Origin of the sequence: Salinicola lusitanus, from assembly GCF_003206045.1 — a bacterium.
In the GTDB taxonomy this organism is placed as follows: Bacteria; Pseudomonadota; Gammaproteobacteria; order Pseudomonadales; family Halomonadaceae; genus Salinicola; species Salinicola lusitanus.
In genome coordinates this window covers 1-47,762 of the sequence record NZ_PZJM01000014.1, presented here as the reverse complement: position 1 = coordinate 47,762, position 47,762 = coordinate 1, and the positions used below count along the sequence as shown (strand labels likewise).

Below are 47,762 nucleotides of genomic sequence, written 5' to 3'. Positions count from 1 at the left end.
CGCACCCCTTGGGTGCGGCGTCCTCGTTTTTGGCCACAGGAATGACCCTGTAGCGAGCGTTGGCGCTCAATGCGCGGGCCGGGGCCGGCTACTCGCCACGTTCGAGCCGGTCGATGAGCTCGTCGAGTTCGGTTTCATCCATGTGCGGTTCGCCCGGAATACGGTGAGAACCATCCGCCCAGGCACCCAGGTCGATTAGCTTGCAGCGCTTGGAACAGAATGGCCGGTAGGCGTTGTCGGTCGTCCAGGCCACCGGTTGCTGGCACTGGGGGCAGGGGACGGTCAGCCCCTTGCCGGCGACGTTGTCGTTGCTTGGATCGTTGGATCGAGTCATGGGGGAGATATCGTGTCGGTGGCTAACGTGTCGAAGGCCTGGGCGCCGGAGCACCCTCATTCCGCTGGAGCGTGCAACTGACGGTACTTGGCATCCAGTCGAGCGACCTGATCGCGCAAATGTCGTCGAGTACTGCCATTGTCGATGACGTCGTCGGCCGCTGCAAGGCGGCGCTCCCGGGAGCTTTGGGCGGACAGGATGGACTCCACCTGACGCCGGTCGACCCCATCCCGGGCCAAGGTGCGCTCGATCTGAATCTCCCTGGGAACGTCCACGACCAGAATCCGGTCGACCAGTTCATGCTGGCTCGATTCGATCAGTAGCGGCGACACCAGCAGGCAGTAGGGGGCGCCGGCAGCGCGCAGCCGCGCCAGGTGGGCCAGCAGTCGTTGACGGATACGCGGGTGAGTCTCCCCCTCCAGCCAGCGGCGTTCGGCTGCATCGTCGAAGATCCGGGTGCGCAGCGCGCGGCGATCGAGGGTGCCATCCTGCTGGAGGATGGCGTCGCCGTAGCGTTCGACGATGGCCGCCAGCGCGGGCTCGCCAGGCATCACGACCTCACGGGCAACATGGTCGGCGTCTATCCAGCCGATGCCCAGGGCGCCGAAGGCGTCGGCGACGGCGCTCTTGCCGGAGCCGATCCCGCCGGTGAGTCCCACCACCATGGTTTCGTGCATGGTCTCCTGCGCCTTGACTGTCATGGTCACCCCCAGCTTCCCAGCAACAGGTTGCGGTAGGCCGCCAGCAGCGGTTCGCCCACCAGCAGCACGATCCACCCGGCGAGCGCGATATAGGGGCCGAAGGGCATTGCCTGGTTACGCTCCTGTCGTTGAGTGGCGATCAATGTCACGCCGACGACCGCGCCGACTCCGGCCGAGAGCAGCAGCAGCAGGGGCAGGCTTTGCCAGCCGAGCCAGGCACCGAGGGCAGCCATCAGCTTGAAGTCGCCATAGCCCATGCCCTCCTTGCCGGTGGTCAGCTTGAACAACCAGTAGACCGACCACAGCGAGAGATATCCGGCGACGGCACCCAGCACGGCGCTCTCCAGCATCCATGGCGCGAACAGCCATTGATAGAGCAGGCCAGCCCAGAGCAGCGGCAGGGTCAGCGCATCCGGCAGCAGTTGAGTGCGCCAGTCGATGACCGCCCCGGCCAGCAGCGTCAGGCAGGCGCCGACCAGCCACAGGCTCTGCCAGCTGGCCCCGTGTATGCCGATGGCCGTCACCGCCAACATCGCCGAGGCCAGCTCGACCAGCGGATACTGTACGCTGATCGATGTGCCGCACGCCGCGCAACGGCCCCGGCGCTTGAGCCAGCCGATCAGCGGCAGATTGTCGTGCCAGGCAATGAAGTGCCCACAGCCGGGGCAGTGCGAGCGTGGTGTTGCCAGATTATAGCGGGGAGTGGCCTCCGCGGGTTGCTCCAGTGCCTCCAGCGCTTCCGCGCGCCAGCGGCGCATCAGCATGACCGGCAGCCGCACGATGACGACATTGAGAAAGCTGCCAAGCGCCGCGCCGAATAGAAACGCCAGCGGCCAGAGAATCAGAGGGGGAAGGTCGGGCAACGGAGACTCCACGGACATCGAATAACTAGTCAGCGCTAAGGGTAACGTAACCATTCGCTGACCGCTTTGGTCATGAGGATTCGTTTGATGGATTACGCAAACGCTCAGGAACGCGGCGAGCGAAGGCCAGGCTAGGCGAAAGCGCGCGAGCGACCGCAGTTGACTGGTTGTCAATGAGGATCGCGAGCGCGCTTTCAACAACGGCTGGTCGAGCGCAGCCCGTTCGTACCTAAATGGCTGAGCCCATCTGGAAGATGGGCAGATACATGGAGACGACCAGCCCACCCACCATCGTTCCCAGTACCACCAGGATGAAGGGCTCCAGCAGCGACGTCAGCGCGTCGACCTGGTTGTCGACCTCTTCCTCGTAGAACTCCGCCACCTTGTCGAGCATGGTGTCCAGCTCGCCGGCTTCCTCGCCAATGCTCACCATCTGAACCGCCATAATGGGGAAAATTCGGGTCCGACGCATGGCGAAGTTGAGCTGCTGCCCCGTCCCCACGTCTTCGCGGATACTGGCGATGGCGCGCTGGTGAACGCGGTTCCCGGTGGCCCCGGCGGCGGTCTCCAGCGCTTCCACCAGCGGAATGCCGGCATTGAACGTGGTGGCCAGGGTCCGCGAGAAGCGGGCGATCGACCCCTTGTCGACGATGTTGCCGAGCACCGGCAGCTTGAGCACCAGTTGATGGGCGCGATAGGCGAAGGCGGGGGAACGCTTCATGGCCTGGCGCAGGCCGAGAAAGATCGCCGTTGCGGCGAGAATGGCCTGCCACCAGTAAGCCTGGGTCAGTTGGGACAGGTGTACGGTGAATTGGGTGAAGGCTGGGAGCTCGGCGCCGAAGCCCTGGAACAGGCTCTCGAACTGCGGCACGACCTTCACCAGCAGCAGCGCGGTGACGCCGATGCCGACCAGGACCACGGCGGTCGGGTAGTAGAGTGCCTTCTTGACCCGGCCCTTGAGCGTCTCGATCTTCTCGCGATAACTGGCCACGCGCTCGAGCATCTTGTCCAGGGCACCCGACTGCTCGCCGGCGGCGACCATGTTGACGAACATGCGATCGAAGCGGGAGGGGTGCTTGGCCAGGGCCTCCGAGAAACTGGAACCGGCGCTGATATCGTTGGCTAGCGTCTCCACCAGGTTTCGCATCGCGGGATTCTTGAGCGTCTCGGCGACGACCTTGCAGCCCTGGAGCAGCGGCACGCCGGCCCGGATCATGGTCGCCAGTTGACGGGAAAAAAGCGTGATGTCGCGGGCCTTGATTCGCCCCAGTCCGAACATTCCCGTCTTGCGGGTGATGCGCTTGACGATGATCCTCTGGCGCGTCAGCTCCTTGCGGACCTCGTCGATATCGGAGGCAATGAGTTCACCGGCTACGCTCTCCCCGCGCAGGTTCTTGCCGCGCCACCGCCAGCGGTGCATCACCACCCGTCGCGGCGCCTTGGGGGCTTTCACTGTCTTGGCTGACTTGAGGGTCATCGCCATGATCGCTTCCTGTCTGGTAAGTCGGGCGTCAGTCGGTGCCTTTAGTCCGTCGTTACGCGGTTGATCTCCTCGAGGCTGGTCAGGCCCTGGAGAACCTTGTCGAGCCCGCTCTGGCGCAGCCCCGCATGACCGGCATCCCGAGCTGCGCGGGCCAGTTCGAGGGCATGGCTGTCCGCCATGATCATCCGGCTCATCGCCTCGCTGACCGGCACGACCTCGTAGATACCGATTCGACCCTTGTAGCCCAGCGTGCAGTGATCGCACCCCACCGCGCGGTAGAGGGTGGCGCCTGCCAGTCGCTCGGCTGAGACGCCTTCCCGGTGCAGCACTTCGGCAGGAATCTCTGCCGGCGTCTTGCAGCGCGGGCACAACAGTCGCGCCAGGCGCTGGGCAATGATCAGCGATACCGAACTGGCGATATTGAAGCTGGCGACGCCCATGTTGCGCAGGCGGGTCAGCGTTTCGGCGGCCGAGTTGGTGTGCAGGGTCGAGAGCACCAGGTGGCCGGTCTGGGCCGCCTTGACCGCGATCTCGGCGGTCTCCAGGTCGCGAATCTCGCCGACCATCACCACGTCCGGGTCCTGGCGCAGGAAGGCGCGAAGGGCGCTGGCGAAGTCGAGACCGATACGCGGCTGCACGTTGACCTGGTTGACGCCGGGAACCTTGAGCTCCACCGGGTCTTCCGCGGTCGAGATATTGCGCTCCTCGGTATTGAGCAGATTGATACCGGTGTAGAGCGTCACCGTCTTGCCGCTACCGGTGGGGCCGGTGACCAGGATCATGCCCTGGGGCTCGGCCAGCGCGGCCTCGAACAGCCGACGCTGATCGGGAGCGAAGCCCAGCGCGTCGATGCCGAAGCTGGCGGTCTCGGCATCCAGCAGACGCAGCACGATCTTCTCGCCGAAAACGGTGGGCAGCGTATTGACGCGGAAGTCCATGGCACGCTTGGCATCGAGCCGGATCTTCATCGCGCCGTCCTGGGGCAGGCGGCGTTCGGAGATATCCAGGCGTGCCATCACCTTGAGTCGCGCAGCCAGGCGGGTGCGCAGGTTGAGCGGGGGACGCGCGATCTCGACCAGCATGCCATCGACCCGAAAGCGGATCCGATAGCTGGACTCGTAGGGCTCGAAGTGAATGTCGGACGCGCCGCGATGGATGGCGTCCCGCAGGATCTTGTTGACGAAACGAACCACTGGCTCATCGTCGTCGCCGCCCTTGTCGAAGGCGGCGGCCTCGTTTTCCAGATCCGCTTCGCTGGTATCCAGCGTCAGGGCCTCGCTGGCCTCCCCGAGCGCCTCCAGCATGCCGGAGGTCTCGTGGTTCTGATAGCGCTTGGCCAGCGCCCGTTCCAACTGATCGAATGGCACCAGCACGCCCTCGATCGCCAGCCCGGTGGTGAACTGCAGCTCGTCCAGACTGGCCAAGGTGGCGGGAAACGCGATCGCTACGGTCAGTCGCCGGTGGTCGCGGGCCAGCGGCAGCACTTGGAAGCGGCGAATGACCTTGTCCGCCACCGGTTCGATGACCGGGAGCTGATCCCAGTCGATCTGCTTCAGGTCCAGGAATGGCAAGCCGTACTCGCGAGCCGCCAGCACGCTGGCCTGGCGGGCATCGATCCGGCCCTCTCTCACCAGGAACTCCAGTAGCGTCAATTGCCTCTTTTCGGCCTCGCGGAACGCCTGCTCGCAAGCCTCGGCGCTGATCAATCCCTGCTCGACGAAGCGCTGGGCGAGCCCGCTCTGCGCGCGGGAGGGTATGGCGTCCGGCATGGAAAGGCACCCCTTGAATGACGATGTGAGCAGCGGAATCGACCGCTCAAGGAGGGCGGTTGAGCGAGCGATGACGACCGGCAACGCAGGTCCACGAAGAGTAGGAATCATGGCCGGGATGACGGTGATATCGGCTCGAGGCCATTTTTCTTTAAGTATCCTTCGCGATCTGCCGATAAGTCGACTGAAGTGTCACCAAGAGTAACTTTGCGTGTCGTCGTGTGTATGGCGGCTAGCAGCCGCGAGCGACCATGGCGGGTCGGGAGCTGGGGGCCGGCGAGCACGCGGTACGCAAGGCAAGGGGACGTCCGGTGGGCGGCGCTGATGGCGCCCATCCCACCGGCTCAACATTGGCAAGAGCAGGGAACCATGATGCAGCAGAATCCGAAAACACCAATTCGCCGGCAGGGCGGCTTCACCCTGATCGAACTCATGATCGTCGTCGCGATCATCGGCATCCTCGCCGCCATCGCGATCCCGCAGTACCAGAACTATGTTGCGAGATCCCAGTTCTCTGAAGCCCATAGCATGCTCGGCGGAGCCAAGATTAGTATCCAGCAGCAAGTCGATAGAGGGGAAAGTTATACTATTACCAATGAAGATGGCGCTACATCTGATGCCAGCCGTCTTGGTATTTCTACGCAAGGTTCTTATGGCGCAATTACGTCAGGTAGTTGGAATGGTTCGGGGAACGCAACTGTAGAATATAAATTTGGTTCTGGAACCGGCGCTACGGCGAATTCAAACATTTCTACAAAAACAGTCACTTACACTTATTATCCTGCAACAGGGGTATGGGAGTGTGGAACGACAGTCGCTGAACAGTACGCAAGTAGTTGTACTGTCACAGCCGAATAAATAATTGGCCGGCGAATGCCGGCCTTGTTTTTCTTCCAGCTTCCAGCTCGCGGCTTAAAGCTCAATAAAGCGCCTTCTCCTCCCCCACGACCTCACGCAAGACCTCAAGGAACAGCCGGTCCGCCTCCGAGTGCTCGCTCGGGTCTTCCGGAATGTGCACGCTGGTGGTGTCCGAAATCTCGTTGGCGATGGTCGCCCAGGCTTTGGGATCGTTGCTGCCATCGGAATGACGCTTGGCGATGGCCAGCGAGTTCTCGAGGATGCCAGGCTCCTGCAGCAGCTTCTTGATGAAGGCGCGCAGCTCCTGGATGACGCGGTTTTTCTGCATTTCCGAGGCGGAACTCATGGACGACTCTCCTGTGGTGGGCGGCGCGGGCGGTGTCGGGGTCGGCGTATCGCCAAGCCTCCGTGCCCAGGCGTTCTGATGGCGCCACCATAGCATATCTCGCCGCATCGCCAGAGGCTGCGGGGCCTGGGTGCGGGATGTAGCGGTCGCCACGCTGGCGAGCGCTTTCCAGTGGTGTTTCTTCACGCCGAGGCGAGGGCGAAGCAGAGCCGTGCCGGCGAAGAGAAAAGCGGGCAAGGCCGTGTCTTGCGCCGCGTGATGGCCTATCATCGCTGCGATTTATTCGTCGCGACGGGGAGGTCTCCTGCGGGCGGAGGGATCGGACTCGAGTGGACGGAACCGGGAGGAAGTCTTGCGAGACGCCAAGCCGATTTTCAAGATTCTGGCGCTGCTGTTGATCGTTTTGGCACTGTTCATGGTGCCGCCGGTGATCCTGCTAGGGCTGGAGAACGATCCCGATCTATGGGCATTTCTCAAGTCGATGGCGGTCGTCGCGGTGGTCTCGGGTTCGCTGCTGGCTTGGACGTGGCAGACGGCGGTCGAGTTGAAGACGCGTCACATGTTCATCCTGACCACCTCCAGCTGGGCGGTGATCAGCGCCTTCGCCAGCCTGCCGCTGGTGCTGGGGGCGCCGCAGCTGTCGTTCACCGACGCGGTGTTCGAGTCGGTCTCCGCCATCACCACCACCGGCTCCACCGTGCTCTCCGGCATCGATAACCTCTCCGACGGTCTCAAGCTGTGGCGCGGATTGATGCAGTGGCTGGGCGGGATCGGGATCATCGTGATGGCGATCGCGATTCTGCCGTTCCTGAAGGTCGGCGGTATGCGCCTGTTCCAGACCGAGTCGTCCGACTGGTCGGACAAGGTGCTGCCCCGGGCCGGCGGCATCGCCAAGGCGTCCACGGTCATCTATCTCGGTCTCACGCTGGCGGCGATCCTGAGCTATCGGCTGGCGGGCATGGGCACGCTGGATGCCATCGTCCATGCCATGAGTTCGGTCTCCACCGGTGGCTTCGCCAACTACGATGCCTCGTTCGGCATCTATCACGATCGCCCGCTGATTCTGTGGCTGGGCTGCCTGTTCATGCTGGGCGGGGCGTTGCCGTTCGTGCTCTATATCCGGCTGCTGCGCGACAGTCGCGGTGCGCTGTGGCAGGACCAGCAGGTGCGGGGGCTCGTCGGGCTGCTGTTCGTGGTGATCGCGACGCTGACACTCTACCGGGTCCTGGCTTTCTCGGATGCGCCTTTTCAGGCGCTGACGGATGTCGCCTTCAACGTGATCTCGGTGGTGACGACCACTGGCTACGCCAGCGCCGACTACACCCAGTGGGGGCCGCTGGCCGTCACCACGTTCTTCTTCATTACCTTCGTCGGCGGTTGCAGCGGCTCGACCAGTGGCGGCATGAAGATCTTCCGGTTCCAGATCGGAGGGCTGTTGCTGGCCAACCAGTTGCGCTATCTGGTGCATCCCAGTGGCGTGTTCGCCCAGCGCTACAACGGCCGGCCGCTCAACGACGAGGTAGTGCGCGCGGTCATCGCCTTCTCGTTCTTCTTCTTTCTCACCGTGGCGGTGCTGGCGCTGGCGCTGGCCGCGCTGGGGCTCGACATGGTGACCGCGATTACCGGCGCGGCCACCGCCCTTGCCAATGTCGGGCCGGGACTGGGGAACACCATTGGCCCCGCCGGCAACTTCGCCTCGCTGCCGGACGCCGCCAAATGGCTGCTTTCCCTTGGCATGCTGATGGGGCGCCTCGAGATCCTCACGGTGCTGGTGCTGATGACGCCGTTCTTCTGGCGCAAGTAGCGGTGGGGCGGGATGTCATCGGCTGCCTCGGTCGGTCGAGGCGAGACGACGCTTGAGGCGGGGCAGCAACCGCCGCTTCCAGGTGTGCTGCAGGCCTTTCATCCAGGTCGGCTTGCGCCGCAGCCGCGCCTCCTTCGGTGTCAGCGCCTCGCCGGTCAGGCGGGTCTTGAACTTGAGCCCGCCGGCGATATCACTGCGCTGCAGGGGACGAAGCAGAAACCGAAGTAGTCGACCGCCGGGCAGGTAGAGCGCCGCGGCGAAATCGATCAGCACCACGCGACCCCGGCTCATGATGATATTGGAGCCGCGCACGTCGTTGTGGACGATCGAACTGCGGTGGAGTGCGGCCAGGGCGGCCATCAACTGGACGAAAACCGCCGGGTTGGCAGGGTCGGCCGCATCGCTCAGCAGCTCGCCGGGCACATACTCCAGCAGCAGCGAGAGCCTGCCGACCTGGCCAACCACCCTGGGCGCATGGGGCCAATGACGGAGGCGTTCCAGCATTCGGGCCTCGTGGTGCAGCAGCAGACGCGCCGGAATTGCCTGCCAGCTACCGGCATAGCGGCTGTAATCCTTGCGGATGACCGGTTCTCCCGCGTGAACGTCGAGGTAGACATCGGCCTTGAGCAGCCCGTCGCCCTGCTGGAGGGTGGTGGGCCTGATGGGGGCAGGCGCCGGTGGCGGCAATGCTCCAGGCGGTGGAGTGAGCGACCCGACGGCATCGGGTGCCGTGACCGGGGTTACGGTGGCGGAATCGGGAGCAGAGTTCATGGGCAGAACGTGAATACGCTAATTAGCTGGCTAAATTTAAGCGTATGATAAGAAACTTTCTGCGTTTGTGCCAGCGGTTGGCAGCAGCGATACCGGTCGGGCGGATGCGGCCAGCCGGCGACACCCGCTGGGCAGGAGTCACTGTAGCGAGAGAGCCTGGACGCCCATGAGCCCGCTTTGGAGCCAGGCGCCGCCCTCGACAGGTGGGCGCCAGTGGAGAAGGGAGGGTCCCGGCCGAGGCCGGGACGATGTGATCCTGGTGCCGGCGTCTCAGGCGTCGTGACGCTGGGCTTTGCCGGCTCGATTCAGGATCGGATTGGCGTACTGCAATAGCCACCAGCGCTGCAGCGGCTCGGGGACGGCCGCGAGCTGGTTGCGGAACTGCTCGCGATCGCCGGGCGTCACGCCGGTCAAATCCACCAGTTCCGGGGCTGCCCCGGTCTCCGCCAGGGCGAGCTGGTGGCTGGGAAAGGTCGGATAGTTCTCCAGCACCTGACGGTCGATCTCGTCGGCCACCTCGTCGGCAGTGCCAAAGTCGGCCGCTAGCGGCGTCCCGAACACCAGCTTGACCCGGCCCTTGTTGCCGGTGATGCCGGAGACGATCGAGAAGATGTCCTCGAACTCCACCTTGCGATAGGTGCCGTCGGTCTCCTTGGCCTGCAACTCGCGGGCCTTGTTGATCGCGCAGGGATCGTACTCGTAGCTGATCGACACGGGGACGATCTTGAGTTCGCGTACCGCGCTGCCGATATCGCTATCGCCTTCTTCCAGGCGGCGTGCCATGCAGAGCATCTTGACGATGGCACTATCGGTTCGATCGACGCCGTCCTTGGCCCGCCCTTCGCGCTGGGCCAGCCACACCGAGTGGTTGTCGTCGGTGATCGAGTGGCGAATGTAGCCCGAGAGCGACTGGTAGGCCGCCAGCATCGCCCGCTTGCCCTTGATCGAGCGCGGCACGATGAAACTCTTGTTGAGCCGCATCAGGTCGGTGACGAAGGGTTTCTGCAGCAGGTTGTCGCCGATGGCGATGCGCACGGTGTCGTGGCCCGCGAGGTAGAGCGCGTAGTTGACGAAGGCCGGATCGAGGGCGATGTCCCGGTGGTTGCCGATGAACAGGTAGGCCTGATCCGGATCCAGCCGCTCCAGGCCCTCGACATCGAAGCCCTGGGTCGTGCGACTGATCATGTGGGCCATGTAGTCGGCGATGCGCAACTGGAAGTCACGCACGGTGGTCACGCCACGCATCTCGCGCTGCAGCCGGAAGCTGGCGAGCATGCGCGCCAGCGGCGGGGCGAAGCGTGCCAGCCACGGCAAGCGATAGCGGGTGATCGCGTCCAGTAGCTCGCTGTCGTGGGCGAGGCGGGCCAGCACGGCCTCGACCTCTTCGTCGTGATAGGGACGAATGTCGGCGAACCGGTCGAGATCGATCGCCGCCTCGGCGCTGTGTGGATTCACGGTCATGCCACTACTGCCGGGGGCGGTGTTCTTGAGGGTATCGGGATGAAGCGTCATGGCGTCGGTGCTGCCGGATCGGCTTCGCCGCCCAGCCATTCGATCAGTTGGTCGACGAAAGTCGCCAGCGTCTGCGACATCAGCGCGAAGTCGGTTTCCAGGGAGACGATCGGGTCGTCGCCGTCGTCACTCTGGCTGGCTTCGTCCAGCAGGGCATCGTCGAACTTGAGAGACTTGAGCGCCAGGTCGTCGTGCAACATGGCACGAAGCTGACCCTCGCTGCCGAGGCTGAGCTGGCTGGCCTGTCGTCCGTTCTCCAGCAGCGACTGGATCTCCTCGCTGTCGAGGTCGACCTGGCGCGCACGCAGGACGCCTTCGTCTTCGGCCGCGCGCAGCTCCACCTGGTCGCCGAGCATCAGGCTGGCGGGGCGGCTGGCGGGATCGCTCAACCACTGGGTCATGCCGCGAGAGGGCGGCGTCTTAGTGGCCAATGGCGTCACCTTCAACGAGCCGAGCGTCTGGCGCAGCAGGTCCAGCACCTCTTCTGCGCGCTTGCGGCTGGAAGCGTTGATGCCGATCAGGCGCTTGCGGGTGTCCCACCACAATTCGACGCGCTGGGTGCGGGTGAATGCCTGAGGCAGCAGCTCCTCCATCACCTGTTCCTTGAGCAACTGTCGCTCACGACGCGATAGCGGCTGGCCTTCGGCCTGCTCGCGCGCCTCACTGCGTTCGTTGACCTCATCATTGACCACGGCCGCCGGCAGCAGGCGCTCCTGGCGCAGCATCGACAGCAGTCGATGTCCCTGAACCTCATGGGCGCGCTGATCGCTGCGACGGCCCGCCGGTGCACTCCAGCCAACCCGGCGCGCCTCGCGCGGGGAGACGGGGCGAAACGCGAATTCTGCCAGTGCGGTTTCCAGATCCTCCAGGGGGAGAACCTCGACGTCATGGCAGCGATACAGATGACAGTGCTTGAACCACATGCGCCCGCTCCGTTTGAAAGGAGGCATATTATGTCGAAACGACCCAGGTGTTACCACCGAGGTCGATCGTTGATGTTTGCGCGACTGTTTCAAACGGGCGTATGTTTTGGGCTGCGAGCGACAGACGATCGGCAACTGAACGGACGTAGGCGTCGCCTTGCCGCCGCGGCGTCTACAACCGTCATCACGGAGGTTTGCATGGATTCACGTATCACGGTAACCGAGGTTCGCGTCCGGGGCTTTCATCTCGACGGCTACGGTCACGTCAATCATGCCCGCTATCTCGAGTTTCTCGAGGAGGGGCGCTGGGCTTACGTCGATGCCCATCCCGAATTCGCCGACGGGTTGGCCCGGGGTGTGGCGCTGGTCGCGGTCAATCTCAATATCGACTACCGGCGCGCCGCCGTCATGAACGACGACCTCAAGGTCGAGACCTGCCTGACTCGCATCGGTGGGCGCAGCGGTGTCGTCGGGCATCGGATAACGCACCTCGGCAGCGGTGAGCTGGTAGCGGCTGCCACGCTGACATTCGTGCTGCTCGACCAGCAGAGTGGCCAGGTGGTCCCGATGGAGGGAGCGTGGGCAGAGCGATTGGGACCGTTGGTGGTGGATGTACCCGAAGGGAAGTAGAAAAGCCGGTCAAAGCACGTCAACGCCTGCCTTTAAAGCCCCTGAAATGGTATGATCCCGTGATTGTGCGGCCAAGTGACTTGGCCGCCTTGCCGGGGCTTTATTAACGCTGCCACGGCCGGACGCCGGTCGTGGCAGCGGTGCAAAGGATTTGACGACCCATGGGTGATATCGCCAGAGAAATTCTGCCAGTCAACATCGAGGATGAGCTCAAGCAGTCCTACCTGGACTATGCGATGAGCGTCATTATCGGGCGCGCGCTTCCCGACGTCCGCGATGGCTTGAAGCCGGTCCACCGTCGCGTGCTCTACGCGATGCACGAACTCGGCAATGACTGGAACAAGCCATACAAGAAGTCGGCGCGTGTGGTCGGCGACGTGATCGGTAAATATCACCCCCACGGCGACAGTGCGGTCTACGACACTATCGTGCGAATGGCGCAGCATTTCTCGATGCGCCACGTGCTGGTCGACGGCCAGGGCAACTTCGGCTCCATCGATGGCGACAACGCTGCGGCGATGCGTTACACCGAAGTGCGCATGTCGCGCCTCTCCCACGAGCTGCTGGCGGATCTCGAGAAGGACACCGTTGACTGGGTCGACAACTACGACGGCACCGAACGGATCCCCGAAGTGCTGCCGACCAAGGTGCCGAACCTGCTGATCAACGGTGCATCGGGTATCGCGGTCGGCATGGCGACGAACATCCCGCCGCACAACATGGTGGAAGTGATCAACGGCTGTCTGGCCCTGATCGACGACTACACCCTGACGGTCGACGACCTGATGGAGTACATCCCCGGCCCCGATTTCCCCACCGCCGGCATCATCAACGGCCGTGCCGGCATTCTCGAGGCGTATCGCACCGGCCGTGGCCGCATCTACGTGCGGGCCAAGCATACCGTCGAGTTCGACAAGAAGAGCGGTCGCGACCATATCGTCATCACCGAGCTGCCTTACCAGGTCAACAAGGCGCGCCTGATCGAGAAGATCGCCGAGCTGGTCAAGGAGAAGCGGGTCGAGGGCATCGCCGAACTGCGTGACGAGTCCGACAAGGAAGGGTTGCGCGTGGTCATCGAGATCAAGCGTGGCGAATCGGGCGATGTCGTCGTCAACAACCTGTTCGCGCACACCCAGCTCGAGAACGTTTTCGGGATCAACATCGTTGCGCTGGATGACGGTCAGCCCAAGACGCTCAACCTCAAGCAACTGCTCGAGGCTTTCGTCCGTCACCGGCGCGAGGTCGTTACCCGTCGCACGCTGTACGAACTCCGCAAGGCCCGCGAGCGTGGCCATCTGCTCGAAGGCCTGACGGTCGCGATCTCCAACATCGACGAGGTGATCGAGCTGATCAAGGCCTCGCCCAATGCCGCCGAAGCCAAAGACAAGCTGCTCGCTCGCGACTGGCAGCCGGGCCAGGTCACCGGCATGCTCGAGCGTGCCGGGGCGACCTCGTGCAAGCCCGAGGATCTCGAAGAGGGCTACGGGCTGTCCGACGACAGCGCCAGATACCGGCTGTCTCCGGCCCAGGCCCAGGCGATCCTCGAGCTGCGTCTGCATCGTCTGACCGGGCTCGAGACCGAGAAGCTGCTCGACGAATACCTGAGCATTCTCGAGAGGATCGCCGAGCTCAACCATATTCTGGCCTCGCCGGATCGCCTGCTCGAGGTCATCCGCGAAGAGCTGGAAGCGATCCGCGACCAGTACGGCAACGAGCGCAAGACGGAGATTCACACCAGTCGTCTCGACCTCTCCATGGAGGATCTGATCGCCGAGGAGGACATGGTGGTCACGCTCTCCCGTGGCGGCTACGCCAAGACCCAGCCGATCACCGACTACCAGGCGCAGAAGCGGGGCGGGCGCGGCAAGTCGGCGACCAGCATGAAGGACGAGGACGTCATCGAGCATCTGGTGGTCGCCTCGACCCACGACACCATGCTGCTGTTCTCCAACCGCGGCAAGGTCTACTGGCTCAAGACCTACGAAATGCCCAACGCCAGCCGCGGCTCGCGAGGCAAGCCGCTGGTCAACCTGCTGCCGCTGGATGCCGGCGAGTCGATCAACGCCATTCTGCCGGTGCGTGACTACAACCCCGACAGCTACATCTTCTTTGCCACCGCCAGTGGCACGGTCAAGCGAACCTCGCTGGATCAGTTCTCGCGGCCGCGCAGCGTGGGGCTGATCGCCATCGATATCGACGAGGGCGATCGCCTCGTCGGCGCCGCTATCACCTCCGGTTCGGATCACGTCATGCTGCTGTCGTCCAACGGCAAGGCGATCCGCTTCGAGGAGGGCAATGTCCGCGCCATGGGGCGTACCGCGCGCGGCGTTCGCGGCATGCGCCTGCTCGATGGCGCCGAGGTGATCAGCCTGATCATCCCGCAGAGCCAGACCATCGATGCCAACGCGGATGCCGAAGCCGACAATCAGGCCGATGCCGAGAACGACGGCAGCAATGGCAACGACGAGCAGATCTACATTCTGACCGCATCGGAGAACGGCTACGGCAAGCGCACCCGGCTCGAGGAGTTCCCGATTCGTGGGCGCGGCGGCCAGGGCGTGATCGCGATGCAGACCACGGCGCGCAACGGCTCGCTGGTGGCGGCGATGCAGGTGCGCTCGAGCGACGAGATGATGCTGATCACCGATCGCGGCACGCTGGTCCGTACCCGGGTCGCCGAAGTCTCGATCAGTTCGCGCAACACCCAGGGCGTGACGCTGATCCGCACGGGTGACGACGAGCGCCTGGTCAAGACGGTGCGTGTCGACGAGCCCCAAGAGGACGAACTGACCGAGGACGAGCTGGCTGAAGCGGGCGGCGACGAGAACGGCAACATCGATTCCGACGCCGAGTCGAATGTTGACGGCAAGGCCGATGACGCTCCCGGCGACGAAGCGGGCGACGCCAGGTCGGAAGACGAGTGAGCAAGGACCGCGCCGGCCTACCGGGCCGGCGCGGTCGACAGCAACGTTCTCCGCGGTGGTCGTTCGTCGATGATGGCCGTTCAGGGCAGTCACCGTGGTTGGCAATGATTCAGATCCAGGAACCCAGGCAATGAGACGTCTGCATAATTTCTGTGCGGGTCCGGCGGCGATGCCGACCGCCGTTTTGGAGCGCGCTCGCGAGGAGATGCTCGACTACCGAGGGCAGGGTCTCTCGGTGATGGAGATGAGCCACCGCAGCCCGACGTTCGAGGCGATCGCGGCCCAGGCCGAGCGGGATCTGCGCGATCTGCTGGCGATTCCCGACAACTACCGCGTGCTGTTCATGCAGGGTGGCGCCACCCTGCAGTTCGCCTGCGTACCGCTCAACCTGCTGGGGCCGGGCGGCACCCCGAACTACCTGGATACCGGGATCTGGTCCGCCAAGGCGATCAAGGAGGCGAATCATCTCGCCAGCGCACACATCGCGGGCTCGACGCAGGGTAATGGCTACGTCCATGTGCCGCGCCCGGACGAGATCGCGCTGTCGGCCGATGCCGCCTACCTGCATTACTGCCACAACGAGACCATCGGTGGCCTGGCCTACGACTACGTGCCTGAGGTGGGCGTGCCGCTGGTCTGCGACATGTCTTCGTCGATCCTCTCCGCGCCGCTCGACGTGAGCCGGTATGGGGTCATCTACGCCGGGGCCCAGAAGAACATCGGACCCGCCGGGATCACCGTCGTCATCGTTCGTGACGATCTGCTCGAGCGCGCCTTGCCGCAGACGCCTTCGCTGCTGGGCTGGAAGGTGTATGCCGACAACGACTCCATGATCAACACGCCACCGACCTATGCCTGGTATCTGGCTGGCCTGGTGTTTCAGTGGCTCAAGCAGGACGTTGGCGGTCTGGCCGAGATGGAGGCGATCAACCGGCGCAAGTGCGAGTCGCTCTACGCGGCGATCGACGCCAGCGATTTCTACGCCAACCCCATCGATCCGACCAACCGCTCGATCATGAACGTGCCATTCACCCTGGCCGACGAATCGCTGAATTCGGCGTTCCTCGAGGAGGCGGAGTCGGAAGGGCTGCTGAATCTCAAGGGGCATCGCAGCGTCGGCGGTATGCGGGCCAGCCTCTATAACGCCGTCAGCGAGGCCGACGTTCGGGCGCTGATCACTTTCATGCGGGATTTCGAGCGCCGCCGTGGTTGATGAGCGGAGCTTCACCCAACGACATCACCCTACAGTCATCAGGATACGGTCATGAGTGACTCTTCGAATTCGCCGCTGGACCTGGCTGCACTCCGGCAGCGCATCGACACCATCGACAGCGAATTGATGCGCCTGATCAGCGAGCGTGCCGAGTGCGCCGCCCAGGTGGCTCACGTCAAGACCGCTGACGATCCCAATGCCGTCTTCTATCGCCCGGAGCGCGAGGCGCAGGTGCTGCGCCGGGTGATGGAGGAGAATCCCGGGCCGCTTCACCGCGAGGAGATGGCCAGGCTCTTTCGCGAGATCATGTCCGCCTGTCTGGCGCTGGAAAAGCCGATCAAGGTCGCCTATCTGGGGCCGGAAGGCACCTTCACCCAGCAGGCGGCGCTCAAGCACTTCGGCCACAGCGCCATCAGCTTGCCGATGGCGGCCATCGACGAAGTGTTCCGTGAAGTCGAGGCGGGCGCGGTCAACTACGGCGTGGTGCCGGTGGAGAACTCCACCGAGGGTGTGGTCAACAACACCCTGGATTCGTTCATGGACTCCGGCCTGCACATCAGCGGGGAGGTGGTGCTGCGGATCCACCACCATCTGCTGATGTCGAGCATCACCCGGCAGGACAAGATATCCCGGATCTACTCCCATCCCCAGTCCTTTGCCCAGTGTCGCAAGTGGCTGGATGCCCACTACCCCCACGCCGAGCGCGTTGCGGTATCCTCCAACGCCGAGGCGGCGCGCCTGGTCAAGACCGAGTGGCACAGCGCGGCGATCGCCGGCGACATGGCGGCGCAGCTCTACGGGCTCGACCATGTCGCGGAGAAGATCGAGGACCGCCCCGACAACTCCACGCGATTCCTGATCATCGGCAACGAGTCGGTGCCGCCGTCGGGCACCGACAAGACCTCGGTGGTGGTCGCCATGCGCAACGAGCCCGGCGCGTTGCATGCGCTGCTCGAGCCGTTTCACCGCCACCATGTCGACATGACCCGCCTCGAGACGCGCCCGTCGCGCACTGGCGCGTGGAACTACGTGTTCTTCATCGACTTCAAGGGGCATGTCGACCAACCCGAGATCGCGAGTGTGCTCGAAGAGGTGCGCAGCGGCGCGCAGGATATGAAGGTGCTGGGTTCCTACCCGGTGGGCGTGCTTTAGGATGGGGGAGAGCGAGACAGCGTCAGCGGATCCCACGGTACTGATCGTAGGACTGGGGATGATCGGCGGCTCGCTGGCCGCGGCGCTCAAGTCCAGCGGCTATGGCGGGCGGATCCTGGCCTGCGATCCCAACGTCGAGGAGATCGCCGTCGGCCTCGAGATGGGGGTGATCGACGACGGGGGGCGCGATCTCGCCGCGCTGGTCGCCCAGAGCGGCCTCGTCGTGGTGGCAGTGCCGGTGCTGGCCATGCGCCATGTCTTCGAGCAGCTGGCGCCGGTCCTCGGCGAGCGCGTGCTGACCGATGTCGGGAGTACCAAGCGCCGCGTCTGCGAGGCGGCGCGGGAAGCTTTCGGCCGGCTGCCGGCCAATTTCGTCCCGGGCCACCCCATCGCCGGTTCCGAAAAGAGCGGCGTGGCTGCGGCCAATCCGGCGCTCTATCGTCATCACAAGGTCATCCTGACGCCGGAGGCTGACACCACGCCGACGGCCGTCGCCGTGGTGCGGGGATTGTGGCAGCGCTGTGGCGCGGAAGTGCTCGAGATGCCGGTTGACCGGCACGATCAGGTGCTGGCGCGAACCAGCCATCTGCCGCATCTGCTGGCGTTCTCGCTGGTCGACACGCTGGCCCGCCAGGACGAACGGCTGGAGATCTTCCGCTACGCCGCCGGCGGGTTTCGAGATTTCACCCGCATCGCCGGTAGCGATCCGGTGATGTGGCGCGATATCTTCACCGCCAACCGCGATGCGCTGCTGGATGCGCTGGATGATTTCGAGACCGGCCTGGGTCGATTGCGCGCGGCCGTCGAGCAGGGCGACAGCGACGCCATGCTGGGCACGTTCGATCGCGCCAGTCATGCCAGGCACTATTTTGAAACGCTGTTGAATCAGACGAGTTATCAGACCATGGAAGCACGACAGGTTCAGTATCGGGTATCGCCCGGCGGTTCGGTCAAGGGCCGGATTCGCGTTCCCGGCGACAAGTCCATCTCCCACCGCTCGATCATGCTCGGTGCCCTGGCCAACGGTGTTACCGAGGTCAAGGGCTTTCTCGAAGGCGAGGACAGCCTGGCGACGCTGCAGGCGTTTCGCGACATGGGCGTCGCCATCGAAGGGCCGCATCAGGGCCGGGTGACGATCCATGGCGTGGGCCTGCACGGGCTGAAAAAGCCGGCCGGTCCGATCTACGTGGGGAACTCCGGCACTGCCATGCGGCTGTTCGCCGGCCTGTTGGCGGGGCAGGCCTTCGATACCGAACTGACCGGCGATGCCTCGCTGACCAAGCGTCCCATGGCCCGGGTGGCCGATCCGCTGCGGCTGATGGGAGCAAGGATCGATACCGCCGAGGGGGGGCGTCCGCCGCTCAGGATCCACGGTGGCCAGCCGCTGAAGGGCATCCATTACGACATGCCGATGGCCAGCGCCCAGGTCAAGTCCTGCCTGCTGCTGGCGGGGCTCTACGCCGAGGGCGAGACCCGGGTCCGCGAGCCGGCCCCCACCCGGGACCATACCGAACGCATGCTCAACGGCTTCGGCTACAAGGTCGATCGCGATGGCGACCTGGCGACGCTGCAGGGCGGCGGCGAACTGACCAGCGCACCCATCGACGTGCCGTCCGATATCTCTTCTGCCACCTTCTTCCTGGTGGCGGCAGCGATCACGCCGGGCTCCGATCTGGTGCTCGAGCATGTCGGGGTCAATCCGACCCGGATCGGGGTGATCAACATTCTCAAGGCAATGGGTGCCGATCTGCGCCTGGAAAATCCGCGTGAGGTGGGCGGCGAGCCGGTGGCCGACCTGCATATCCGTTATGCGCCGCTCAAGGGGATCGACATTCCCGTCGACCAGGTGCCGCTGGCGATCGACGAATTTCCGGCGCTGTTCGTCGCCGCGGCCAACGCCGAGGGCACCACCCGGCTGCGCGGCGCCGAGGAGCTCAGGGTCAAGGAGTCCGACCGGATCCAGGCGATGGCCGATGGCCTCGATATCCTGGGGGTCGAGACCACCGTCTACGACGACGGCATCGACGTGGTCGGCAAGTCCGGCGATGGTCCCAGTTACCAGGGCGGACAGGTGGACAGTCTCGGCGACCACCGCATCGCCATGGCCTTCACCGTCGCCGCCTTGCGGGCCGACGGGCCGATAGCGATCGACGACTGCGCCAACGTGGCGACCTCGTTCCCCGGTTTCGTCGCGCTGGCCAACAAGGTGGGGCTTGAACTGACGGAGGTATCGGCATGACGACACTGGCGCCGGTCTTGACCATCGATGGCCCGGGCGGGGCCGGGAAGGGAACGATCAGTCGAATGATCGCCGAGCACATGGGCTGGCACCTGCTCGACTCCGGCGCCCTCTATCGCCTGACCGCACTGGCGGCGATGCGCAACGGCGTGGCCGTCGACGATGCCGAGGCGCTCTCCGTGCAGGCGCAGGCGCTCGACGTGGTGTTCGCCGTCGAGGATGGGGCGATGCAGATCCTGCTGGAAGGCGACGACGTGACCACGGCGATTCGCAGTGAAAGCGTCGGCAATGCGGCTTCCCAGGTGGCGGCGCTGCCGCCGGTCCGCGCCGCGCTGCTCCAGCGCCAGCGTGACTTCTGCAAGACGCCGGGGCTGGTCGCCGACGGACGTGATATGGGGACCGTGGTATTTCCCGACGCACCGCTCAAGATCTATCTCACCGCCTCCGCCGAAGAGCGGGCGCGGCGACGTCTGCTGCAATTGCAGCAGGCAGGTGAAGATGCTAGACTCTCGACCCTTTTGGAAGAAATCCAAGCGCGCGACGCGCGCGATATGCAGCGCTCGGTCGCCCCGCTCAAGCCCGCTGAAGATGCGGTAGAGCTGGACACCACGCAGCTGGATATACCGGAAGTCGTGGAGCGTATCGAAACGCTGCTCGCCGAACGAAAGCTGGCCTGAAGCCTACCGGTTTCAGTCCCGCTTCCCGGCAGAAGCCGACGACGCACTTCCGCTCCCGGGGCCCCTGGCAAGATGTCATGACGTGCAACGACCCGACTGAAAAGTCGCTGCAGGTCGAACCAGCGCCAACATCCCCAGGGATATGTCGATAAGGCCCGTGCTCGCTGGTGGTACGGAGGAAGACGGTTTGACCGTCATCAACGTTGATCACGTAGGAATCACATGAGCGAAAGCTTTGCTGAGTTGTTCGAACAGTCTCTCCAGGACATCAACATGGAACCCGGTGCCATCGTCATGGCGACCGTGGTTGACATCGAAGGCGACTGGATCACCGTCAACGCCGGTCTGAAGTCCGAGGGGCAGATCCCCGCGGCGCAGTTCCGCGACGACAATGGCGAAATGACCATTGCGGTCGGTGACGAAGTCAAGGTCGCGCTGGAAGCCGTCGAAGACGGGTTCGGTGAGACCCGCCTGTCACGCGAGAAGGCCAAGCGCGCCGAAGCGTGGAAGGAACTGGAAGCGGCCTTCGAGAAGGACGAGATCGTCAAGGGCGTGATCAACGGCAAGGTCAAGGGCGGCTTTACCGTCGACGTCTCCTCCATCCGCGCCTTCCTGCCGGGCTCGCTGGTCGACGTGCGTCCGGTACGCGACACTGCGCACCTGGAACACAAAGAGCTGGACTTCAAGGTCATCAAGCTCGACCCGAAACGCAACAACGTCGTCGTTTCTCGCCGTGCCGTTCTCGAAGCCGAGAACAGCGCCGAGCGTGAAGCGCTGCTGGCGACTCTGCAGGAAGGCCAGCAGATCAACGGTATCGTCAAGAACCTCACCGACTACGGCGCGTTCGTCGACCTCGGTGGCGTCGATGGCCTGCTGCACATCACCGACATGGCCTGGAAGCGAATCAAGCATCCGAGCGAAATCGTGGCTGTCGGCGACGAGATCAACGTCAAGGTTCTCAAGTTCGATCGCGAGCGCAATCGCGTATCGCTGGGCCTGAAGCAGCTGGGCGAAGATCCGTGGGTCAACATCGTCGACCGTTATCCGGAAGGCATGAAGGTCAACGCCCGCGTCACCAATCTGACCGACTACGGCTGCTTTGCCGAGCTGGAAGAGGGTGTCGAAGGTCTGGTTCACGTCTCCGAAATGGACTGGACCAACAAGAACATCCATCCGTCCAAGGTGGTTCAGGTCGGTGACGAAGTCGAAGTCATGGTTCTCGACATCGACGAAGAGCGTCGTCGTATCTCCCTGGGTATCAAGCAGTGCACCACCAACCCGTGGGAAGACTTCAGCGGCCGCTACAACAAGGGCGACCGCGTTGCCGGTACCATCAAGTCGATCACCGATTTCGGTATCTTCATCGGCCTGGAAGGCGGCATCGACGGTCTGGTTCACCTCTCCGACATCTCCTGGAGCGAGACCGGCGAAGAAGCCGTTCGCCAGTTCAAGAAGGGCGATGAAGCGGAAGCGGTCATCCTGTCGATCGACCCGGAGCGTGAGCGCATCTCGCTGGGCATCAAGCAGCTCGAGTCCGATCCGGTCTCCGAGTTCCTGGCTGTCAACGACAAGGGTGCCGTGGTCACTGGCCGCATCATCGAAGTCGATGCCAAGGAAGCCCATGTCGAGCTGGCGACTGATGTCGTGGCCGTGCTCAAGGCGTCCGAGATCAGTGCCGATCGTGTCGAAGACGCCCGCAACGTGCTGAACGAAGGCGACAGCGTCGAAGCCAAGATCGTCAACGTGGATCGCAAGAGCCGCGTCATCAACCTGTCCATCAAAGCCAAGGACCAGGTCGATACCCGTCGCAACATGGGTAAACTGCGCGATCAGGACGTCGAGCCCAACGGCCCGACCACCATTGGTGATCTGATCAAGCAGCAGATGGGCCAGGACTGATCCTTCGGATTCGGTCTTCCCATGAAAAACAGCGCCTTCGGGCGCTGTTTTTTTATGTCTGTCACTCGCTGATCGGTAGGGCGGTGATGGCGCCTCTCCGCGTGCGACGACGAACGCCTTTCAAAAAGCCGGTAGACGATAGTGGGCTTCTCCGGCGGCGGGGTGTCGCGAGGGCGCTGTGAACCCCTCCTTGGGCGCTACCTTTGCCATCCCTGGCAAAGGACCCTCGCTTTACCCTGCCCCCCGGCGCCCTTCGTCAAAGGGTTTGGAAAATCGTCACAGGATTGGGTACGAGCGCTTAGCGCTTCAGCCAGCCGCGCCAGCCTCGTCCGCTCTGTGTCGCGCCCGGGGTCGCAGCGTGGTGGCCGGAGAGCTCAGCGATGGCCTGCTTGAGCGGTTGGGTGATGGCATCCAGATGGTAGCTGCAGAGCGAGGGATCCAGTGCCGCCGGGCACTGCGCCATCAGCAGGCCGCAGTGGTAGGTAGCGACGTCCAGCGAGGCGTGCACCGGCGGGAAGGGGGAGGCCTCTTCGCGGCAGCGCTTGAGCTCGCGCAGCAGCATCTTCAGCATCTCGGCGTCTAGCCAGCACGGCGCTGCCGAGGGGGTGGCGGCGGGTAGCGATTGGCGCACGGCCTGAAAGGAGACCAGCAGAAAGACGCAGGTGTAGTGGAGTCGGGAGCGCTCTGAATGCATGGTTCACCATCACTCTGTTGATGAGAGTGATTACCATTCTCTATGGCTTGGATGTCCGTGTCAAAGTCTGTCGTCAATCGTGGCGTTCGAGCGCATTGAGCACGCCACGCAGAATCGACAGCTCCTTGCGACTCGGCTCGGCACGGGTGAACAGGGCACGCAGATGAGCCTCGGTCCGGGCGTGGGGTTGGGTCAGGAACCCGGCGCTCTCCAGGGCCCGGTGCAGGTGGGCGTAGAAGTGATCCAGCTGCTCCATCGTCGGATAAGGGCCGCTGGCCTTGGGCATCTGCCGCGCTTCCCCCTGGATGCGGGATTGTCGGAACGCCTCGTAGGCGACGATCTGCACGGCCTGGGAGAGGTTGAGCACGCCATAGTCCGGGTTGGCAGGGATGTTCAACTGATGCGTGCAGTGGCCGATCTCCTCGTTGGTCAAGCCATATCGCTCCCGCCCGAAGACGATGGCGACCGGCCCCTCCGGCAGGCGACGCCAGAGTTCGGCGGCCATCTGCTCCGGTTCGTGGTAGCAGGGCAGCGGCAGGCTGCGCAGGCGGGCGCTGGCGCCGATGACTTGTACGCAGTCGCCAATCGCCGCCGGCAGGGAGTCGACGACGCGGCAGCCCTCGACGAGGTCGGCGGCGCCGGCGGCGAGCCGCGTCGCCTCCTCATCGGGAAACTGGCGTGGAGCGACCAGCACCAGGTCGCTGAGGCCCATGGTCTTCATCGCGCGCGCGCTGGCACCGATATTGCCGGGGTGGAACGTCTGGACGAGAACGATGCGAATGCGATCCAGCATGCGCGAAAAACTCCTGGGGGCAAGAAGAATTCAGGGTGTCGGCGACTGCCTCCGGGCGGGCCGAAGGCCAGGCCGACTCGACGACAGAACCAAAAAAAGCCCCGCCAGAAGGCGGGGCTTTCCATGATACCTGAAAGGATCAGGCGATGGCGGGGCAGTGATTACATCATGCCGCCCATGCCACCCATGCCGCCCATGTCCGGAGCGCCGCCACCTGCCGGTGCCTCTTCCGGATCTTCGGCCACCATCGCTTCGGTGGTGATCATCAGGCCGGCGACGGAAGCCGCGGACTGCAGCGCGGTGCGGGTCACCTTGGCCGGATCGAGGACGCCCATTTCGAACAGGTCGCCGTACTCGCCGGTCTGTGCGTTGTAGCCGAAGTTGCCTTCGCCTTCCTTGACGCGATTGACGATGACGGAGGCTTCTTCGCCAGCGTTGGTGACGATCTGACGCAGCGGGGACTCCATGGCGCGAAGCGCGATGGCGATACCGTGAGTCTGGTCTTCGTTGTCACCGGTCAGGCCCTGGATCAGGGTCAGGACGCGGACCATGGCGGTACCGCCACCAGGCACGACACCTTCCTCGACCGCGGCGCGAGTGGAGTGCAGCGCATCTTCGACGCGCGCCTTCTTCTCTTTCATCTCGAACTCGGTCGCCGCACCGACGCGGATCACGGCAACACCGCCCGCCAGCTTGGCGACACGCTCTTGGAGCTTCTCACGATCGTAATCGGAGGAAGTCTCCTCGATCTGCGCACGGATCTGCGCGACGCGCGACTCGATGTCGGACTCGACGCCAGCACCATCGATGATGGTGGTGTTTTCCTTGGACATGGTGATGCGCTTGGCGCTGCCCAGGTGGTCGAGGTTGGCCTGCTCGAGGCTGAGGCCGACTTCTTCGGAGATCACGGTGCCGCCGGTCAGGATCGCGATGTCCTGCAGCATCGCCTTGCGACGATCGCCGAAACCGGGTGCCTTGGCCGCAGCCACCTTGACGATGCCGCGCATGTTGTTGACGACCAGAGTCGCCAGCGCTTCGCCTTCGATATCTTCCGCGATGATCGCCAGCGGCTTGCCGGCCTTGGCGACGGCTTCCAGCACCGGCAGCAGTTCGCGGATGTTCGAGACTTTCTTGTCGACCAGCAGGAGATACGGGTCTTCGAGCTCGACCGCCATCGTGTCCTGGTTGGTCACGAAGTACGGGGAGAGGTAGCCACGATCGAACTGCATCCCTTCGACCACTTCCAGCTCGTCTTCGAAGCCGCGACCTTCATCGACGGTGATGACGCCTTCCTTGCCGACTTTCTCCATCGCCTCGGCGATGATCTCACCGATGCGCGCGTCGCCGTTGGCGGAGATGGTGCCGACCTGAGCGATCGCCTTGGCGTCGGTGCAGGGCACGGAAAGCGCCTGGATGTGCTTGACGGCCTCGATGACGGCCTTGTCGATGCCGCGCTTGAGATCCATCGGATTCATGCCGGCAGCGACGCCTTTCAGACCTTCGTTGACGATGGACTGAGCCAGAACGGTGGCGGTGGTGGTGCCGTCACCCGCGGCATCGGAAGTCTTGGAGGCGACTTCCTTGACCATCTGGGCGCCCATGTTCTCGAACTTGTCCTTCAGCTCGATTTCCTTGGCCACGGAGACGCCGTCCTTGGTGACGGTGGGCGAGCCGAAGGATTTTTCCAGCACGACGTTACGGCCTTTCGGTCCGAGTGTCGCCTTGACTGCATCAGCGAGAACGTTGACGCCACGTGCCATGCGCTTGCGAGCATCATCAGAGAACTTGACTTGTTTAGCTGCCATTGTTCGATCTTCCTAATGTAATGCGTGAAATCTTGATGAATCGTCGAGCTTCGGCCGATCAGCCTTCGACGACGGCCAGAATGTCGCTTTCGCTCATGATCAGGACTTCTTCACCGTCGACCTTCTGCTTTTCGACGCCGAAGCCTTCCTTGAAAATCACGGTGTCGCCAACCTTGACGTCCAGTGCGCGAACTTCGCCGCTCTCGAGGATGCGACCGTTGCCCACTGCCAGGACTTCACCGCGCGTCGGCTTCTCCTGGGCACTGCCCGGAAGCACGATGCCGCCAGCAGTTTTCTGCTCTTCTTCTTTGCGACGTACGATGACGCGATCGTGCAAGGGACGGATTTTCATTGCTCACGTTCTCCTGATGGTTGCATGTTACAAATGCACGTTCCCACATGAGCCTGGCTCAAGGGGCGAAGGCTTTCGCCTTCCGGTTAATGGGCCTGACGGCCTAAAACTGTCGCTGCTGCCTTGATTGGGTCTGGCCAGCCGGTTTCAAGGGGGCGGCCTGAAAATTTTATCGCCCGGCGGGGCTTCAACGTTCCTTGCCGAGATACTCGCCCTCGATGGGGTCGGTATCAGCGCTGCTGGCGGTACTGTCCGAATCGCGCCGATGGGCATCCCAGTCGCCGGGGATTTCGGCACCCTTCGGGCCAGCGCCTCGGCTGCCTCGGGTGGACCAGCGACGCATCAGCTGACCGCTGCCGGGGGCCAGGCATATTAGACCCACGATATCGGAAAGAAAACCGGGTGCTATCAGCAGGATGCCAGCCAATACGAATGACGCCCCCGCCAGGATTTCGTCCGAGGGAATTTCACCGGCTGCCATGCGGGCACGGGCTCGCTGAAGCGTCAGCAGGCTCTCACGGCGAATGAGATGAATACCGAGGGCGCCACTGGCGACAATCCACACCAGGCTGGCCAGCAGGCCTATTTTTGCGCCCAGGGTAAAGAGCACGGCGAAGTCCGCGATCGCGAATAGGGCGATGAGGATGAGCAGGGGCATGATGTCTCCGTCGTTGACGCTGCCTGACTTGGCAAGATGGAGACGAATGGGGGAATTGCAACCGTTTGCCACCCCGGAGCCGACGAGCCGCCGGCCCCGGAGCAGGGCTCAAAACGTCGCACTGTCGGCGAGATTGGCCACCGTGGCGTTGCCGATTCCGTCGATGCGAGTCAGGTCTTCCAGGCTCTCGTAGTTGCCATTGGCTTCCCGGTCGTCGACGATCGCTTGTGCCTTGACTGCACCGATCCCGGGTAGCGTCGTCAACGTCTCGACCGACGCCTCGTTGATGTTGACGGGCGTATCCTGAGCTAGCGCCGGGAGGGCGGCGAAGCTGAACAGCGAGAACAGCACGGCTTGGAGCAGCGTCTTCATGAGCATCTCTCTCGGTTGCAGTGAGTGAAAGCTGGCCTCGTGACCGGCCATCACTCTCAGGTATCGACGCTGCGTCACGATTTTTTATCGGAAAAAAGCGATCATTCCTGTCAGCCAATTTCTACTCAATCTCGCTAAAGTAGCTGGCGCGGATGTGGCAGGAGGGCCCTATCCATTGCCGGGTCAGGTATACTCCCGCCCGAATTCGACTGCAGGAGACGACCCATGCCCGCCCCGGAATCGCCGCTCATCATTGCGCTCGACTACCCCGACCTGGCTGCGGCGCTGCAACTGGCCGACGCGCTCGACCCCGCCCGTTGCCGGGTCAAGGTCGGCAAGGAGTTGTTCACCCGTGCGGGACCTGGGGCCGTCGAGGCGCTCCACCAGCGGGGTTTCGAGGTCTTCCTGGACCTGAAGTTTCACGACATCCCCAATACCGCCGCCGGTGCGGTGGAGGCTGCCGCCGATCTGGGCGTGTGGATGGTCAACGTACACGCTGCCGGCGGTCGCCGGATGATGGAGGCGAGCGCCGAGCGATTGGCGAAACGCGGGCTCGGGACGCAGCTCATCGCGGTCACCGTGCTGACCAGCATGACGGATGACGAACTCCAGGAAACCGGCGTCGCCGGCAGTGCCCTGTCTCAGGTCGAGCGCCTGGCCAGGCTAGCCCAGGAAAGTGGACTGGATGGGGTGGTCTGCTCGGCGCGCGAGAGCGCCCGGCTGCGTGAGCTGTGTGGGGCGGGTTTTCTCAAGGTGACGCCGGGGATTCGCCCCGCCAGCGCGGAGCAGGGGGATCAGCGGCGGGTGATGACCCCCGATGCCGCGATGGCCGCCGGCAGCACGCACCTGGTCATCGGCCGGGCCGTGACCCAGGCGGCCGATCCGATGGCGGCGCTGGCCGATATCGAGCTCTCCCTGGCAGGCAGGTCGTGATCATTCACCTTCCAGGCCCGTTACCGGTTTGCTGGTACCCCAGCTGCGACAGCGGGGACACTGCCAGTGCAGCTGTTCGGCTCCGAAGCCGCAGCGCTGGCAGCGATGCCTCGGGCGGGTGCTCAGCAATTGCCGGGTGTGCTGCTTGAGCAGCTCCAGCCGATCCCGCTCGGCGGGATCGCTATCGTCCAGATAGAGGTCCATCAGGTAGTCGACGCCACGCAGGCTGGGGTGGTCGCGCAACTGATCGCTGACGAACGCGCAGGCGATCTCCGTGCCCTGGCGGTGTCTTAGCGTGTCCGCAGCCATCATCACCACCGAGGTCTGGGGGTCGTGTTGCAACTGCTTCTCCAGAAATTGCCACCAGCCGTCCTCGTCATCGAGTAGACGGTAGGCATTGCGCAGCGGTTCCAGCACGATAGTGGTAAAACTCGGATCCTGCTCGGGAATTCGCTGCCAGCATCGGGCCGCGTCGCGATAGTGGCCGATATCCCACTCGAGCTGGCCCAGCATCCAGTTGGCGCGAACGCAGCGTTCATCGGTATGCAGTGCCTGTTTCAAGGCCTTTCTGGCCAGTGACGGACTGCTCTCGATGCGGTGCCTACTGGCCAGCTCGCAGTGCCAGTGCGCCGCCGCCCGCCGGATGTCGGGGTCCTGACGCACCAGTTGTGGCTGGGCGGTGTCGAGAGCCTGGGCCCACTCCTTTTCCCGCTCGAACAGGTCGACGAGCAGGCGTTTGGCGGCGAGCTTCTGCGCGTCGTCGACCTGGCTCTTCTGCAGTGACAGGAGTAGCCGCTCGGCTCGGTCGAGCAGCCCGAGGGTGAGGAAGTCGCGCGAGAGCTCCAGCTGGACCTGGCCGCTCTGGGCGTTGGACAGTGCCGGGCGGGCGAGCAGATTCTGGTGGATGCGGACGGCGCGATCGGCTTCGCCGCGCGACCGGTAGAGATTGCCCAGGGCGATATGCGTCTCGACCGTGTCGCTGTTGACTTCCAGCGCCTGGGTGAAGGTCTCGATGGCGCGGTCCGGCTGCTCGTTGAGCAGATAGTTGAGGCCAACGAAATAGTCCTTCGGCAGGGTGCCGCTCGGCATTTCGGGGCGTGGCCGACGCCGGCCGCGCCCCGCTGATTCCCAGCGCCCCAGCAACCAGCCGATGGCGATGGCTGCCACCAGCAACGCCAGCAGCAGAGGATCGCTCATTCAGGTGCTTTCCTTGAACTCCTGCGTCCGTAGACGATCGAGTTCTTTGCGCTGTTGCTGATTGTGACGCTGGGCCCGGGTCAACAGGGTTCTCAGACGAAGATACATCCCTGTCATTGCCAGCATGCCGAGAATCACGCCACAAGCCAGGGCAACCAGAAGCCATAGCGACAACGAAGCGGGGGGAAGCTGGACCCAGATCAAGTCCAGTGGCAGCGGCTGTTGGTTGTTGACGGCAAACAGGATGCCGAGCAGCAGCACGACGATCAGGATGATGGCGAGAATGACGCCTTTGAGCCAGCGCATAGTAATTCCTGGTGACGCACCGCGACGGTCCGGTCGTGATCGGTCGTCGCGATGGCAGCCGTCGAATCGGGCGACGGATGCAATGACTGGGGAGATCAATAGCCCAGCGCGCGGCTGGCATTGACCTGTTCGCGTAGTTCCTTGCCCGGCTTGAAGTGCGGGACGTATTTTCCGTCGAGGTCGACGGGGTCGCCGGTCTTGGGGTTGCGTCCGGTCCTGGGCTCGCGAAAGTGCAGCGAGAAGCTGCCGAATCCGCGAATTTCCACGCGCCCGCCGTCCGCCAGGGCGTTGGTGATATCATCGAGAATGACGCGCACCGCCGCTTCGACTTCCTTCGCCGATAACTCGGGGCGACGGGTGGCGATCTGTTCGATCAATTCAGACTTTGTCATCGACATTCTCCGTGAGGCCTCTGCCTGGCGGCCAAGAACCGCGTAATGGGCGTCCGACGTCTGTTATTGTCGTTTCAGCATACTTCGCAACTTTCGAGAAAACAACGCATTAGCCGGGTGAGCCGGATGACTGAATAGTGACCGGCAGTTCACTCGGGTATAGTGCTGTGCATTGCAGTCATTCAGCACATCGGATCGAGGGTAGTCCATGTCAGACAACGAAGATGTCACGCGACGACGGCTTTACTGGCATTCACGACGTGGCATGTGGGAGCTGGATCTGCTGCTGATGCCGTTTCTCGAGGAGCGCTACGACCAACTGACGCCTTCGGACCAGGTGCTGTACCGGGAGTTGCTGGCCAACGAGGACCAGGATCTCTTCACCTGGCTGATGCGGCGCGAGTGGCCAGAGAACGCCGAGCTGCGGCGTCTCGTCAAGATGATCGTCGAACATGCCGAGACCACTGACAACAGTCGTCGTCAGGCGCTCTAGGCTGTCGCTGACTTGCCAGGGGCTGTCGGCACTGGCCTTGTCCGGCTACGCCGGGTGGTGGGTCGACTGGCGGCTGGCCGTATCGATATCGCTGATCGGGCTGGCATTCGCCGGCCGACAGTTTCTCTCGACGCCGAGACGGCGCTATCTGCGATGCATGATGGCCGGGGAGAGGCCGGTCTGGGAGTATTCGGCCGATGCCCGGGTGTGGCAGCCGTCCCCGTGCCGGCTGGTGCGCCTTGGACCGCTGCTGTCGGCGGTCGATCTCTCCGGCCGACGTCTGTGGTTGTGGCCCGATAGTGGCGATGCACACTCGCTGCGTCGTCTGCGCGAGACGCTAGCCAGTCAAGCCGAGTGACCGGATCCTGCACGCCAAACGTGAAACGGCCCCACCGGCTTGACGCTGGCGGGGCCGTCGTGGTCACACTGGCGTTCAGCGGCGGCCGACGAAGAATCCGATGGCAAACCCGGCCAGCGCGGCGACGCCGATGCTGCTCCAGGCATTACGGTGAATGTAATCGTCGGTCTCGCGCCAGGCTTCTTCCGCATGCTCTGCCAACTCGTGGCTGACATCGTCCGCCCGATGCCTCGCGCGTTCCAGGCCTTGACGGCCTCGGCGCTTGGCGTCGCGGTAATAGTTCCGGCTCTCTTCCCGATAGTTGCGGCTCATGGATCATCCTTAATCGTTGGTCGATGATGGTGGTTCAGAACAGGAGATTCGTCCTGTCGGTTCGAGCTGTCAACGCCGGCTCAATATCAGCGTCAGCAAGGCGCCGCCCAGCGCGGCGATACCGACGCTCTGCCAGGGCTTGCGTTGGACGAAGTCGTCGCAGCTCTGGCAGGTGTCGTTGATCTGCTCGTCCAGGCGCTGGCGCGAACGATCCGCCCAGCTGTGCTGGGGAAAATAGGCGGCAGCGTGGGGGGACGGCTCGTCGATGCTCTCCTCGAGAGGGTCGTCCCGCGATGCCAGTGCAGGCTCCTCCCGGATTGGGTCGTCCCCCAGGCGAGGCGCACGCTCGGCGGCCGCTGCCATATCTTCATCGATACGGCTGGCCTCGCCTTCCTTGTCGTCACGATGGAACAGGCTCATGTTCATCCTCCGGTTCGGTGAAACGGCCTCCCTACGATTCCCGCGACAGCGTCATGTCTGGCATGGGCGTCGCTACAGAAGTGTAGTTGCATTTCCATGACTCGCTAGGACCTTTCCTGCGTCGACGCGTCGAGATTCAGCTCTCGCTCCAGTCGCTGACTGACATCGCCGGGTGAGCCGGTCCGTCGCGCGAGCATGTCATAGGCGACCGGGACGACGAACAGCGTCAACAGCGTGGCAACGGCGACCCCGCAGAAAATCACGGTGCCGATGACGATGCGCGATTCGGCGCCCGGGCCGAAGGCCAGAATCAACGGTATCGCGCCAGCCATGGTGGTGACGGTGGTCATCAGTATCGGTCGCAGCCGTGTCACGGCCGCCTCGACCAGCGCATCCGAGAACGGCGCTCCCTCGTCGCGCAGTTGGTTGGCGAACTCGACGATCAGAATGCCGTTCTTGGCCGCCAGCCCCACCAGTACGACCAGCCCCACCTGGCTGTAGATGTTGAGAGATTGGCCGCTGGCCCAGAGGCCAAGCAGGGCACCGCTGATCGCCAGCGGCACCGTGAACATGATGACCAGCGGATGGATGAAGCTCTCGAACTGGGCCGCCAGGACCAGGAACACCACGACGATGCCCAGCAGGAGCAGAAAGGCGGTGGCGCCGCTGGCCTCCTGGTAATCGCGCGAGGGGCCCTTGTAGTCGATGACCGCCTCGCTGGGCAGCTCCTCGGCGGCGATCCGCTGGAGGTAGGCGAGCGCGTCACCCATGGCGGTACCGCTCTGGAGGTTGGCCTCCAGCGTTATGGCGCGCATCCGGTTGAATCGATTGAGTTCGCTGGCACCCGCGAATTCGGAGATGGAGACCAGACTCGCCAGTGGAATCAGCTCGCCGCTGACCGCCGAACGGACCTGCACGTTGTCCAGCGTACTCGGCGCTCGCTGGCGCTCGCGCTCCCCCTCGAGGATGACGTCGTACTCCTCCCCGTTATCGACGTAGGTGGTGACGTTGCGGCCGCCGAACAGTGTCTCGAGGGTGTTGCCGATGGTGCTGACGGTCACGCCCAGGGCGGCTGCGCGGTTGTAGTCGATCCGGATGCGGAGCTGTGGCTGGGTCTCCTTGTAGTCGCTGTCCACCGCCTCGAGCCCCACGTTACCGTCCTCGCGGATACGCTCGAGTAGACGGTCGCGCCAGTCGACCAGCTGCTCGTATGTACTGCCGCCGATCACGAACTGGATCGGCTTCTCGACTCTGCCGCCGAAGCCCTGGCGCATGACCGGCGTGGCGGTGACGCCGGGAAGATCGTCAAGGCGCTGCCTGACATCGGCCATGATGTCCCACGCCGAACGCCGGTCGCCCCAGTCGTTGAGGGTGACGATGGCCATGCCGTCGTTGAAATTCTCGACATTGCCGAAGCCACGCGGGCCACGAATCGACACCTGGTTGATATCGCCGGCGTCGACCAGGGACATCAAGCGGGTCTCTATCTCGTCGTAGTAATCCTGCATGTAATGGAAGGTCGCGCCGGGCGGCCCCTCGATCAGCACGAAAAAGGCGCCACGGTCCTCCCGGGGGGTGTACTCGTTGGGCAACTGCTGGAACAGCCAGGCGGTAAGGGCCAGGACGAGGGCAAACAGGCCGACCATGAACCAGCGGAAGCGCAGCGCCCGGCTTAGCCAGCGCCGGTAGATCGTCTGCGAACGGTCCAGCAGCCACTGCACGCCGCGGCTGATGCGGCTCTCGTGCATGCTCGGGTTGAGCAGCTTCGAACACAGCATCGGTGCCAGCGACAGCGCGACCAGGCAGGAGAGCCCGACGGCGGCGGCGAGGGTCAGGGCAAACTCCGAGAACAGGCGCCCGATATCCCCCTGCAGCAGGCTCAACGGAATGAATACCGTGATTAGCACCAGGGTGGTGGCGATCACCGCAAAGCCGATCTGACGCGTACCGCGATAGGCCGCCACCAGGGGCGTTTCGCGATGGACCACCATGCGCCGGTGGACGTTCTCGATGACCACGATCGCGTCGTCGACGACCAGACCGATCGCCAGGACCAGCGCCAGCAAGGTCAGCAGATTCAGGGTGAAGCCGAACAGGGCCAGGAAGATGAAGGTGCCGATCAGCGATATCGGTACCGTCACCGCTGGCACCAGGGTCGTGCGCACGTTGCCCAGAAAGAGAAAGATCACCACCACCACCAATCCCATGGCGATGAACAAGGTGGCTGCGACCTCGTGCAGGGCACCTGACACGAACACCGACGAATCGAAGTTGAGCGACAGCTGCATGCCGTCCGGCAGCGTCGGCTGCAGCCGGGTCATTTCCGCCTTGGCGCCGTTGGCGACCTCCAGCACGCTGGCGGTCGACTGCTTGATCATGCCCAGGCCGACCATGGGGACTTCGTTGCCGCGATAGAGCGAACGCTCCTCGACCGAGCCGACCTCCACCCGGGCGACATCGGCCAGCCGCACCAGGTAACCGTCGTCTCCTCGCGCGATCACCAGGTTCTGGAAGTCGGCGGCGGTGGTGAAACTGCGCGGAATGCGCAGCGTGAACTGGCGGTCGCGGGATTCGAGAAAGCCGGCCGGCAGCTCGACGTTTTCGTTCTGGAGCGCATCGGCGACATCATCGACCGTCAGCTGCCGCGCGGCCAGGGCGTTGCGATCGAGCCAGACCCGCATCGCATACTCCTTGCCGCCGCTCAGGCGAACCCGAGCCACACCGTTCTGGGTCGAGAAGCGGTCGACGAGATAGCGATTGGCGTAATCGGTGAGCTCCGGGATGGTATAGCCCTCGCCGGAGAGCGACAGCCAGATGATGACATCGTCGCTGCTGTCGCTCTTCTCGATCTCCGGAGGTTCGGCCTGGTCGGGCAGGTTGTCGGCCACCGACGAGATGCGGTCGCGGATATCGTTGGCGGCACCGTCGATGTCTCGATCCAGCGAGAATTCGACGTCGATCTCCGATTCGCCGTCGGCGCTGCTGGACTCGATCGAGACGATACCCTCGATACCGGCGATGCGGTCCTCCAGCAGTTGGGTGATCCGGGTCTCGACCACGCTGGCGGAGGCGCCGGGGTAGTTGGTTTCGATGCTGACGATGGGCGGGTCGATCGCCGGATACTCCTGCAGCGGCAGGCGCTCCATGGCCAGCAGGCCGAAGGCGATCAGCAGTAGCGAGACGACCGTCGCGAAAACCGGGCGGCGAATCGATAGATCGGAAATTCGCATCAGTCGCTCGCCCGGGATTCGGTGGCGCGGCGCTGACGCTCCAGCACATCCCTGATGTCACCCTCGCCGACATTTTCCGCGACCAGCTCGACCGGATCCCCCTCGCGTACCTTGAGCGTGCCGTGGGTCACGATCCGCTGCCCGCCATCGAGCCCCGCGATGATCTCGACTTCCCCCTGTCGGCGTTCGCCGGTGGTGACCTCCCGGCGCGTCACATGGGCCGGCTGACCCGGTTCGATCAGCCAGACCGTCTGGCGTTCGCCATCCGGAACCAGCGCGCTTTCCGGGATCGTCAACGCCTCGCGCGCGGGCTGGTTCAACTGCACTTCCATCAGCATGCCCGGCAGCAGCCGGCCGTCGGGATTGGGCAGGTTGGCGCGGACCACCAGGCTGCGCGAAATGGGATCGATACGCGTGCCGAGGGTCGCGACCTCGGCGCGGAAGACCTGGTCCGGATAGCTCGGTGTCGTGGCGCTGAGTGTCAGGCCGGGGTGGAGCACCGACAGCAGCGTCGCCGGGACGGTGAAGTCGAGCTTCATGGTGTCCAGCTTGTCGAGCGTGACCAGCTCGGTGCCGGGGGTGACCAGGGCGCCCACGCTGATCTCGCGCAACCCCACCGTGCCCGCGAAGGGGGCCTGCAGGCGGTGATCGGCGAGTCGCGCGCGGATGGCATCGATCTCGGCCTCGCTCTGCTTGACCAGTGCGGCATTGTCCTCGAGCGTGGCGCGGACCCCCAGGTTGCGATCCTGGAGCTGCTGGGCCCGGTTGAGCGCACTCCGGCGTTGGCCCAGTAGCGCCTGGGCGGCGCGCAGCTCGGCTTGAGCCTGGGCGTCGTCGAGCTGCACCAGCCACTGGTTGGCTGCCACCTCGTCGCCGTCCTCGAAATTGAGCGCGCTGACGGTGCCGGTGAGCGTGGAGGAGAGGGTGACGCTCTCGTCGGCTCTCAAGGTTCCCAGCGCCTCCACGGGGTCCTGCCAGGTCGAAGCCATGACGGTGGCGCCGATCACGGCGACAGGCGGCGTCTCCTGGGCGCTCGCGGGGGTCGGGCCCGGCAACCATGTCGCTATCGCGCAGAGGGCCAGGGCCAGCAGGGGCGGTAGGCGGGTTTCGCGTCCGAGCGTGAAGCGCTCACGAGCTGCCGAATTCGTTGTCATGATTGGCGGATATCTTGTCAGCGTTGCGTTGGGCGGGCGAGTGCGCGCCACTCGTTAGTACCTGAACGACCGGCGAATGAAAAGGGCATCTCGAAAAACGCCTCTGTTAGAATGCCTACCCATTCAGTGAGGCAAGTGCGGTGCGGAGATGAAAACCTACGACGTGGTCATTATCGGCGCTGGCGCAGCGGGGCTGATGTGCGCGCTGACCGCGGGCTACCGCGGCCTTCGCGTGCGAGTCGTCGATCATGCCAGCAAGGCGGGAAAGAAGATTCTGATGTCCGGCGGTGGGCGCTGCAATTTCACCAATCTCGCCACCACGCCGGCACATTTCTTCTCGCGCAATCCGCACTTCTCGATTTCGGCGCTGAAACGCTACACGCCGCACCATTTCGTCGAACTGGTCGAGCGGCATGGCGTCGAGTACGTCGAGAAGGCGCCTGGCCAGCTGTTCTGCGCGCAGTCGGCGAAGGAGATCGTCTCGCTGCTGCTGACCGAGTGCGAGTGGGCAGGCGTGGAAGTCTCGCTCTCCACCACGGTAGGGAGGGTCGAGCGCCTGGGTGAAGGGATGCAGCTGGAGATAGATGGCCGCACGGTGGCAGCGGGGGCCGTGGTCGTCGCCACCGGTGGCCTCTCCGTCCCGACGCTCGGCGCCAGTGGCTTCGGCTACGATCTGGCGCGCCAGTTCGGGCTGGCCGTGACCGAGACGCGGGCGGCACTGGTGCCATTCACGGTGACGTCGCAATGGAAGGCGTCACTGGCCTCGCTCTCCGGCCTCTCCTGTCCCGTTGTTGCCAGTTGCGGCGACGGCGCCTACCGTGAGCCGTTGCTGTTCACCCATCGCGGTCTGTCCGGGCCGGCAATGCTCCAGGCCTCGAGCCACTGGCTGCCGGGCATGCCGGTGGCGATCGACTGGCTGCCCTCTACACCGGTTGCGGAGACCCTGGCCGACCTGCGTCGACGCGTGCCGCGGCGGCGGCTGGGTAGCTGGCTGGGCGAACTGCTGCCCAAGCGTCTCTCCCAGGCGCTGATCGAGTGGCAGGGGTGGCAGGACCGGCCGTTGGCCGAACTCTCCAACGCCGATATCGATGCCGTGGCGAGCGGTCTCGGGGCCTGGCAGTTCAAGCCGGCGGGCACGGAGGGGTGGCGCACCGCGGAGGTCACCATGGGCGGCGTCGACACGGCTGCGGTGTCGTCGAAGACCTTCGCCGTCGACGCGCTCCCCCAGCTCTACTTCATCGGTGAGGTGCTGGACGTCACCGGCCAGCTGGGTGGTTTCAACTTCCAGTGGGCCTGGTCGTCCGGCGTGGCCTGCGGCCAGGCGATTTGAGCCCGAACGAAAGATGGCCACTGAGTGCAGTGGCCATCCGGTTCGGCTGACAGAGACAGCGCGACGGGTCGCTAGCGGTTTCTCCCGCGGGTCGCCCGGTAGAGCGCCCGGCCGCGGTTGTACATCATGAATCCGGTCAGCGCTCGCCTGAACAGTCGCCCGGTCGACCGTGGCTTGCGCGCACTGCGCATCGCCAGCAACCCCCCGGCCGCCATCAACGGAACGCGCCAACTCATCAGCTTGTCCCAGGCGTTGTCGATCGGCGCCGTGGCATCGCGCCACTCCCGCATGGCGGCGGTCATGTCCAGGCGTTGCTGGAGGATCTCGTCCTCCAGCTCGTCCAACTGCTGTTGTCGCGAACGTTCAGTCATGAGAGCTCCCCAATGCCTGGCGGTCGCGATCGAGGTGATGCAGGGTGGCGGCCATCAGCTTGCGCTGTTTGGCGACCCGCTTGGCGGAGAAGATCAAGATGCCTGACAGGACGAAGAGCACCGCCGAGCAGATACCGATCGCCTGCAGTCGGTGATCTTCCCAGTAGACCACCACAACCAGCAGCAGCAGCATCCCGATCGCGAACGACAGTACGATCAGCCCTGCGCCGGCCAGCAGCAGAAGCGTCAGCATCCGGTCGCGCTCCGCCTCCCACTCGACCACTGCCAGGCGCAGTCGCGTCTGGCCGGTGGCGATGAGGTTGGCGATCAGTCGCCTGGCGGCGGAGATCACGTTTTCAGCCGGCCCTGCCATCAGCGACGTCCCAGCAGCAGTCCCAGAACCACGCCCGCTGCAGCGCCGATACCGATGCTGGTCCAGGGATTTTCGTGCACGTAGCGGTCGGTGGCGTCGACCTGTCCCTTGGCGCTGGAATAGAGCGCCTCTCCGCGCGCTTCCAGACGTTCGCGCGTGGCATGCAGACGTTGCTGAGCGCGTTCACGCAGTTCGGAGATATTGCTGCGGGAGTCGTCCGCCGTGGCGTGAATCAGCTCCTCGACCGTGTGAGACAGATTGCGCAGATCTTCCTTGAGTTGTTCGGTCGAGGCTTCGCGTTCACGCTCGGGGCCGTTGCCGCCGATAGGTTGCATGGTCATGGTTGTCATCCTTTGACAGTCGAGTGGCATGGGTGAAACAGACAGGCTTCAGCATAGATTGGCAATCTGTCGGCATCAACGCGTACCGGGAATCCCGGCCAAAAAGGTGTTGATGCTGAAGCCAAGGCCGAAGCGTTGCACGTCATGGTTGTAGTCGATCAGGCTCTCCCCGTACCCCTTGTAGTACTGCAGATAACCGCGCACCTTGCCGAACAGCGGGAAGGAGTAGTCGAGCTGCCCCCCGTAGTGCGCCTTGCCCGGGTTGCCACGAACCATCAACGAGACTTCCTGATCCCCGAACGCACGCACCAGGGTCAGGTCCCCGTAGCCGATGTAATTTTCCAGGTCCGGGTTGTCGTCGTCTTCGGCGTTTTCCGGAATACGCCAGTGCGGGGCGACGCTGAAGGCCCAGTCGCCGCGCTGGAAAATGGTCTCCGCGTAGAGGCGATTCCAGCTGCGCGACAGCGGATCGGAGCGGCCGTTGGACTGGTGCGCGAAGCCGACACGATTGATGGTGTTGGTCCAGCCGAGCACCGTCCAGCTGTTGTCGAAACTGACGAAGCCCTCGGGTTCGTAGTTGGTCTCGCGGAAGGGCGCGGAGGCCTCGGAGTTGTAGGCCTGCCACCAGCTTCGCTGGGTATAGGCGAAATAGAGGTCGCCGTTGTCGCCGAAGATGTCGTCGAGCAGTTTGACCTTGAAGCTCAACTGGAACTTGATCTCGGACTTGTCGACGTTGCCCTCCGAGGTGATCTCCCGGAAGTCGGATTCGTCCGGGTTGCTGTTGTAGGTCCAGGGCAGGATGTAGTTGCGACGATAGGTCGTGACCGCCAACGGGTTCTCGGCAGTCTCCGCCTCGAGATTCCGGCGCACTTCCGCCTGTTCGTTCGCTTGCTGGACCGGGTCGCTGCTGGTGCTTGAATCCTGAGCCACTGCCAAGGACGAAGTCACCATCCCGAGGAGAAGAATGCCGGTATGGCGCAGCGAACGAGTGGGCGTCATAAGACTGTCCTGTCAAGATGATCCAATGGGGTGGAAGCAAGATCCGGCTGATGAAAATCAGGCTTCTTTTCGGGTAGTGACGATTTCTAGCATGTCGTCGACTTATTTCAAACTCGGGAGCGCGCTAAGCAACGCCTCGAAACCCACACGCGCTGGCGGTAGACTCCGCTATCGATAGAGGATCGCACCGCTGTGAAGCGGTGGTGGCCGTATGTACGGAGTTGACGAGGAGTCGGCATGTCGGATGACCCGGTCGCGGGTAAGTATTCTGGGCAACCAGGCTTTTCAGCACGAGCACCGTTCAGGCCGGCGGCGCTGCCGTCGGCAACGGCCGCCCGATTGCGCGCCAGCCTGTTGAAAGGGGTCGAGCGTAGCACGTTCCTTGCACTCGTATTGTGCATACTCATGACAAGCGTTGTCGCCTTCGCCCAACAGCCGGACGGTCTGCCCAGCGAAGACGAGCTCAAGGCGCAGCAGCAGAAGCTCGAGAAGATCGACACACCCAGCGAAGCGCAGCAGACGGAGTTGGCTGATCTGCGTGTGGCTCAGCAGACGCTGGCGTCGTTGAAGGCCCTGCGCAAGGACCTGGAGTCGCTCGAGACCTCGGCCCGACAGGCCCCACAGCGTACCCGCGAACTCGAGCGCCAGCTTGCCGGGCTGAGCGACCGGAAGGCGCCCGAGGCCGACGACCTCGACCAGCTCTCCGTGGAGGTCCTGGGCCAGAAGACCACCGAGTCGCTGAATCAGCTCGAGGCGCTGCAGAGCCAGCTGGCATCGATCAACGCCCGGCTGATCAGTGCGGAGACGCTGCCCGAGCGCGCGCAGTCGGCCATCGCCAGCGCGATGAACGATGCCGAGCAGGCGCGGACCCAGCTTCAGACCTCCAGTGACGAGGATTCCCAGGTCCTCGATCCCGCCGAGGCTCGCTATCGGTTGCAACTGGCCTTGGCCGACCTGCAAGCCGAATACCATCGACAGGAACTGGCCAACAACACGGTGCTTCGCGAGCTCGATGTGCAGAGGCGGGACCTGCTTCGACGTCAGGTCGCCATCGAGGAAGCGCGGCTGGACTCGCTGCAGGCAGCGCTCGATCGTCAGCGCCGTGCCGAGTCGGAAAAGGCGGTCGCGGACATCAGCGAGGAGGACGCCAAGGCGATCGCGGCGCACCCGGTGCTTCGCGAGATTCAAAAGACCAACCGCGAGCTCAGCGACCGGCTTCTCGAAGTGACCGACCGGACCAACCAATTGATCCGGCAAGCCATCGATACCCGCTCCCAGCTCGATCGCGTGCGTCAGGTCAAGCGCACGCTCAACGAGCAGATCGAAGCGATTCGTGGCAGCCCGCTGCTGTCGCGCATTCTCAACGAGCAGCGTCGAGCCCTGCCTGACATCAATGCACTGGGTGGTCTGCAGGAGGAGATCGCCGCGACTCGCCTGAGTCAGTTCGATCTGGTCGATCAGCGGGATGCGCTGCGTCACCCCCGGGAGCTGGCCGAGAAAAGCCTGGCAGACACCGATATCGAGGTCACCCCATCGCTGGTCGACTCGCTGGTGAAGCTGTTCCAGTCACGCAGCGAAGTGCTCGAGCAGTTGGATCGGGAGTACGGCAACCTGTTGACCGTGGCCATCGACCTCCAGCTCAACCAGGAGCAGCTGGCGGGGCTCTCGACATCGATCCGCGGTGTGATCGAGGAGCAGCTGTTCTGGGTGGCCAGCGCGCGCGCGCTGACCTTCGGTTGGTGGCGTGACGCCCCCGGCGTTCTGGCGAGACAGGTGCGCGGCGGTGAGTGGCGGCCGGCGCTGGCGAGTTTCTGGCAGGTTCCGGACGTCCGGGCCCTGGCCGTGGTCCCCTTGCTGCTGCTGGCGGGGGTGCTGCTGATGCTGAGACGTCGCATCAAGGTTCGGCTGCTCAATCTGCACGAGCAGATCGGCCGGCTCAAGCGTGACACCCAGATGCACACGCCCCGGGCAATCCTCTACAACGCGCTGCTGGCCGCCCATGGTCCGTTGATCCTGGCAGCCATGGGTGGCGTGCTGAGGCTGGGTAGCGATGATTTCGCCGGGCGTGTGGGAGAATCCCTGTTGCAGCTTGCCCTGGCCTGGGGCGTGCTGGGCTGGGCGCGCAGGCTGCTGGTATCCGACGGCGTGGCGACACGTCATTTCCACTGGTCGGCGGGTTACGTGGCGCGCCTGCGGCGGCTGCTGTTCTGGCTCGGCATCTCGCTGATTCCGGTCATCCTCATCAGCGGGACCTCTCCCGGCAGCCAGGCCGAACTCTCCAGCCGCCCGCTGTTCCTGCTGTCGCTGTTGGCCGGCTTGCTGGCGATGAGCTGGATTCTGGTGCAGTTGATCCTGGCCCACGTGCCCTATTTCGGCCTCAAGCTGTTCCGACTGCTGCTGGGATTGGGGCTGGCGATGGTGCCGCTGGTGCTCGGTGGCCTGATCGTCATGGGCTACGAATACGCCGCCCTGCGTCTGATCGGTCGCTTCATCAATTCGCTCTATATCTTTGGCCTTTGGATCCTGGTCGAGGCGACGGTGGTGCGGGGGCTGGCGGTGGCGCAGCGCCGGCTGGCCTACCGCCGTGCGGTCGCCCGGCGGCGAGCGCAGATACAGGAGGGCGCCGAGGGCGGGCTCGAGGTGGTCGAGGAGCCGCCCCTGGACATGGAGCAGGTCAACCAGCAGTCGCTGCGGCTCTCGAAACTGATTCTCTTCATCGGCTTCACCTTTGCCTTCTACCTGATCTGGTCGGACCTGCTCGAGGTCTTCTCCTATCTCGACCAGGTCAGCGTATGGGAGATCGAGCGGGGGCAGGGCGACGCGGTGACGCTGGATCCGATCACCGTGGCGGATGTGATCATCGCACTGGTCGTGGTGGCGTTGACCATGATGCTGGCACGCAACCTGCCCGGCCTGCTGGAGGTCATGGTGCTCTCCCGGCTGACGCTGAAGCAGGGAAGTGCCTACGCGATCTCGTCGCTGCTCTCCTACACCATCGTCGGGACCGGCGTGGTGATCTCGCTCGGCACGCTCGGGGTCTCCTGGGACAAGCTGCAGTGGCTGGTGGCGGCGCTCGGTGTGGGGCTCGGCTTCGGTCTCCAGGAGATCTTCGCCAACTTCATCTCGGGGCTGATCATCCTGTTCGAGCGTCCGATGCGGATCGGCGACACCATCACGCTAGGCCAGCTCCACGGCTCCGTCAGCCGAATTCGTATCCGTGCCACCACGGTGACCGATTTCGACCGCAAGGAGATCATCATCCCCAACAAGACCTTCGTCACCGACCAGTTGATCAACTGGTCGCTGTCGGACAACGTCACCCGGGTGGTGCTGACCTATGGCGTGGCGCACGGATCGGACCTCGACGAGGTGCATCGCCTGTTGCGCCAGGCCGCGGACGAGAACCGCCGTGTGCTGCGGGATCCCGAGCCGCAGGTGTTCTGCATCAGCTATGGGCCGACCTCGTTCAACTTCGAACTGCGAATCTTCGTCAACGATCTGCTGGATCGACTCTACGCCAGCGACGAGATCAATCGCCGGCTGGACCTGCTGTTCAAGCAGCACGGCATTCGTGTGGCGTTCAACCAGATGGACGTGTGGCTGCACGGCGAGAACGGGCAGTCCGCGCGGGTCCAGAGTGCGGATGGAGAGGGGGCGCCGCTGGGGGCCAGCGCTTCTCCGGCCGGCCCCGCTGCCGGCGCTCCCCGTTCCCGCCAGTCCCGCAGTGGCGATGACGGTCATCTGGGTGACGGCGACGTTGGTGGCGCCGGCCCGGATGGCGGCAGCGACGGCGGTGACGGCGGGCGCTGACAGGCGGTCAGCGGCGCAGGGCGTGGAGCAGGAACTCGTGGTTGCCGTCGCCGCCCAGGATCGGGCTCTCCTGCCAATGATCGACCATCAGGCCGTGTGACTGGCACGCCTGCTGGAGGGTATCGGCCACCGTCGTGTAGAGGGTGGCGTCGCGCACGATCCCTCTGGGGTCGACCTTGCCGGGGCCTACCTCGAACTGCGGCTTGACCAGGGAGTAGAGCTCCCCGCCGGCGTGCAGCACCTGGGCGATCTCCGGCAGGATCAGGGTCTGCGAGATGAACGAGACGTCCATCACCACGACATCGATGCCGTCCGGGGCTATCCTCTCCAGCTCGGCGAAGGGGAGCCGGCGCGCATTGACGCCCTCCAGACAGGTGACCCTGGCGTCTTGGCGCAGCGAGGCATCCAGTTGGTCGTGCCCCACCTCGATCCCGATGATCCGCTCGGCGCCGTAGCGCAGCGCGCAGTCGCTGAATCCGCCGGTGGATTGGCCAATATCGAGCACGGTGAGGCCGTCGAGGCGGCGCGCCAGCGTTTCCAGCAGAGCCTCCAGTTTCAGGCCGGCTCGCGACACATAGCGCTCCTCCGGCGCTTCGGCAATCCGCAGGTCCACGGTATCCGGCAGCTTCTCTCCCGGTTTCAGCGCCACCCGCCATGCGCCGCCTTCGTTGACGCTGACGTAACCCTGGCGAATCAGGCGCTGGGCCCGGGTACGGGAACGGACGTGGGCGGTCACCAGTTGATCGAGTCGGGTCATGAGCGGCTCACTCCGTTGCAGCGTCGGGCAGGGGGGAAGGGTCGGCAAGGGGGCCGTCGGCGTGTGTCGGCCGGTTGTCGAAGGCCTGCTGCCACTGTTCCAGCAGCGTCTGGCGCTTGAGCGTGTCCAGCGTCGCCAGCAGGCCCGGACCGATCTGAACCGGTCGGATCGCCTCTCCCAATCGGTCGCGCAGGTCGGCCGCGGTGCCGGCGCCATCGACGGACGGGTGCACGGCCCCCAGCGTGGTCTGGGTGGCGAGCAGGCGTTGCGCCGATGCGCTCAGCAGATAATCGATGAAACGCCGTGCGGTGTCGGGGTGAGGCGCATCCCGCGACATCATGACCAGACGCTGCAGTACCAGGGCGTAGTCCTTGGGCACCACCATCACCAGCTCGGGATGTTCGGCCACATAATCCTGCACGTAGGAGCCGATCAGGTTGTAGCCGATCCAGTAGCGTCCCTGGCTGAGTCCCTCGAGCATGGCGGCGGTGGTGGTTTCCAGAACGCTGTGGCTGTTGCCCAGTGCCTCGACCAGGTCCCAGTAGCGGGCGGAGATCCTGGCGTCCTCGATGGCGTAGGTGTAGCCCGCGCCGCTTCGCCGCGGATCGTAGGTGACCACGCGGTGGTCGAGCATCCGGGGATGCTGCCGTAGCAGGCTCAGCAGATCGGCGTGACTTTGCGGTGGCGTCATGTGTCGTGCCAGGTCCCGCCGATAGACCATGACGATCGGTTCGAACGTGAAGCCGAACAGCTCCTGGCGCCAGCGCGCCCAGCTCGGCCAGTCGGCGGCGGCCGGAGAGTCGACCGTGCTCGACAGCCCTTCGTTGGCGAGTTGGTACTGCCAGGGCATCGCGGGGGACATGATCACGTCGGCGCGCGGGGCGTCACGCTCCTGGAGGACGCGGGCGTGCAGCGCCAGTGTCTCCAGGTTGTGGTAGTCGATCGCGATGTCGGGGTGGCGGCGATGGAAATCGGAGAGCAGCGGCCGAACCTGTGGTGCATCGAGCACGCCGTAGATGGTCAGGGCGCGGGACGGTTCGGTATCCGCGGCGAAGTGCAAGGTCCTCGCCTGCGCCTGAGCCGTCAGCGCGAGCGTCAGTGCCAGCCACACGACACCGAGGCGTCGGACGCAGCGGGGGAGTCTCAGTGGTCGGTGGGAAAGATCAGAACGACGCATAAGCCAGGGCGCTCGGGGTGGTCGGGATTGGCGGTTTGCAGGAGCAGGCGAGTGTCGTGGGCGCGTGCGATGCTGTCGACGATCGCCAGGCCCAGGCCGGTACCATCGCCCGTTTCCTGGCCACGGTGGAAGGGGCGCAGCACCAGCAGACGCTGGGATTCGGGGATGCCGGGGCCATCGTCGGTGACGATCAGGCGCGTCGGGGCGTCGGTGACCTGCACCGTGATCTGGCGGGCGCCGTAGAGCGCAGCGTTCTCGATCAGGTTGTTCAGCGCCTCTTCCAGTTGCCAGTCGGTCGCCGACACCATGACGGGATGGTCGGGCACTTCGACCCCGAGATCGATGCCGTGACGGTAATGGCGCGCGAATGACTCCCTGACGCAGCGCTGCGCCAGTGCGGCGAGATCGACCGAACGCCTGGCCGGCGCCGCCTCGGGGTTGTTGAGACGGGTCATCGACAGTAGCTGGCCGGCCAGTCGCGCCGTCTTGGTGGCGGTGCCGTGCATGGTGACGAGCGCGTCGCGCCACGCCGCCGGCTCCGACTGGCGAATGGCCAGCTCCGCGCGTGCTGATAGCCCCGCCAGTGGCGTGCGCAACTGGTGAGAGGCATCGCCGATGAAGCGTTCCTGATTGGCCCGGACGCGGCGCATTCGCGCCAGTAGTTCGTTCAATGCCTGGCGCAGTTCCGCCAGTTCCCGGGGCAGCGCCAGTTCGAGCGGGGCGAGCGTGCGAGGATCGCGCTGGCGGATGGCGCGTCTCAGCCGGGTCAACGGTTCCAGCGCGAAGCGGGCCGACAGCAGCACGACCCCCATGGCCAGTACGGCAATGATCACGATATTGACAAGGCTCGCCAGAAACAGCTGGTTGGCCAGGGCCTGTCGCCCCTCGAGACTCTGGGCCACTCTGACCTCGAACCGGTCGCTGCGATCCCATCCCTCCAGCCGGGAGCGCAACACGCCCAGGCGCAGCGGCATGCCGCGGGAGAGCACATCGCCATAGCTCATCTGGCCGACGCCGGCGGGCGGTAGCGAGGGGAGCGAACGATTGCCGGTGACGAAATGGCCCTGGGCATCGTAGAGCGCATAGAACACCCGCTCCTCGGCGTCGGTGGCGAGCATCTCCAGTGCCGATGGCGGCAGGTCCATCCACAAGCGGCTCTGCTGCCAGCGAACCTGCTCGGCGATGGAGAGCGAGGCGGCGTCGAGCAGCCGGTCGAAGGCGCGGTCGGCGGCCTCGCGAGACGCGAACCAGGCCTGCAGCAGCATGATCGCCACCAGCATGGCCAAGGGACAGAACAGCCAGATCATCAGCCGTCGATAGAGGCTGAGATGCGACAGTCGCCAGCGTCGCAACAGGGTCACTCGGCCTCCAGCAGATAGCCGATGCCCCGGACCGTGCGCAGGGTGACGTCGGAGTCGGCGAGACGCCGGCGCAGACGGTGGACATAGACTTCGATGGCGTTATCCCCGACCGGCTCCCCGGCGAAAGCCTCCTCGAGCAGGCGCGCCTTGTCCACCGGCTCCCCCGCGTAGCGGATCAGGCAAGCGAGCAGGCGGTGTTCCCGCGGCGGCAGCGGCAGGGCGGCGTCCCCCAGGGTGAAGTGCTGGCGATGGCGGTCGAGTCGCAGCGAACCCATCGAGATCGATTCGCTCTGGTCGTGCTGGCGGCGTCGCAACAGGGCGCGGACCCGCGCTTCCAGCTCGTCCAGCGCGAACGGCTTGGCCAGATAGTCGTCCGCACCCAGGTCGAGCCCCCTGACGCGATCCTCGATGGCGGCTCTCGCGGTCAGGATCAGCACCGGGGTCTGTCGATCGCGCGAGCGCAGTGCCGCCAGCACGTCGAGACCGCTGCGCGTCGGCAGGTTGAGATCCAGGAGAATGAGATCGTAGTCGTGATCGAGCGACAACCGGGCAAGGGCTTCGCCGCCATCGCCTATCCGTTCGATACGTTGATTGTCGACCGCCAGCGTTGCGGTGAGCGTGCTGGCGAGCAGAGGGTCATCCTCTATCAGCATCAACTTCGGTGCCATGGAGAACTCCAGCCGGTGAAGAGGGGGAGGCGCGTGATCCGGGTCGGGCGATTGTAAACGAATCGATTCGCAGGGCATTGAACTTTAGTTGGCTTTTGCCGCCCGGCCGTTGACCGTTACAAGGGTTCACCCTAATTTCCGCTGACGGGAACAACGTTCTACCTTACGAAACTGTAAGGTTGGCGTCAGCCACGAATAACTCCGCTCCATCAGCGAGGAGAAGCAAACATGTTTGCAGCCAAGACAATCAAGTGGGTGGCCGCCGCGACGCTGGCCTTGACCGCCAGCAGCGCCATGGCGTTCGAGCCTTCCGGCAAGGTCGAGTGTATCGCGCCCTCCGACCCGGGCGGCGGCTGGGACTTCACCTGCCGTAGCGTGGGTAACGTGCTCGAGGAGCTCAAGCTGGTCCCGGCCAGTGTCCAGACCATCAACATGGCTGGCGCCGGTGGCGGTGTCGCTTTCGCCCACACCGTGAGCAAGCGCAAGGGCGACGACCAACTGCTGGTGGCCGCTTCAACCGCCACCACCACGCGTCTGGCCCAGAATCAGTTTCCGGGCATGAATGCCGACATGGTCAACTGGATCGGTGCGGTGGGCGCGGACTATGGCGTGATCGCGGTCTCCAAGGATTCGCCTTACCACAACCTCAACGAGTTGATGGACGCGATGAAGCAGGACCCGCGGGCGGTCAAGTTCGCCGGCGGCAGCGCCAATGGCGGCTGGGACCACCTCAAGGTGCTGATCGCGGCCAAGGCGGCCGGGGTCGAGAACCTGCCGCGGATTCCCTATCTCTCCTACAACAACGGCGGCGAAGCGATGACTCAGGTCATTGGCGGTCACGTCGATGCCTTCACCGGTGACGTCACCGAGACCCAGGGCTTTCTGAAGTCCGGCGACCTGCGCGTGCTGGCGGTGCTCTCCGACGAGCGCCTGCCGGGCGACCTGGCCGACATTCCCACCGCCAATGAGCAGGGCATCGATGCGGTCGGGCCCAACTGGCGCGGCTTC

The 47,762-nt window shown here is 64.4% G+C and carries 44 protein-coding genes and 2 pseudogenes; 16 read left to right on the top strand and 30 right to left on the bottom strand.

Annotated elements, in window-relative coordinates; genetic code table 11:
* Positions 1–88: 88 nt before the first annotated feature.
* From yacG to pilB, 5 genes are all read right to left on the bottom strand, one after another.
* Positions 89–334, bottom strand: coding sequence for a DNA gyrase inhibitor YacG (yacG, locus tag DOM45_RS18210; protein WP_110602871.1), 246 nt, complete (start codon positions 332–334; stop codon positions 89–91).
* A 56-nt stretch (positions 335–390) separates the two neighbouring features.
* Positions 391–999, bottom strand: a complete 609-nt coding sequence (gene coaE / locus DOM45_RS18205) for a dephospho-CoA kinase (protein WP_110602886.1) — start codon at positions 997–999, stop codon at positions 391–393.
* Between the two features lie 38 nt (positions 1,000–1,037).
* Positions 1,038–1,898, bottom strand: a complete 861-nt coding sequence (locus tag DOM45_RS18200; protein ID WP_240612461.1) for a prepilin peptidase — start codon at positions 1,896–1,898, stop codon at positions 1,038–1,040.
* A gap of 229 nt (positions 1,899–2,127) precedes the next feature.
* Positions 2,128–3,375 (bottom strand): type II secretion system F family protein, encoded by a 1,248-nt coding sequence (locus DOM45_RS18195; protein WP_110602884.1) that lies wholly within the window; start codon positions 3,373–3,375, stop codon positions 2,128–2,130.
* A gap of 47 nt (positions 3,376–3,422) precedes the next feature.
* A complete protein-coding gene (pilB, locus tag DOM45_RS18190; RefSeq protein ID WP_110602867.1) occupies positions 3,423–5,150 on the bottom strand; it encodes a type IV-A pilus assembly ATPase PilB in 1,728 nt (575 codons plus the stop codon).
* 396 nt (positions 5,151–5,546) lie between these two features.
* Here pilB and DOM45_RS20510 point away from each other — a divergent pair.
* Positions 5,547–5,664 (top strand): annotated as a pseudogene (locus tag DOM45_RS20510) (prepilin-type N-terminal cleavage/methylation domain-containing protein); the annotation flags it as partial.
* A 14-nt stretch (positions 5,665–5,678) separates the two neighbouring features.
* The gene (locus DOM45_RS18185) at positions 5,679–6,008 is read left to right on the top strand and encodes a pilin (RefSeq protein WP_240612462.1); all 330 of its coding nucleotides are present in this window, start codon (positions 5,679–5,681) and stop codon (positions 6,006–6,008) included.
* Between the two features lie 61 nt (positions 6,009–6,069).
* Here DOM45_RS18185 and DOM45_RS18180 read toward each other — a convergent pair whose 3' ends face one another.
* Positions 6,070–6,354: a hypothetical protein gene (locus DOM45_RS18180; protein ID WP_110602865.1), complete on the bottom strand. Its 285-nt coding sequence runs from the start codon at positions 6,352–6,354 to the stop codon at positions 6,070–6,072.
* Between the two features lie 352 nt (positions 6,355–6,706).
* Between DOM45_RS18180 and DOM45_RS18175 the strand changes: the two genes are divergently transcribed.
* A complete protein-coding gene (locus DOM45_RS18175; protein ID WP_240612460.1) occupies positions 6,707–8,158 on the top strand; it encodes a TrkH family potassium uptake protein in 1,452 nt (483 codons plus the stop codon).
* Positions 8,159–8,173: 15 nt separating this feature from the next.
* On the opposite strand, the gene DOM45_RS18170 is transcribed toward DOM45_RS18175, so the two are convergent.
* The 3 genes from DOM45_RS18170 to DOM45_RS18160 form a co-directional block, all read right to left on the bottom strand.
* Positions 8,174–8,929 carry an RIO1 family regulatory kinase/ATPase domain-containing protein gene (locus DOM45_RS18170; protein WP_110602864.1) on the bottom strand — a complete coding sequence of 252 codons (756 nt, stop codon included), beginning with the start codon at positions 8,927–8,929 and terminating at the stop codon, positions 8,174–8,176.
* Positions 8,930–9,199: 270 nt separating this feature from the next.
* Positions 9,200–10,390 carry a 1-acyl-sn-glycerol-3-phosphate acyltransferase gene (locus DOM45_RS18165; RefSeq protein WP_110602878.1) on the bottom strand — a complete coding sequence of 397 codons (1,191 nt, stop codon included), beginning with the start codon at positions 10,388–10,390 and terminating at the stop codon, positions 9,200–9,202.
* A gap of 47 nt (positions 10,391–10,437) precedes the next feature.
* A complete protein-coding gene (locus tag DOM45_RS18160) occupies positions 10,438–11,364 on the bottom strand; it encodes a recombination-associated protein RdgC (RefSeq protein WP_110602862.1) in 927 nt (308 codons plus the stop codon).
* A 198-nt stretch (positions 11,365–11,562) separates the two neighbouring features.
* Between DOM45_RS18160 and DOM45_RS18155 the strand changes: the two genes are divergently transcribed.
* From DOM45_RS18155 to rpsA, 7 genes are all read left to right on the top strand, one after another.
* Positions 11,563–11,994, top strand: coding sequence for an acyl-CoA thioesterase (locus DOM45_RS18155; protein WP_110602860.1), 432 nt, complete (start codon positions 11,563–11,565; stop codon positions 11,992–11,994).
* A gap of 161 nt (positions 11,995–12,155) precedes the next feature.
* Positions 12,156–14,918: a DNA gyrase subunit A gene (gene gyrA / locus DOM45_RS18150; RefSeq protein WP_110602858.1), complete on the top strand. Its 2,763-nt coding sequence runs from the start codon at positions 12,156–12,158 to the stop codon at positions 14,916–14,918.
* A gap of 130 nt (positions 14,919–15,048) precedes the next feature.
* The gene (gene serC, locus DOM45_RS18145) at positions 15,049–16,131 is read left to right on the top strand and encodes a 3-phosphoserine/phosphohydroxythreonine transaminase (RefSeq protein WP_110602856.1); all 1,083 of its coding nucleotides are present in this window, start codon (positions 15,049–15,051) and stop codon (positions 16,129–16,131) included.
* A gap of 51 nt (positions 16,132–16,182) precedes the next feature.
* Entirely contained in the window at positions 16,183–17,283 is a 1,101-nt protein-coding gene (gene pheA, locus DOM45_RS18140) for a prephenate dehydratase (RefSeq protein WP_110602854.1), read from the top strand.
* 1 nt (position 17,284) lies between these two features.
* Positions 17,285–19,522 carry a bifunctional prephenate dehydrogenase/3-phosphoshikimate 1-carboxyvinyltransferase gene (locus tag DOM45_RS18135; RefSeq protein WP_110602852.1) on the top strand — a complete coding sequence of 746 codons (2,238 nt, stop codon included), beginning with the start codon at positions 17,285–17,287 and terminating at the stop codon, positions 19,520–19,522.
* A complete protein-coding gene (cmk, locus tag DOM45_RS18130; RefSeq protein ID WP_110602850.1) occupies positions 19,519–20,199 on the top strand; it encodes a (d)CMP kinase in 681 nt (226 codons plus the stop codon). The genes DOM45_RS18135 and cmk overlap by 4 nt, the downstream gene beginning before the upstream one ends.
* Before the next feature lie 222 nt (positions 20,200–20,421).
* Positions 20,422–22,098, top strand: a complete 1,677-nt coding sequence (rpsA, locus tag DOM45_RS18125; protein WP_110602848.1) for a 30S ribosomal protein S1 — start codon at positions 20,422–20,424, stop codon at positions 22,096–22,098.
* A gap of 298 nt (positions 22,099–22,396) precedes the next feature.
* On the opposite strand, the gene DOM45_RS18120 is transcribed toward rpsA, so the two are convergent.
* From DOM45_RS18120 to DOM45_RS18095, 6 genes are all read right to left on the bottom strand, one after another.
* The gene (locus DOM45_RS18120) at positions 22,397–22,792 is read right to left on the bottom strand and encodes a hypothetical protein (protein ID WP_110602846.1); all 396 of its coding nucleotides are present in this window, start codon (positions 22,790–22,792) and stop codon (positions 22,397–22,399) included.
* Positions 22,793–22,865: 73 nt separating this feature from the next.
* Positions 22,866–23,585 carry an RNA methyltransferase gene (locus DOM45_RS18115; RefSeq protein ID WP_110602844.1) on the bottom strand — a complete coding sequence of 240 codons (720 nt, stop codon included), beginning with the start codon at positions 23,583–23,585 and terminating at the stop codon, positions 22,866–22,868.
* 161 nt (positions 23,586–23,746) lie between these two features.
* Complete coding sequence (gene groL / locus DOM45_RS18110; protein WP_110602842.1) at positions 23,747–25,390, bottom strand: chaperonin GroEL; 1,644 nt, start codon at positions 25,388–25,390, stop codon at positions 23,747–23,749.
* 58 nt (positions 25,391–25,448) lie between these two features.
* Positions 25,449–25,742, bottom strand: coding sequence for a co-chaperone GroES (locus DOM45_RS18105; protein ID WP_071232843.1), 294 nt, complete (start codon positions 25,740–25,742; stop codon positions 25,449–25,451).
* A 187-nt stretch (positions 25,743–25,929) separates the two neighbouring features.
* Positions 25,930–26,400 carry an FxsA family protein gene (locus DOM45_RS18100; protein ID WP_110602841.1) on the bottom strand — a complete coding sequence of 157 codons (471 nt, stop codon included), beginning with the start codon at positions 26,398–26,400 and terminating at the stop codon, positions 25,930–25,932.
* Positions 26,401–26,508: 108 nt separating this feature from the next.
* Positions 26,509–26,772: a ComEA family DNA-binding protein gene (locus DOM45_RS18095; protein ID WP_110602877.1), complete on the bottom strand. Its 264-nt coding sequence runs from the start codon at positions 26,770–26,772 to the stop codon at positions 26,509–26,511.
* A gap of 225 nt (positions 26,773–26,997) precedes the next feature.
* On the opposite strand from DOM45_RS18095, the gene pyrF reads away from it, so the two are divergent.
* On the top strand, positions 26,998–27,705 hold the full coding sequence (pyrF, locus tag DOM45_RS18090; RefSeq protein ID WP_110602839.1) for an orotidine-5'-phosphate decarboxylase: 708 nt from the start codon (positions 26,998–27,000) through the stop codon (positions 27,703–27,705).
* Here pyrF and lapB read toward each other — a convergent pair whose 3' ends face one another.
* The 3 genes and pseudogenes from lapB to DOM45_RS18075 form a co-directional block, all read right to left on the bottom strand.
* Entirely contained in the window at positions 27,706–28,902 is a 1,197-nt protein-coding gene (gene lapB / locus DOM45_RS18085) for a lipopolysaccharide assembly protein LapB (RefSeq protein WP_110602837.1), read from the bottom strand.
* On the bottom strand, positions 28,903–29,208 hold the full coding sequence (locus DOM45_RS18080; RefSeq protein WP_110602835.1) for a LapA family protein: 306 nt from the start codon (positions 29,206–29,208) through the stop codon (positions 28,903–28,905).
* Between the two features lie 95 nt (positions 29,209–29,303).
* Positions 29,304–29,612, bottom strand: a pseudogene (locus tag DOM45_RS18075) (integration host factor subunit beta); the annotation flags it as partial.
* A 196-nt stretch (positions 29,613–29,808) separates the two neighbouring features.
* On the opposite strand from DOM45_RS18075, the gene DOM45_RS18070 reads away from it, so the two are divergent.
* Positions 29,809–30,093: an FAD assembly factor SdhE gene (locus DOM45_RS18070; protein ID WP_110602831.1), complete on the top strand. Its 285-nt coding sequence runs from the start codon at positions 29,809–29,811 to the stop codon at positions 30,091–30,093.
* Positions 30,053–30,451 (top strand): hypothetical protein, encoded by a 399-nt coding sequence (locus DOM45_RS18065; RefSeq protein WP_157958470.1) that lies wholly within the window; start codon positions 30,053–30,055, stop codon positions 30,449–30,451. Before DOM45_RS18070 ends, DOM45_RS18065 begins: the two co-directional genes overlap by 41 nt.
* A gap of 75 nt (positions 30,452–30,526) precedes the next feature.
* On the opposite strand, the gene DOM45_RS18060 is transcribed toward DOM45_RS18065, so the two are convergent.
* The 4 genes from DOM45_RS18060 to DOM45_RS18045 all read right to left on the bottom strand — a co-directional run bounded on the left by DOM45_RS18060 (position 30,527) and on the right by DOM45_RS18045 (position 35,567).
* On the bottom strand, positions 30,527–30,763 hold the full coding sequence (locus DOM45_RS18060; RefSeq protein WP_110602827.1) for an ElaB/YgaM/YqjD family protein: 237 nt from the start codon (positions 30,761–30,763) through the stop codon (positions 30,527–30,529).
* A gap of 69 nt (positions 30,764–30,832) precedes the next feature.
* Positions 30,833–31,183, bottom strand: coding sequence for a DUF883 C-terminal domain-containing protein (locus DOM45_RS18055; protein WP_157958469.1), 351 nt, complete (start codon positions 31,181–31,183; stop codon positions 30,833–30,835).
* 104 nt (positions 31,184–31,287) lie between these two features.
* On the bottom strand, positions 31,288–34,413 hold the full coding sequence (locus DOM45_RS18050) for an efflux RND transporter permease subunit (RefSeq protein ID WP_110602823.1): 3,126 nt from the start codon (positions 34,411–34,413) through the stop codon (positions 31,288–31,290).
* The gene (locus DOM45_RS18045; RefSeq protein ID WP_110602821.1) at positions 34,413–35,567 is read right to left on the bottom strand and encodes an efflux RND transporter periplasmic adaptor subunit; all 1,155 of its coding nucleotides are present in this window, start codon (positions 35,565–35,567) and stop codon (positions 34,413–34,415) included. Before DOM45_RS18045 ends, DOM45_RS18050 begins: the two co-directional genes overlap by 1 nt.
* Positions 35,568–35,715: 148 nt before the next feature.
* Between DOM45_RS18045 and DOM45_RS18040 the strand changes: the two genes are divergently transcribed.
* Entirely contained in the window at positions 35,716–36,897 is a 1,182-nt protein-coding gene (locus DOM45_RS18040) for a BaiN/RdsA family NAD(P)/FAD-dependent oxidoreductase (RefSeq protein ID WP_110602819.1), read from the top strand.
* Positions 36,898–36,968: 71 nt separating this feature from the next.
* On the opposite strand, the gene DOM45_RS18035 is transcribed toward DOM45_RS18040, so the two are convergent.
* The 4 genes from DOM45_RS18035 to DOM45_RS18020 all read right to left on the bottom strand — a co-directional run bounded on the left by DOM45_RS18035 (position 36,969) and on the right by DOM45_RS18020 (position 38,981).
* Positions 36,969–37,268 carry a YqjK-like family protein gene (locus DOM45_RS18035; protein ID WP_110602817.1) on the bottom strand — a complete coding sequence of 100 codons (300 nt, stop codon included), beginning with the start codon at positions 37,266–37,268 and terminating at the stop codon, positions 36,969–36,971.
* Positions 37,261–37,641, bottom strand: coding sequence for a phage holin family protein (locus tag DOM45_RS18030; protein ID WP_110602815.1), 381 nt, complete (start codon positions 37,639–37,641; stop codon positions 37,261–37,263). The genes DOM45_RS18035 and DOM45_RS18030 overlap by 8 nt, the downstream gene beginning before the upstream one ends.
* On the bottom strand, positions 37,641–37,982 hold the full coding sequence (locus DOM45_RS18025) for an ElaB/YgaM/YqjD family protein (protein ID WP_110602813.1): 342 nt from the start codon (positions 37,980–37,982) through the stop codon (positions 37,641–37,643). Before DOM45_RS18025 ends, DOM45_RS18030 begins: the two co-directional genes overlap by 1 nt.
* A gap of 75 nt (positions 37,983–38,057) precedes the next feature.
* On the bottom strand, positions 38,058–38,981 hold the full coding sequence (locus DOM45_RS18020; protein WP_110602811.1) for a phospholipase A: 924 nt from the start codon (positions 38,979–38,981) through the stop codon (positions 38,058–38,060).
* Between the two features lie 339 nt (positions 38,982–39,320).
* On the opposite strand from DOM45_RS18020, the gene mscK reads away from it, so the two are divergent.
* Positions 39,321–42,791: a mechanosensitive channel MscK gene (mscK, locus tag DOM45_RS18015; protein ID WP_280951707.1), complete on the top strand. Its 3,471-nt coding sequence runs from the start codon at positions 39,321–39,323 to the stop codon at positions 42,789–42,791.
* 7 nt (positions 42,792–42,798) lie between these two features.
* On the opposite strand, the gene DOM45_RS18010 is transcribed toward mscK, so the two are convergent.
* From DOM45_RS18010 to DOM45_RS17995, 4 genes are read right to left on the bottom strand one after another with little or no spacing between them, the layout of a single operon-like run.
* A complete protein-coding gene (locus tag DOM45_RS18010; protein ID WP_110602807.1) occupies positions 42,799–43,548 on the bottom strand; it encodes a TlyA family RNA methyltransferase in 750 nt (249 codons plus the stop codon).
* 7 nt (positions 43,549–43,555) lie between these two features.
* Entirely contained in the window at positions 43,556–44,659 is a 1,104-nt protein-coding gene (locus tag DOM45_RS18005; RefSeq protein WP_240612457.1) for an ABC transporter substrate-binding protein, read from the bottom strand.
* A gap of 32 nt (positions 44,660–44,691) precedes the next feature.
* Positions 44,692–46,086, bottom strand: a complete 1,395-nt coding sequence (locus DOM45_RS18000; protein WP_240612456.1) for a sensor histidine kinase — start codon at positions 46,084–46,086, stop codon at positions 44,692–44,694.
* Positions 46,083–46,754, bottom strand: coding sequence for a response regulator transcription factor (locus DOM45_RS17995; protein ID WP_110602804.1), 672 nt, complete (start codon positions 46,752–46,754; stop codon positions 46,083–46,085). Before DOM45_RS17995 ends, DOM45_RS18000 begins: the two co-directional genes overlap by 4 nt.
* 228 nt (positions 46,755–46,982) lie before the next feature.
* Between DOM45_RS17995 and DOM45_RS17990 the strand changes: the two genes are divergently transcribed.
* Positions 46,983–47,762 (top strand): Bug family tripartite tricarboxylate transporter substrate binding protein (locus DOM45_RS17990; protein ID WP_110602802.1); only part of this gene is annotated, 780 nt, incomplete at its 3' end.

Coding starts and splice junctions, on each gene's coding strand:
- yacG (WP_110602871.1), bottom strand. CDS start 334: ATGACTCGATCCAACGATCCAAGCAACGACAACGTCGCCGGCAAGGGG.
- coaE (WP_110602886.1), bottom strand. CDS start 999: ATGGTGGTGGGACTCACCGGCGGGATCGGCTCCGGCAAGAGCGCCGTC.
- DOM45_RS18195 (WP_110602884.1), bottom strand. CDS start 3,375: ATGACCCTCAAGTCAGCCAAGACAGTGAAAGCCCCCAAGGCGCCGCGA.
- pilB (WP_110602867.1), bottom strand. CDS start 5,150: ATGCCGGACGCCATACCCTCCCGCGCGCAGAGCGGGCTCGCCCAGCGC.
- DOM45_RS18185 (WP_240612462.1), top strand. CDS start 5,679: ATGCTCGGCGGAGCCAAGATTAGTATCCAGCAGCAAGTCGATAGAGGG.
- DOM45_RS18180 (WP_110602865.1), bottom strand. CDS start 6,354: ATGAGTTCCGCCTCGGAAATGCAGAAAAACCGCGTCATCCAGGAGCTG.
- DOM45_RS18170 (WP_110602864.1), bottom strand. CDS start 8,929: ATGAACTCTGCTCCCGATTCCGCCACCGTAACCCCGGTCACGGCACCC.
- DOM45_RS18165 (WP_110602878.1), bottom strand. CDS start 10,390: ATGACCGTGAATCCACACAGCGCCGAGGCGGCGATCGATCTCGACCGG.
- DOM45_RS18160 (WP_110602862.1), bottom strand. CDS start 11,364: ATGTGGTTCAAGCACTGTCATCTGTATCGCTGCCATGACGTCGAGGTT.
- DOM45_RS18155 (WP_110602860.1), top strand. CDS start 11,563: ATGGATTCACGTATCACGGTAACCGAGGTTCGCGTCCGGGGCTTTCAT.
- gyrA (WP_110602858.1), top strand. CDS start 12,156: ATGGGTGATATCGCCAGAGAAATTCTGCCAGTCAACATCGAGGATGAG.
- serC (WP_110602856.1), top strand. CDS start 15,049: ATGAGACGTCTGCATAATTTCTGTGCGGGTCCGGCGGCGATGCCGACC.
- pheA (WP_110602854.1), top strand. CDS start 16,183: ATGAGTGACTCTTCGAATTCGCCGCTGGACCTGGCTGCACTCCGGCAG.
- DOM45_RS18135 (WP_110602852.1), top strand. CDS start 17,285: ATGGGGGAGAGCGAGACAGCGTCAGCGGATCCCACGGTACTGATCGTA.
- cmk (WP_110602850.1), top strand. CDS start 19,519: ATGACGACACTGGCGCCGGTCTTGACCATCGATGGCCCGGGCGGGGCC.
- rpsA (WP_110602848.1), top strand. CDS start 20,422: ATGAGCGAAAGCTTTGCTGAGTTGTTCGAACAGTCTCTCCAGGACATC.
- DOM45_RS18120 (WP_110602846.1), bottom strand. CDS start 22,792: ATGCATTCAGAGCGCTCCCGACTCCACTACACCTGCGTCTTTCTGCTG.
- DOM45_RS18115 (WP_110602844.1), bottom strand. CDS start 23,585: ATGCTGGATCGCATTCGCATCGTTCTCGTCCAGACGTTCCACCCCGGC.
- groL (WP_110602842.1), bottom strand. CDS start 25,390: ATGGCAGCTAAACAAGTCAAGTTCTCTGATGATGCTCGCAAGCGCATG.
- DOM45_RS18105 (WP_071232843.1), bottom strand. CDS start 25,742: ATGAAAATCCGTCCCTTGCACGATCGCGTCATCGTACGTCGCAAAGAA.
- DOM45_RS18100 (WP_110602841.1), bottom strand. CDS start 26,400: ATGCCCCTGCTCATCCTCATCGCCCTATTCGCGATCGCGGACTTCGCC.
- DOM45_RS18095 (WP_110602877.1), bottom strand. CDS start 26,772: ATGAAGACGCTGCTCCAAGCCGTGCTGTTCTCGCTGTTCAGCTTCGCC.
- pyrF (WP_110602839.1), top strand. CDS start 26,998: ATGCCCGCCCCGGAATCGCCGCTCATCATTGCGCTCGACTACCCCGAC.
- lapB (WP_110602837.1), bottom strand. CDS start 28,902: ATGAGCGATCCTCTGCTGCTGGCGTTGCTGGTGGCAGCCATCGCCATC.
- DOM45_RS18080 (WP_110602835.1), bottom strand. CDS start 29,208: ATGCGCTGGCTCAAAGGCGTCATTCTCGCCATCATCCTGATCGTCGTG.
- DOM45_RS18070 (WP_110602831.1), top strand. CDS start 29,809: ATGTCAGACAACGAAGATGTCACGCGACGACGGCTTTACTGGCATTCA.
- DOM45_RS18065 (WP_157958470.1), top strand. CDS start 30,053: ATGCCGAGACCACTGACAACAGTCGTCGTCAGGCGCTCTAGGCTGTCG.
- DOM45_RS18060 (WP_110602827.1), bottom strand. CDS start 30,763: ATGAGCCGCAACTATCGGGAAGAGAGCCGGAACTATTACCGCGACGCC.
- DOM45_RS18055 (WP_157958469.1), bottom strand. CDS start 31,183: ATGAGCCTGTTCCATCGTGACGACAAGGAAGGCGAGGCCAGCCGTATC.
- DOM45_RS18050 (WP_110602823.1), bottom strand. CDS start 34,413: ATGCGAATTTCCGATCTATCGATTCGCCGCCCGGTTTTCGCGACGGTC.
- DOM45_RS18045 (WP_110602821.1), bottom strand. CDS start 35,567: ATGACAACGAATTCGGCAGCTCGTGAGCGCTTCACGCTCGGACGCGAA.
- DOM45_RS18040 (WP_110602819.1), top strand. CDS start 35,716: ATGAAAACCTACGACGTGGTCATTATCGGCGCTGGCGCAGCGGGGCTG.
- DOM45_RS18035 (WP_110602817.1), bottom strand. CDS start 37,268: ATGACTGAACGTTCGCGACAACAGCAGTTGGACGAGCTGGAGGACGAG.
- DOM45_RS18030 (WP_110602815.1), bottom strand. CDS start 37,641: ATGGCAGGGCCGGCTGAAAACGTGATCTCCGCCGCCAGGCGACTGATC.
- DOM45_RS18025 (WP_110602813.1), bottom strand. CDS start 37,982: ATGACCATGCAACCTATCGGCGGCAACGGCCCCGAGCGTGAACGCGAA.
- DOM45_RS18020 (WP_110602811.1), bottom strand. CDS start 38,981: ATGACGCCCACTCGTTCGCTGCGCCATACCGGCATTCTTCTCCTCGGG.
- DOM45_RS18010 (WP_110602807.1), bottom strand. CDS start 43,548: ATGACCCGACTCGATCAACTGGTGACCGCCCACGTCCGTTCCCGTACC.
- DOM45_RS17995 (WP_110602804.1), bottom strand. CDS start 46,754: ATGGCACCGAAGTTGATGCTGATAGAGGATGACCCTCTGCTCGCCAGC.